54 protein-coding genes, 3 tRNA genes and 2 pseudogenes (1 of these 59 only partly in view) are annotated in these 56,086 nt (G+C 62.9%); 23 read left to right on the top strand and 36 right to left on the bottom strand.

Annotated elements, in window-relative coordinates; genetic code table 11:
- The 14 genes and pseudogenes from P9292_RS22370 to P9292_RS22310 all read right to left on the bottom strand — a co-directional run.
- Positions 1–589, bottom strand: partial view of a secretin N-terminal domain-containing protein gene (locus P9292_RS22370; RefSeq protein WP_309961288.1) — the beginning only. It extends 1,340 nt beyond the left edge of the window; 589 of the gene's 1,929 nt are visible here — the first part of the coding sequence; the start codon lies at positions 587–589; its stop codon lies off the left edge, out of view.
- A complete protein-coding gene (locus P9292_RS22365) occupies positions 586–1,143 on the bottom strand; it encodes a hypothetical protein (RefSeq protein ID WP_309961286.1) in 558 nt (185 codons plus the stop codon). Before P9292_RS22365 ends, P9292_RS22370 begins: the two co-directional genes overlap by 4 nt.
- On the bottom strand, positions 1,140–1,661 hold the full coding sequence (locus tag P9292_RS22360) for a hypothetical protein (protein WP_309961284.1): 522 nt from the start codon (positions 1,659–1,661) through the stop codon (positions 1,140–1,142). The genes P9292_RS22365 and P9292_RS22360 overlap by 4 nt, the downstream gene beginning before the upstream one ends.
- A complete protein-coding gene (locus tag P9292_RS22355; RefSeq protein ID WP_244827308.1) occupies positions 1,658–2,239 on the bottom strand; it encodes a hypothetical protein in 582 nt (193 codons plus the stop codon). The genes P9292_RS22360 and P9292_RS22355 overlap by 4 nt, the downstream gene beginning before the upstream one ends.
- The gene (locus P9292_RS22350; protein ID WP_309961282.1) at positions 2,236–3,057 is read right to left on the bottom strand and encodes a hypothetical protein; all 822 of its coding nucleotides are present in this window, start codon (positions 3,055–3,057) and stop codon (positions 2,236–2,238) included. Before P9292_RS22350 ends, P9292_RS22355 begins: the two co-directional genes overlap by 4 nt.
- Positions 3,058–3,069: 12 nt before the next feature.
- Positions 3,070–4,734 carry a GspE/PulE family protein gene (locus P9292_RS22345; RefSeq protein ID WP_244827310.1) on the bottom strand — a complete coding sequence of 555 codons (1,665 nt, stop codon included), beginning with the start codon at positions 4,732–4,734 and terminating at the stop codon, positions 3,070–3,072.
- A gap of 3 nt (positions 4,735–4,737) precedes the next feature.
- Positions 4,738–5,922 (bottom strand): type II secretion system F family protein, encoded by a 1,185-nt coding sequence (locus P9292_RS22340; RefSeq protein WP_250508685.1) that lies wholly within the window; start codon positions 5,920–5,922, stop codon positions 4,738–4,740.
- Between the two features lie 17 nt (positions 5,923–5,939).
- Positions 5,940–6,425 (bottom strand): type II secretion system major pseudopilin GspG, encoded by a 486-nt coding sequence (gspG, locus tag P9292_RS22335; RefSeq protein WP_250508686.1) that lies wholly within the window; start codon positions 6,423–6,425, stop codon positions 5,940–5,942.
- 73 nt (positions 6,426–6,498) lie between these two features.
- The gene (locus tag P9292_RS22330) at positions 6,499–7,905 is read right to left on the bottom strand and encodes a glycoside hydrolase family 18 protein (RefSeq protein WP_309841832.1); all 1,407 of its coding nucleotides are present in this window, start codon (positions 7,903–7,905) and stop codon (positions 6,499–6,501) included.
- The gene (locus P9292_RS22325; RefSeq protein WP_309961279.1) at positions 7,814–8,119 is read right to left on the bottom strand and encodes a hypothetical protein; all 306 of its coding nucleotides are present in this window, start codon (positions 8,117–8,119) and stop codon (positions 7,814–7,816) included. Before P9292_RS22325 ends, P9292_RS22330 begins: the two co-directional genes overlap by 92 nt.
- A 26-nt stretch (positions 8,120–8,145) precedes the next feature.
- Positions 8,146–8,619: pseudogene (locus P9292_RS43240) on the bottom strand (carbohydrate-binding protein); the annotation flags it as partial.
- 575 nt (positions 8,620–9,194) lie between these two features.
- Complete coding sequence (locus tag P9292_RS22320) at positions 9,195–9,791, bottom strand: hypothetical protein (RefSeq protein ID WP_309961277.1); 597 nt, start codon at positions 9,789–9,791, stop codon at positions 9,195–9,197.
- Between the two features lie 12 nt (positions 9,792–9,803).
- Complete coding sequence (argH, locus tag P9292_RS22315) at positions 9,804–11,210, bottom strand: argininosuccinate lyase (RefSeq protein WP_244827315.1); 1,407 nt, start codon at positions 11,208–11,210, stop codon at positions 9,804–9,806.
- A gap of 86 nt (positions 11,211–11,296) precedes the next feature.
- Positions 11,297–12,109 carry a helix-turn-helix transcriptional regulator gene (locus tag P9292_RS22310; RefSeq protein WP_250525521.1) on the bottom strand — a complete coding sequence of 271 codons (813 nt, stop codon included), beginning with the start codon at positions 12,107–12,109 and terminating at the stop codon, positions 11,297–11,299.
- Between the two features lie 134 nt (positions 12,110–12,243).
- Between P9292_RS22310 and P9292_RS22305 the strand changes: the two are divergent.
- Positions 12,244–13,007: pseudogene (locus P9292_RS22305) on the top strand (class I SAM-dependent methyltransferase).
- Between the two features lie 104 nt (positions 13,008–13,111).
- Here the strand turns inward: P9292_RS22305 and ppc are convergent.
- A complete protein-coding gene (ppc, locus tag P9292_RS22300; protein ID WP_309961275.1) occupies positions 13,112–16,192 on the bottom strand; it encodes a phosphoenolpyruvate carboxylase in 3,081 nt (1,026 codons plus the stop codon).
- A gap of 272 nt (positions 16,193–16,464) precedes the next feature.
- Between ppc and hemC the strand changes: the two genes are divergently transcribed.
- Genes hemC through P9292_RS22285 form a run of 3 tightly spaced genes read left to right on the top strand, consistent with a single transcriptional unit; the run spans position 16,465 to position 20,773 of the window.
- Positions 16,465–17,511: a hydroxymethylbilane synthase gene (hemC, locus tag P9292_RS22295; RefSeq protein WP_309961274.1), complete on the top strand. Its 1,047-nt coding sequence runs from the start codon at positions 16,465–16,467 to the stop codon at positions 17,509–17,511.
- A complete protein-coding gene (hemDX, locus tag P9292_RS22290) occupies positions 17,511–19,580 on the top strand; it encodes a fused uroporphyrinogen-III synthase HemD/membrane protein HemX (protein ID WP_250491955.1) in 2,070 nt (689 codons plus the stop codon). Before hemC ends, hemDX begins: the two co-directional genes overlap by 1 nt.
- Entirely contained in the window at positions 19,580–20,773 is a 1,194-nt protein-coding gene (locus tag P9292_RS22285; RefSeq protein ID WP_244827980.1) for a heme biosynthesis protein HemY, read from the top strand. The genes hemDX and P9292_RS22285 overlap by 1 nt, the downstream gene beginning before the upstream one ends.
- A gap of 90 nt (positions 20,774–20,863) precedes the next feature.
- Here the strand turns inward: P9292_RS22285 and P9292_RS22280 are convergent, their stop codons facing one another.
- From P9292_RS22280 to trxB, 5 genes are all read right to left on the bottom strand, one after another.
- Entirely contained in the window at positions 20,864–21,187 is a 324-nt protein-coding gene (locus P9292_RS22280; protein WP_244827321.1) for a rhodanese-like domain-containing protein, read from the bottom strand.
- Between the two features lie 57 nt (positions 21,188–21,244).
- The gene (locus P9292_RS22275) at positions 21,245–21,898 is read right to left on the bottom strand and encodes a protein-L-isoaspartate O-methyltransferase (RefSeq protein ID WP_244827322.1); all 654 of its coding nucleotides are present in this window, start codon (positions 21,896–21,898) and stop codon (positions 21,245–21,247) included.
- A 171-nt stretch (positions 21,899–22,069) separates the two neighbouring features.
- Positions 22,070–22,690, bottom strand: coding sequence for a trimeric intracellular cation channel family protein (locus P9292_RS22270; RefSeq protein ID WP_244827323.1), 621 nt, complete (start codon positions 22,688–22,690; stop codon positions 22,070–22,072).
- A gap of 3 nt (positions 22,691–22,693) precedes the next feature.
- Positions 22,694–23,485, bottom strand: coding sequence for a Smr/MutS family protein (locus P9292_RS22265; protein ID WP_250508692.1), 792 nt, complete (start codon positions 23,483–23,485; stop codon positions 22,694–22,696).
- Positions 23,486–23,712: 227 nt separating this feature from the next.
- Positions 23,713–24,708, bottom strand: coding sequence for a thioredoxin-disulfide reductase (trxB, locus tag P9292_RS22260; RefSeq protein WP_250463652.1), 996 nt, complete (start codon positions 24,706–24,708; stop codon positions 23,713–23,715).
- Between the two features lie 372 nt (positions 24,709–25,080).
- Here trxB and P9292_RS22255 point away from each other — a divergent pair, with 372 nt between their 5' ends.
- Together P9292_RS22255 and lolA are read left to right on the top strand one after the other, a co-directional pair.
- On the top strand, positions 25,081–27,390 hold the full coding sequence (locus P9292_RS22255) for a DNA translocase FtsK 4TM domain-containing protein (RefSeq protein ID WP_309961272.1): 2,310 nt from the start codon (positions 25,081–25,083) through the stop codon (positions 27,388–27,390).
- A 32-nt stretch (positions 27,391–27,422) separates the two neighbouring features.
- Complete coding sequence (lolA, locus tag P9292_RS22250) at positions 27,423–28,094, top strand: outer membrane lipoprotein chaperone LolA (RefSeq protein ID WP_250463657.1); 672 nt, start codon at positions 27,423–27,425, stop codon at positions 28,092–28,094.
- A 15-nt stretch (positions 28,095–28,109) separates the two neighbouring features.
- Here the strand turns inward: lolA and P9292_RS22245 are convergent, their stop codons facing one another.
- On the bottom strand, positions 28,110–28,535 hold the full coding sequence (locus P9292_RS22245) for a hypothetical protein (protein ID WP_309961269.1): 426 nt from the start codon (positions 28,533–28,535) through the stop codon (positions 28,110–28,112).
- Positions 28,536–28,729: 194 nt separating this feature from the next.
- Positions 28,730–29,644: a LysR family transcriptional regulator gene (locus P9292_RS22240; protein WP_250463663.1), complete on the bottom strand. Its 915-nt coding sequence runs from the start codon at positions 29,642–29,644 to the stop codon at positions 28,730–28,732.
- A 117-nt stretch (positions 29,645–29,761) separates the two neighbouring features.
- On the opposite strand from P9292_RS22240, the gene speB reads away from it, so the two are divergent.
- On the top strand, positions 29,762–30,751 hold the full coding sequence (gene speB, locus P9292_RS22235) for an agmatinase (RefSeq protein WP_409015186.1): 990 nt from the start codon (positions 29,762–29,764) through the stop codon (positions 30,749–30,751).
- Between the two features lie 13 nt (positions 30,752–30,764).
- On the opposite strand, the gene cytX is transcribed toward speB, so the two are convergent.
- Positions 30,765–32,069 (bottom strand): putative hydroxymethylpyrimidine transporter CytX, encoded by a 1,305-nt coding sequence (gene cytX / locus P9292_RS22230; RefSeq protein WP_250491962.1) that lies wholly within the window; start codon positions 32,067–32,069, stop codon positions 30,765–30,767.
- Between the two features lie 186 nt (positions 32,070–32,255).
- On the opposite strand from cytX, the gene P9292_RS22225 reads away from it, so the two are divergent.
- From P9292_RS22225 to P9292_RS22215, 3 genes are all read left to right on the top strand, one after another.
- On the top strand, positions 32,256–33,572 hold the full coding sequence (locus tag P9292_RS22225; RefSeq protein ID WP_309961267.1) for a replication-associated recombination protein A: 1,317 nt from the start codon (positions 32,256–32,258) through the stop codon (positions 33,570–33,572).
- A 234-nt stretch (positions 33,573–33,806) separates the two neighbouring features.
- On the top strand, positions 33,807–35,105 hold the full coding sequence (gene serS / locus P9292_RS22220) for a serine--tRNA ligase (protein WP_309961265.1): 1,299 nt from the start codon (positions 33,807–33,809) through the stop codon (positions 35,103–35,105).
- Between the two features lie 120 nt (positions 35,106–35,225).
- Positions 35,226–35,316, top strand: a tRNA-Ser gene (locus tag P9292_RS22215).
- A 75-nt stretch (positions 35,317–35,391) separates the two neighbouring features.
- Here the strand turns inward: P9292_RS22215 and P9292_RS22210 are convergent.
- Entirely contained in the window at positions 35,392–35,769 is a 378-nt protein-coding gene (locus P9292_RS22210) for a hypothetical protein (protein ID WP_309961263.1), read from the bottom strand.
- A 244-nt stretch (positions 35,770–36,013) separates the two neighbouring features.
- On the opposite strand from P9292_RS22210, the gene map reads away from it, so the two are divergent.
- The 6 genes from map (at position 36,014) to P9292_RS22180 (ending at position 40,177) form a co-directional block, all read left to right on the top strand.
- Positions 36,014–36,796 carry a type I methionyl aminopeptidase gene (gene map / locus P9292_RS22205; protein WP_309964127.1) on the top strand — a complete coding sequence of 261 codons (783 nt, stop codon included), beginning with the start codon at positions 36,014–36,016 and terminating at the stop codon, positions 36,794–36,796.
- A gap of 217 nt (positions 36,797–37,013) precedes the next feature.
- On the top strand, positions 37,014–37,538 hold the full coding sequence (locus P9292_RS22200) for a GNAT family N-acetyltransferase (RefSeq protein ID WP_244827335.1): 525 nt from the start codon (positions 37,014–37,016) through the stop codon (positions 37,536–37,538).
- A 118-nt stretch (positions 37,539–37,656) separates the two neighbouring features.
- On the top strand, positions 37,657–38,439 hold the full coding sequence (gene minC, locus P9292_RS22195) for a septum site-determining protein MinC (RefSeq protein ID WP_244827336.1): 783 nt from the start codon (positions 37,657–37,659) through the stop codon (positions 38,437–38,439).
- 79 nt (positions 38,440–38,518) lie between these two features.
- On the top strand, positions 38,519–39,334 hold the full coding sequence (gene minD / locus P9292_RS22190; RefSeq protein ID WP_244827337.1) for a septum site-determining protein MinD: 816 nt from the start codon (positions 38,519–38,521) through the stop codon (positions 39,332–39,334).
- Positions 39,335–39,343: 9 nt separating this feature from the next.
- Positions 39,344–39,598, top strand: coding sequence for a cell division topological specificity factor MinE (gene minE / locus P9292_RS22185; protein ID WP_244827338.1), 255 nt, complete (start codon positions 39,344–39,346; stop codon positions 39,596–39,598).
- 270 nt (positions 39,599–39,868) lie between these two features.
- Positions 39,869–40,177, top strand: coding sequence for a YXWGXW repeat-containing protein (locus P9292_RS22180; protein ID WP_309961261.1), 309 nt, complete (start codon positions 39,869–39,871; stop codon positions 40,175–40,177).
- 17 nt (positions 40,178–40,194) lie between these two features.
- Here the strand turns inward: P9292_RS22180 and P9292_RS22175 are convergent, their stop codons facing one another.
- The gene (locus P9292_RS22175; protein WP_309961259.1) at positions 40,195–41,571 is read right to left on the bottom strand and encodes a chloride channel protein; all 1,377 of its coding nucleotides are present in this window, start codon (positions 41,569–41,571) and stop codon (positions 40,195–40,197) included.
- Positions 41,572–41,827: 256 nt separating this feature from the next.
- Positions 41,828–42,007, bottom strand: a complete 180-nt coding sequence (locus P9292_RS22170; protein ID WP_244827341.1) for a hypothetical protein — start codon at positions 42,005–42,007, stop codon at positions 41,828–41,830.
- Between the two features lie 252 nt (positions 42,008–42,259).
- Between P9292_RS22170 and P9292_RS22165 the strand changes: the two genes are divergently transcribed.
- Positions 42,260–43,411: an OpgC domain-containing protein gene (locus tag P9292_RS22165; RefSeq protein ID WP_309961257.1), complete on the top strand. Its 1,152-nt coding sequence runs from the start codon at positions 42,260–42,262 to the stop codon at positions 43,409–43,411.
- A 34-nt stretch (positions 43,412–43,445) separates the two neighbouring features.
- Here P9292_RS22165 and P9292_RS22160 read toward each other — a convergent pair whose 3' ends face one another.
- Positions 43,446–44,750 carry an MFS transporter gene (locus P9292_RS22160; protein WP_244827343.1) on the bottom strand — a complete coding sequence of 435 codons (1,305 nt, stop codon included), beginning with the start codon at positions 44,748–44,750 and terminating at the stop codon, positions 43,446–43,448.
- Positions 44,751–45,008: 258 nt separating this feature from the next.
- A complete protein-coding gene (locus tag P9292_RS22155) occupies positions 45,009–45,494 on the bottom strand; it encodes a TonB family protein (RefSeq protein WP_309961255.1) in 486 nt (161 codons plus the stop codon).
- 145 nt (positions 45,495–45,639) lie between these two features.
- Here P9292_RS22155 and P9292_RS22150 point away from each other — a divergent pair, with 145 nt between their 5' ends.
- On the top strand, positions 45,640–45,795 hold the full coding sequence (locus P9292_RS22150; RefSeq protein ID WP_244827345.1) for a hypothetical protein: 156 nt from the start codon (positions 45,640–45,642) through the stop codon (positions 45,793–45,795).
- Here the strand turns inward: P9292_RS22150 and P9292_RS22145 are convergent, their stop codons facing one another.
- From P9292_RS22145 to rph, 7 genes are all read right to left on the bottom strand, one after another.
- Positions 45,796–46,113 carry a hypothetical protein gene (locus P9292_RS22145; RefSeq protein ID WP_309961253.1) on the bottom strand — a complete coding sequence of 106 codons (318 nt, stop codon included), beginning with the start codon at positions 46,111–46,113 and terminating at the stop codon, positions 45,796–45,798.
- 412 nt (positions 46,114–46,525) lie between these two features.
- A complete protein-coding gene (locus tag P9292_RS22140) occupies positions 46,526–46,789 on the bottom strand; it encodes a hypothetical protein (protein WP_309961251.1) in 264 nt (87 codons plus the stop codon).
- A tRNA-Ser gene (locus P9292_RS22135) sits at positions 46,762–46,851 on the bottom strand. The genes P9292_RS22140 and P9292_RS22135 overlap by 28 nt, the downstream gene beginning before the upstream one ends.
- Before the next feature lie 44 nt (positions 46,852–46,895).
- Positions 46,896–48,086: an MFS transporter gene (locus P9292_RS22130; protein WP_250492020.1), complete on the bottom strand. Its 1,191-nt coding sequence runs from the start codon at positions 48,084–48,086 to the stop codon at positions 46,896–46,898.
- Positions 48,087–48,115: 29 nt separating this feature from the next.
- A complete protein-coding gene (hemW, locus tag P9292_RS22125; RefSeq protein WP_309961249.1) occupies positions 48,116–49,339 on the bottom strand; it encodes a radical SAM family heme chaperone HemW in 1,224 nt (407 codons plus the stop codon).
- Positions 49,336–49,953 carry an RdgB/HAM1 family non-canonical purine NTP pyrophosphatase gene (gene rdgB / locus P9292_RS22120; protein ID WP_309961247.1) on the bottom strand — a complete coding sequence of 206 codons (618 nt, stop codon included), beginning with the start codon at positions 49,951–49,953 and terminating at the stop codon, positions 49,336–49,338. Before rdgB ends, hemW begins: the two co-directional genes overlap by 4 nt.
- Positions 49,946–50,704 (bottom strand): ribonuclease PH, encoded by a 759-nt coding sequence (gene rph / locus P9292_RS22115; protein ID WP_244827351.1) that lies wholly within the window; start codon positions 50,702–50,704, stop codon positions 49,946–49,948. The genes rdgB and rph overlap by 8 nt, the downstream gene beginning before the upstream one ends.
- A gap of 293 nt (positions 50,705–50,997) precedes the next feature.
- On the opposite strand from rph, the gene P9292_RS22110 reads away from it, so the two are divergent.
- The 5 genes from P9292_RS22110 to P9292_RS22090 all read left to right on the top strand — a co-directional run bounded on the left by P9292_RS22110 (position 50,998) and on the right by P9292_RS22090 (position 55,951).
- Positions 50,998–51,942, top strand: coding sequence for a YicC/YloC family endoribonuclease (locus tag P9292_RS22110; protein ID WP_244827352.1), 945 nt, complete (start codon positions 50,998–51,000; stop codon positions 51,940–51,942).
- A 9-nt stretch (positions 51,943–51,951) separates the two neighbouring features.
- Positions 51,952–52,626 carry a guanylate kinase gene (gene gmk, locus P9292_RS22105; RefSeq protein WP_244827353.1) on the top strand — a complete coding sequence of 225 codons (675 nt, stop codon included), beginning with the start codon at positions 51,952–51,954 and terminating at the stop codon, positions 52,624–52,626.
- Between the two features lie 70 nt (positions 52,627–52,696).
- A complete protein-coding gene (gene rpoZ / locus P9292_RS22100) occupies positions 52,697–52,900 on the top strand; it encodes a DNA-directed RNA polymerase subunit omega (protein WP_006025620.1) in 204 nt (67 codons plus the stop codon).
- A 110-nt stretch (positions 52,901–53,010) separates the two neighbouring features.
- Positions 53,011–55,404, top strand: a complete 2,394-nt coding sequence (locus P9292_RS22095) for a bifunctional (p)ppGpp synthetase/guanosine-3',5'-bis(diphosphate) 3'-pyrophosphohydrolase (RefSeq protein WP_250463796.1) — start codon at positions 53,011–53,013, stop codon at positions 55,402–55,404.
- Between the two features lie 55 nt (positions 55,405–55,459).
- Entirely contained in the window at positions 55,460–55,951 is a 492-nt protein-coding gene (locus P9292_RS22090; RefSeq protein WP_250463799.1) for a phage protein NinX family protein, read from the top strand.
- Positions 55,952–56,009: 58 nt separating this feature from the next.
- On the opposite strand, the gene P9292_RS22085 is transcribed toward P9292_RS22090, so the two are convergent.
- Positions 56,010–56,086, bottom strand: a tRNA-Arg gene (locus tag P9292_RS22085).

The raw sequence follows: 56,086 nt of genomic DNA, 5'->3' as shown, positions 1-56,086 counted from the left end.
ACATCAGCTCGAAGATACTGATAAGCGGCTGATCCCGGAACTGCACCGTGATCGGCTGATTGAGGTCCTTGTTGAGCTTCGGTTCGAGGTCTTGTCCCTTGGGCGCGAGCAGCAGGTCGCGCAGACGGATGGCGCGCGCGTTGTCGGGCTGTTTCGAGAGCACGTCGTTGAGAATCGCCATCGCCTGGTCCGGTTGATCCTGATAGATCGTTTCGGCGTATTGCACGGCGGTGTCGATGGGCGCCTGCTTCTCGATCCACGCAATCATCTCGCGCGGCCCGTCGTCGCCGGGCGCGGCGGCCTGAGCCTTCTTCGCCCACGCGATCGCCTGGGCCGAATCGCCCGCGCGGTACGCAACACTTGCGCGCTGCAAGTACTCCAACGAAACCTTGCGACGCAGGCTCACATACCAGTTGTAGATTTCCAGGTCGTCGGGATACTGCGCGCTCTGCTGCGCGAGCAATTCGAGCTGCGCGTCGGGCGGCATGGTCCCCAGACGGTTCTGCAGATCCTTGCGATGCATCTCGCCCGCGCACGCCGTCAATAGCGGAATCAGGACCCAGACCGTAATGTCTTTGAGCCGGCTCATTTCAGTTCTCCGAGCGACAGCGTTTGTCGGCGCTTCAACGGCAAGTACATGAACCTCACTTCTTTACGGTTGATGTCCTCGATCTTGTAGGCGTTGAGAAGCACATCGCCCTTACGCAAGAAACCCGTTTTCTTGCAGTTGATGCAAAGCGGGAACTCGCGTCCGGTGCCGCTCAGAACGACGTAGAAGATGCCTTGCTGGTCCAGCCACAGCGAACGGACGACGAAAGGCAAGGGCGGCAAGGGCGGCGGTGGCGGCGGCTTGACGGATTCGGGCGGCGGAGGCGGCGGCGGTGGCGGCTGCCAGTTCTGCATGGGGAAGATGTTCACGGCGGCAACGCGGGTATCCGGCGCGGCGTTGGCTTGCGGCGCACTTGCCGGTGCAGGCGCGCTCGCTGGTGAAACTCGCTCCTTCGTGGCCACCGCCGGAGGACGATCCGCCTCGTCGTCGGGCGCCCCGCGAAACCATACGAACAAGATCAAGCCGAGCGTCACGACGAGCAGCCCGCTTATCGGCCACGAGATTCTCAGGGTTCGCATATCGAGCGGCTTCACTTGGCCGCCTCCACGACGAACGAACATTGCAGGCGAATTTCGAGATCGGTCACGCCGATATTCGGCCGCGACAGCGTGAGCCGCTCGCAGCGAATGCCCGGCAAGGTCCGCAACTCGGAGAAGAAAGTACGAAATTGCAGATACTGACTCGAAAACGACGTCTCGACGACAAAGCGGCGGGAGGGCGAATCCTTGTCCTGCGCGGCCATCTGATACGTGATTTGCGGCATCGAGATACCGTTCTTCGCGGCGATCGCGTGCAGGCTGTGCAGGAAAACGAAGTAACGCTGCTCCGGACTCGTCGGCGCCACGGCTTCATCCGGCATGGGCGGCGGCGGTTGTTTCAGCTTCGCGGTGCGCGCATCGAGATCGAGCTCGCGTGCGGCGATGTCGTTGCGAAGCGGCAAGATCTCGACCAGCGCGATGATCGCCGCGCTGCTCAGGAGCAGTAGCGCAAAGAGCCCGAAGGTGCCGAGCCGCCACCGCGCGCGGCGCAGTTCCCAAAGCCAGCGGCTCATCTGGAACCTCCGGCGGAAGACGCGGCCACATCCGGCGCCGACGCGCCCGTTGCCGCCTGCGTCGCGAACGGGCGCCACGTCACCTGAAGCGCGGTTTCCACGGTTTTGACGGGCGGCCCCGGCTTCTCGCTCTGCCGCTTGATCGAGACGCTTTCGGCGGCGGGCTGCGCCTGCAGCCAGTCCGCGTAGGAGATCGCTTCCTGCGCCGAGCGCGTCTCGAACTGCATGTTGATGGTGCGCGATGCGGTCACGATATCGAGCGAGAGCATCGCGATATTCGGTTGCCAACCGCCTTCGATCAGACTGCGCGCCGGTTCCGCCGCATAGCGCTGCTGCGCCATCAAGGCGTCCGCGCGGGGATTGCGCGTGCCGCGATGCGCTCGGCCAATGCGCTCGAAGCGTTTCTCCTCCTGCGCGACCGACGCTTCACGTTCATCGAGCGCGGCGCCTTGCTCCTTGAGCTTGTCGCGATACTGCATCGTCACGAACAGCACGACGACGCCGAGGGCGAGCGCAATCAGCCCGGTCGCCACGCCCGGACGATTGGCCCGATGCAGGTCGATGGCGGGCGCTTTCATGGCGAAGCCTCCCATGGCGCGGCAAGCCATTCGACGAGCGTTGCATCCGCGACCCAGCGATCGGCTGCGCCCGGCCCGATGGCGTAACAGCGCTCGGGCGGCTCGGTGGCGGCGAGCACGAAGGCGTCGCGCAGCACGTCGTCGAGCGGGCCCGCCACCGGCAGCGCGATGAAGCCGCTCCAGCCACCGCCGCGCCGCAAGCCGATATGCGCGATGGCCGCGCCGCTTGCCGCCTGCTCCAGTTCCACGACGGCGATGTTGCCGTCGCGAATGTGCGGCGCATGCTTTTGCATGGAGAAGGTAAAGCCCGGCTCGATACCGAGCAATTGCAGCCGTCGCGTCTTGCATAAGCGCTCGATGCCCGCGCACAGCGCCTCGGGCATCGCGGCGGCGAGGCGGCCTTGTTGCCACGCGCCATCGGTGACGGCGTAGCGCCACGGCTCGGCGCCCGCGCCCGCCTGCACGGCCTGCATGCGCGCCATCGACACCCATTGCTCCGGTTTGGGATGCGGCCGCCACGGCAACGCGTAATAGCGCACGAACGGCGCGCCGACGACCACGCGCAGGCCGTGCAGCCCAGGTCGCGCGGGCTTCGGCGCGAGTGCCTCGATGGCCTTGAGCGCGGCCGCCGTGTCGCCCGGCGTCGTAAGGGCTTCGGTATTCACGTTGCTCGCGACGCCGGACTCTCGCACGCGTTCGCCATCGACCCATAGCGTCACGCGCGGCATGAAAGCGCCCGCGCGGGCCGGTCCCGTGCGCCTCGAAGGGCGCTTCGCGACGGCGCTCATCGCTCCGACCAGATCCGACCAACGTGACATGTTCCCTCTCCGCTATGCCGGTTCGACGATCGTGACGCGATTGACTTCCGCGAGCGTCGTGCGGCCATCCGCGACCGCGCGCAGGGCGATCTGGCGAATCGGCACGAAACCGCTTCGATTCGCGAGTTGCTTCAGTTCGATCAACGGCCGCCGTTCCACGAAGCACTGCTTGATCGCGTCGTTCATCCGCAGCACTTCCGCAATCGGCTGACGCCCGAGATAGCCCGTCCGGCGGCATGCCTCGCAGCCCGCGCCACGGCGAAAGCGCCAATGCGCAACCTGCTCGCGCGTGAGCGCGGAGGCAAGCAGCGTGGCGTCGTCGGGCACCTCGTCGTCGCGCACGCAATGCGGACAGTTCTTGCGCATGAGCCGTTGCGCGACGGCGCCGAGCAGCGCATCGACGAAGCTGTGCATGTCGACGCCCATGTGAAGGAAGCGATCCAGCACGGAGAACACGTTGTTCGCGTGCACCGAGGTCAGGACCAGATGTCCCGTGAGCGCGGCCTGCACGGCGATGCCAGCGGTTTCGCCGTCGCGGATCTCGCCCACGAGAATCTTGTCGGGATCGTGCCGCAAGATCGAACGCAGGCCGCGCGCGAAGGTGAGTCCTTTCTTGTCGTTGATCGGAATCTGCAGCACGCCCGCGAGTTCGTATTCGACGGGGTCTTCGATCGTGATGATCTTCTCGTCGCCCGTGTTGATTTCGGTGAGCGTGGCGTAGAGCGTGGTCGACTTGCCCGAACCAGTCGGGCCCGTCACGAGCAACAGGCCGTAGGGCTCGCGCGCGATCGAGCGAATCGACGCTACCGTGTCCGGGTCGTGTCCGAGTCCGTCCAGACGCAGCGTCGTGCTGTTCGCATCGCCGCGCTGCTTGTCGAGCACGCGCAGCACCGCGTCCTCGCCGTGAATCGACGGCATGATCGACACACGAAAATCGATCTCGCGCTGATTGATGAACGCCTTGAAGCGGCCGTCTTGCGGAATGCGCCGCTCGCCGATATCGAGCTCCGCCATGACCTTGAGCCGCGAGAGCACTTGCTCCGCGACATCGGTGCCGGGCGCGGACGCCGTTTCCTGCAGCACGCCGTCGATGCGGTATTTGATGACGAGACCCGTCGCGGTGCTCTCGATATGAATGTCCGAGGCGCGCGCCCTGAGCGCGTCGTACAGCGACGAATTCACGAGCCGGATGACGGGATGCACGTCCGCCGAAAGCGTGGCGAGCGTGATCTCCACGCCCGCCGCGGCGGCGTTGCCGGTCTTGCTGTCGACATTGACCTGCGTGAGCGCCTGATGCGCGGACTCGTGCAGCGCGAGGTACGCCATGAGCTCGCCCGGCACGCAGAAGGCGAACGCGAATGGCTTCTTAACGCGCTGCATCGCCCAGGCACGCAGCGGCGGATCGAATGGATCGGCAAGCACGAACCACAGGCGCGCGTCGCTGTCGGCGGCAAGCAGACAGCGGCGCGACATGGCTTCGCCGAACGGCAGGAGGTCGAAGCGCGGTTCGAGCGTTTCGAGCGCGGTGGCGTCGAAGCCGCGCAGGCCGATGGTCTGCGTGACCTTCTTCAGATAGTCGGCGCCGTCGTGTTCCGCTTCGTCCCAGAGCTGCTGCTGCTTCGGGCGCGGGTCGCGCACGGGGTTCGCCTTCGCGGGCGTATCGGTGGTCTGTTCCATGTCTTATCCCACGCTTCCGGCCAACTGAAAAATCGGCATATAGAGCAGAAAGATGATCGTCCCGACGATGCCGCCCACCACCAGCATCAGCACCGGCTCGACCACGCGCATCAGCGTGTCGATCGCGCGGTCGAGTTCCTCGTCGCAGAATTCGGCCGAGCGCGTCACCATGCCGGCCAGCTCGCCGCTCTGCTCGCCGACGCGGATCAGCCGCTCGGCCACCGGCGTCGTGAGATTCGCGGCCGGCAACGCGCCGGACAGCGACTTGCCCGCGCGCACTTCGTCCAGCGCGCGCGCAAGCGCGGACTGCATCAGCGAAGGCAGCAATTGCGCGGAAAGTTCGAGCGCCGCGACCATCGACATGCCGCCCGCGAGCAACAGGCCGAGCGTCCGGTAAAACCGTGTCAGGGCGAACAGCCGTTGGTAATCCGCGAGCTTGGGCAGGCGCAGCACCGCGCCGAACAATCTGCCGCGCACCTTCTCGTTGCGCAGCGCCATGATCGCGCCGGCGAGCGCGGCCACGATGCCCGCGAGCAGCACGCCGCCGTGCTCGGCGACGAGGTTGCCCCAGGCGAGCATCATGCGGGCGGAGAAGGGAATGTCTTTCATCGACGCGAACACCTGGCTGAACTTCGGAATCACGTAGAACGCGAGGAACAGGATGATGAACGCGCCCGTGGCGATCACGATGGACGGATACACCATGGCCGACACCACTTTCTTGCGCACCGCCGCAAGCCGCGCGTCGTAGTGGTGATAGCGCTTGAGCGCCTCGGAAAGATGCCCCGTCTGTTCCGCCGATGCCACGGTCGCGACATACAGCGGCGGGAAATGTTCGGTTTGACGCTCGAGCGCCCGCGACAACGGCTCGCCTTCGTAAAGCGCGGTGACGATGCCTTGCAGCACCGTCCGGTTGAGGCCTTCCTTGCTTTTGTCGCGCAACGTCTCGACCGTTTCGACGAGACTCAGGCCCGCTTCCAGAAGCGCGATCAGTTCCTGCGTAAAGAGCGCGCGCTCGAATACGGGCTTGCGCAACGAGAGACCGCGCGACTTCTTTTCCACGGGCGTCGCTTCGATCAGCGACAAACCCATGTCGGCCATGTTCTGCCGAAGCTGCGTTTCGTCCGCTGCATCGAGCTCCAGTTCCTGCTGGCCGCCGTCGGACTCGACCCGCACGCGATATCGCATGACTGCCGCCGAATCCATCATTTGCCGATGATGTCCGCGTCCTCGCCCGAACCGCCGGGTTTGCCGTCGGCGCCGTAGGTCATGAGGTCGTAGTCCTTGCCGTTCTCGCCGGGCGAGCGGTAGACGTACGGCTTGCCCCACGGATCGTTCGGAATGGCGCTGCTCATGTACGGACCTTCCCAGCCCGAGGTGTTGCCGACGTTGCTCATCAACGCCTGAAGCCCGGCGTCGGTGCCGGGAAAGTGGCCAGTGTCCAGACGGTATCGATCGAGCGCGTCTTCGATACCCTTGATCTGCGTCGCCGCTGTCTTGGAGCGCGCCTTGCCGACTTCACCGAAGAGCTTCGGGCCGACATAGCCCGCCAGGAGCGCGATGATGAGCAGCACCACCAGCAACTCGAGCAAGGTAAAGCCGCGCCCGCGCCAGCCGAGGTCGTGCCGGGAGAGTTTCGTTTTCGACACAGCGGCCGTCGAGAACGCGGCATTCGTCAATCGATCCTGCATGGCTGCCCCCGATTCATTGCATTGCGCATCGTCTGCGCCCGGCGTCACGCACCGGGCGCAGTCGCGCGGCCGATCACTTGTTGACTTCGCTCATGACGTTCAGCAGTTCCGCGTTGGCGGCGTCGCCGTCCAGCTCCCAGCCGAAGACACCGCGCAGACTGAACTGCTTCACGTAGGCGTTCTTGACGCGGATCGTCGTGGGCGAGTCGTAGGACCAGAAAGTCGTGCCGTCGAACTTGTACGACTGCTTCGTCACCGGATGCTCGTACACCGTGCCTGCGGCGCTCTTCAGGAGCCGGTAGTCCTGGATGCCGGCCTCGTACTTCCCGGGCGCTGTCTTGGTGGCTTTCTGATAGAGCCCGTCTCCCTTCGGTCCCGGCGTGACGCCGGTCCAGCCGCGCCCATACAACGGAATGCCGAGAACGATCTTCGACGACGGCACTCCCGCTTTCAGCAAGGCCTGGATGGCGGCATCGGTGTAGTAGGTGTTGCCGGGAGCGCCCGCCATGTTCGGGCTGGCCGGGTCCGGATACAAATGCGACTGGAAGTCCGTGGGGCCAGTGCTTTCCCATCCGCCGTGATAGTCGTACGTCATCACGTTGATCCAGTCGAGCGGCTTGCTGTAGTCGCCCGGGTTGGTGCTGGCGATCTTGTCGCCACCCGCGCCGATGGCGACCGTCAGCAGATAGCGTTTGCCGTTTTGCGCGCCCATGGCGTCGAGTTGCTTGCGGAATTCCGTCAGGAGAAGCGTGTAGTTCTCCTTGTCCTTGACGTCGTACGTGTTGTAGGGCTGACCGCCGCCGCCGGGAAATTCCCAGTCGATGTCGATGCCGTCGAACACGTTCGCTGCGACGCCATCTCCGCCCGCGTTGGAGGCAGCATCGAAGGGCACGTTGCCCTTGATATAGACATCGATGCACGACGAGACGAGCTGCTTGCGCAGCGCATCGGTGGCGCTGGCCTTGCTGAACCACTTCGACCAGGTCCATCCGCCGAGCGAAATGATCATGCGCACGTTGGGGTACTTGTCCTTCAATAGCTTGAGCTGATTGAAGTTACCCTTGAGCGGACCGGACTTGCCCTGACGTGGATCGCCATAGGGCCAGTCCCATGCATCGCTCTTGCCGTTGACCGATTCGTTCGCCGAGAAGCCTTTTTGGTAGTCGGCCCAGGCGTCGCCGCCGGTGCCTGCGTCCGGGGCGTTCTCGTTGGTCGCACCCGGTTCTGCCTTGTTGATGATGCCGCACTCGTAGCCGCCGTTCTTTTGATAAACGTTGCCGAATGCGTAGTTGATAAACGTGAGCAGCTTCGCCGAGCCCGATGTGTCGACATCCTTGACCTTGTAGTTGCGGTCGTAGATTCCCCATTGCGCGAAGTACGCGCCGACTTCACGCGCGCCGGCGGGAGCGGGGGCGGGCGTTGGTGCTGGCGTGGGTGTAGGCGTAGGTGCCGGCGTAGGCGTCGGGACCGGTGTCGGCACGGGTGCCGGCGTAGGAGTCGGGACCGGTGTTGGTGCTGGTGTTGGAACCGGCGTTGGTGTCGGTGTCGGCGTTGGAGTCGGAACCGGTGTTGGTGTTGGCGTCGGAACCGGCGTTGGTGTTGGTGTTGGTGTTGGTGTTGGTGTTGGTGTTGGCGTCGGCGTCGGCGTTGGAACTGGCGCTGGCGCCGGCGTCGGCGTCGGACTTCCCGAGCATGCGCCTATGTCTTCCCATACGCCGTATTGCCCAGACTGCGTCGGGTTGTCGCCTTGGGTCCACCACTTGTTTCTGTAATTGCGTCCATTGGCCGTGACGCGCGTACCCGTCTGTGCATAAACCTGCGATGCCGACCACGCAGCGAAGCAAGCCGAAGGTGTCGGAGTGGGAGAGGGTGTTGGCGTTGGAGTCGGCGTCGGGGTTGGTACGGGAGTTGGCGCAGGAGTTGGAGCGGGTGTCGGCGCAGGCGCAGGCGTGGGCGATGGTGCTGGCGTAGGCGTAGCCGCGCTCACATCGCGCCATAAGGTCGGCGTGCTGGCCGGAGTCCACCCAGCGCCTGGATAAGCCGTATGCGCCTGAAGAGCCTGGTATGTGCGCCCGTTGTAGGTGACGGTCGCGCCCGCCGCGTAGGTCGCACCTTCCTGCCATTCGGCGCCCAACGCATTGATTGAATAAGCGACGAGCGCAGCCAGCGTCAGCGCAGTAGTCTTCGACTTCATGCCAAGGCGATTCATGAGAACGGCCTCCTTACTCGGTTTGTTTGGTTCGTTTCGATCCGCGACTCATTTGCGCTGACTGAATTGTCGTCAAGCCCTCTCTTATAGGGCTCGTGCGATCATTGATAATCCAGCGACCAAGGCGAGGCAAGCCGAAAATCGGATATTAGGTTTCCTACGGAAAAATTTTTAAGGGTGGACGAAGCGTGTTTTCCTTGACGTTTTTTTCTTGTGAGAATGACGTCGATTCGTTCAAGGAACTCGTTGAGAGAAGCGAAGCAAATACGAACGATCCAGGCGAAACTGCGAATGCAATCTCGAATCATGGCGATGCTTGCGTTACAAAGAAAGCTGCCACCGTTTAGCAGATGCCTTCAGTCGGGAAGACGATGAAGCAGATGCGGTGAAGCCGGAAGAACATCCGAGACCCGTCGTTTTATATTTGTGAATTTAAATCGGGATTGTTGGGCATCTAAAGCGTGTAGGGCAAAACACTCGACCTGCATTGCATCGCTTTCCAATGAATCGAGCGTTGTCTTGCAAGTCGTATCGTGCGCACGATTGGCGCCCCGCGAATATCAAAACTCGACGGTCACGAACTTGACCAACGGCGTGGTCTCGGAGTTTATCGCCGACGATTGCGGTTCCGCGGCAACGCCGATCGTCTTTCGAGCATCGCCGTAAGCGGCAGTCGCGGCCTGTGCTGTTGCTTGCCTGGAGACGGCGGTGCTTGCATGCAGTTCGCTCATGACGGAAACGCCGTAGGGCGTTTGTTTTCCCGTGCAATCCACCTTGATGGACGTTCGGGCATTCGCACCGGAAAGCATCTCAATCGGATCTGCCGTTTCCGAACCGCTGACGATCGAGCAGGCATTGTGGATGGTCAACGTGACTTCTAGTTGTGAGCTTTTGCGCTCGGCATATGAGGCGGACGTGCCGGAAAGCGCTTCCGCCGCAACGAGCGCAGCCAATGCGGTACTGCGAAAATTGCGCTTGTGCATGATGATTCCCGAAGGCAAAAAAGTGTCTCTCATCATGCTTGCGGGCCACGATAAGGCGGATAGGCTCGCTCCCATTTCATGCGCGCATTTTAACCATGCAGTGTTTCGCACGGCGTGATAAAAACCGGCGTTCCCAAAAAAAATGGACCCACGAATGGGTCCGATTCGAAGCATGGTCCGGCTCGATCAGCCAAGCGCCGCGCGCGCCGCCTTGGCGGCCGCACGCACCTGATCCGGCGCGGTGCCGCCCGCATGATCGCGGCTCGCGACCGAACCTTCGAGCGTGAGATATTCGAAGACATCGTCGCCAATCAGATGCGCGACGTTCGGCAGTTCCTGCTTCATTTCATCGAGCGACAAATCGGCGATATCGCATTCGCGATCCACGCAGATGCGCACCGCATGCGCCACGGCTTCGTGTGCGTCGCGAAAGGGCAGGCCACGCTTCACGAGATAGTCCGCGAGATCGGTGGCCGTCGAGAAACCTTGCAGCGCGGCCGCGCGCATGGCCTGCGGCTTGACGGTAATGCCCGCCGCCATTTCCGCGAAAATGCGCAATGTGTCGGCGACCGTATCGACGGTATCGAAAAGCGGCTCCTTGTCTTCCTGATTGTCCTTGTTATAAGCGAGGGGCTGGCCTTTCATCAGCGTGAGCAGCGCCATCAAATGACCGTTCACGCGGCCTGTCTTGCCGCGCGCGAGCTCGGGCACGTCGGGGTTTTTCTTTTGCGGCATGATCGACGAGCCGGTGCAGAAACGATCCGCGAGATCGATGAAACCGACGCGCGGACTCATCCACAACACGAGTTCTTCGGAAAAGCGCGAGACGTGCGTCATGACGAGCGCGGCGGCCGCCGTGAATTCGATGGCGAAGTCGCGGTCGGAGACGGCATCGAGCGAATTCGCGCAGATGCCATCGAAGCCGAGCGTTTTCGCCACCGCGTGACGGTCGATCGGATAACTCGTGCCCGCGAGCGCCGCCGCACCCAACGGCAGGCGGTTCACGCGCGTGCGGCAGTCGCGCATGCGCTCGGCGTCGCGCGAGAACATTTCGACATAAGCGAGCAGGTGATGCCCGAAGGTCACGGGCTGCGCCACTTGCAAATGCGTGAAGCCCGGCATGATGGTGTCGGCGTGTTTCTCGGCCATGTCGATGAGCGCGCTTCGCAGGTCCTTCAACAGTTCGCCGATACGGTCGATCTCGCCGCGCAGCCACAGGCGAATGTCGGTTGCGACCTGATCGTTGCGCGAGCGGCCGGTGTGCAGGCGCTTGCCGGCGTCGCCGATCAACGCGGTCAGCCGCGCCTCGATGTTCAGGTGCACGTCTTCCAGGTCCAGCTTCCACTCGAACTCGCCGCGCTCGATTTCGCCCTTGATCTGCGCCATGCCGCGCTCGATGGCGGCAAGGTCGTCCGCGCCGATGATCTTCTGCGCCGCAAGCATCGACGCGTGCGCGAGCGAGCCTTGAATGTCGACGAGAGCGAGCCGCTTGTCGAAGAACACCGACGACGTATAGCGTTTGACGAGATCCGACATGGGCTCGGAGAAGCGAGCCGACCAGGCTTCGCCTTTTTTGTGCAGTTGGGACGTCATGGTGATGTGATTGGCGGTTGAGGCGAATGAGGCGGCTAAAGCGGCAAGCCGGAAGTCGAAGATTTTAACATTCGGCGCCTGCTGCCTCAGTCGTTGCCGACGAGGATCACGAGCTTCAGATCTTCGCGATGCGCGGGCTTGAAGGTGATCTGGTTGAACACGAGTCGTCCGCGCGACGGATGATCGAACGCGCGTTCGCCGCCTTCGCGCTCGAACACGTCCTGCGACGCCCAGTAGCGCGCGAAGGCATCGCTGGCGGCGCCGAGCGTGTCGATCAGCGTGCGCGTGGGCGCGTCGTTGAGGTGACGGATGGAATCGGCGCGAAACTCGGCGGCAAGACGGCGCGCGCGCGTGTCCCAATCGACGATCAACGCGCGCGCCACCGGCGAGGTGAACGTGTAGGCGAGCAAGTTGCGGTCGTGTTCGCCATCGAGCCAGCCGACGAACAGTTCCGACGCGTGCGCGTTCCAGCGCAGCGCATTCCACTGGCGGTCGAGCACGTAGGCCGGCGCGCCGATCAGCCCGACGCTCTGCAAGAGCGCGGCGGGCACGTCCTGCGCGGTGGGATCGGGCTCGGCGGGATCGCGTTCCTCGGCCAGTTCGAAGAGATACGCGCGTTCGGCCCGCGACAACTGCAATGCGACGGCGATACGCGCGAGCGCATCCGCCGAGGCGGAAACCGGCCGGCCCTGCTCGATCCACGTGTACCAGGTCGGGCTGACGCCGCACAACGCGGCGACTTCCTCGCGGCGCAGCCCCGGCGTGCGGCGGCGCGGCCCCGGCGGCAAACCGACGGACTGCGGCGAAAGCCGTTCACGATGCGCCCGGATGAATTCGCCGAGCGCGCGTGCGGGGATATCGACAGCTTCTCTGGATTCGGTCTTCGGGATCGTTTTCATGAGGCGTGGCGGGTAATGTCGATACCAGAATAAACAGTCCACTTGTACTGGTACAAGGCGGGCTCTATTGTAGCGGCAGGCCGGGCGGCTCAGGAACCGCCCGGCGTCCCCAAGAACATTCCGGAGCCATACCGATGAAACACCACGACCAGGTAGCCGATGCGTTCGGCAGCACCGCCGCCGCCTATCTCACAAGCCAGGTTCACGCGAGCGGCGCCGATCTGCAAATCTCGCCGCGACTTTTGCCGCGACGTGCGGCAACGCGACCGTGCTGGACATGGGATGCGGCGCGGGTCACGCGAGTTTCGCGGTGGCGCCGCACGTGCGCGAGGTCGTGGCGTACGACATCGCCCCGCAAATGCTGGCCACGGTCGATGCCGCCGCGAAGGAACGCGGCCTTGCCACGATCCGCACGCAACAGGGCGCCGCCGAGTCGCTGCCATTCGCCGACGCCTCGTTCGACTGGGTGGTGAGCCGCATGAGCGCGCATCACTGGCGCGACGTGCCGCGCGCGCTGGCCGAAGTGCGGCGCGTGCTCAAGCCGGGCGGCCGGCTGAAATTCATCGATATCGCGGGCGCCGACGATCCGCTGTACGACACGCACATTCAGGCAATCGAACTGTTGCGCGATGCATCGCATATCCGCGACTATCGCGCCGACGAGTGGATCGCCATGCTCGATACCGCCGGCTTCGACGCGAACGTGACCGAGCGCTGGCGTATCGGCCTGGAATTCGATTCGTGGGTGACACGCATGAGAACGCCGCCCGAACGCGTGACGGCGATCAAATCGATGTGGGCCGCCGCGCCCGACGAAGTGCGCGAATACTTCAAGGCCGGCGACGACTTCTCGTTCGAGCTGGATGCGTTGATGATCGAAGGCAAGCGGCGCGACTGAGCGCCGCTCGAATGCCGCAAGGGCTACTTAAACAAACGTGCCACGAACACTTGGCGTGATTCGTGGCACGTGAAAGATGCAATGCCCGCTGCCGGGCGCATCGATCAACCCGTATTACGCAGGCCCGCCGCAATCCCGTTGATCGTCAAATGAATCCCGCGCCGCAGCCGCACGTTCTGATCGCCCGCGCGATGCCGCTTGAGCAGTTCCACCTGCAAGTGATTGAGCGGATCGAGATACGGAAAACGGTTCTTGATCGAGCGCGCGAGCAGCGGATTGTCAGCGAGGCGCTCGCCCTTGCCGGTGATTTCCGCGAGCACGTTGCCGGTCCGCTCGTGCTCCGCGACGATGCGATCGAACACGCGCTTCCTGAGCTTCTTGTCCGCGACGAGCTGCGCATAACGCGACGCCACCGCGAGATCGGTCTTCGCGAGCACCATGTCCATGTTCGAAAGCAGATTCGTGAAGAACGGCCACGTCTTGTGCATCTTGCGCAAGGTGCCGAGGCGCTTCGCGCGTTCCGCGTCCGAGTCGGCCGAATCGAGATAAGCCGTCACCGCGCTGCCGAAGCCGAACCAGCCCGTCAGCAGCAGGCGGCATTGGCCCCACGAAAAGCCCCACGGAATGGCGCGCAAATCTTCGATCTTGCGTTGCTTCGGGTCCTGCAGCTTGCGCGATGCCGGCCGGCTGCCGATGTTCAGTTCGGCAATCTCGGCGATCGGCGTCGAGGCGAAGAAGTAATCGGTAAAGCCGGGAGTTTCGTACACGAGCGCGCGGTACGCGGCCATCGCGGAATCGGAGAGCGTTTGCATCGTCGCTTCGAATAGCGGCAATTGCGCGGGCGCGTTCTCGTGCGGCAGAAGCGATGCCTCGAGCGTCGCCGCCACCACCGTTTCCAGATTGCGCCGCCCGATTTCCGGATTGCCGAACTTGCTCGAAATGACTTCGCCTTGCTCGGTGAGACGGATTTGCCCATCGACCGTGCCGGGCGGCTGCGACAGAATCGCCTGATAGGTCGGGCCGCCGCCGCGTCCCACGGTGCCTCCCCGGCCGTGGAAGAGACGCAAGGTCGTGCCGCGTTGCTTGAACAGCGCGACGAGCGCCAGTTCCGCGCGATACAGCTCCCAGTTGGACGTCAAGAAGCCGCCGTCCTTGTTGCTGTCCGAATAGCCGAGCATGACTTCCTGCTCGTTGCCCTGATTTTCGATGAGCGCGTCGATGCCCGGCAGCTTGAAGAACTCGCCCATGATGACCGGCGCATTGCGCAAGTCGGCGATGGTCTCGAAGAGCGGAATCACCATCACGCCATCGCGCGCGGGATTGTCCTTGCTGCCGAGGCAACCGTGCAGCACGCCGGTTTCCTTCTGCAGCAACATGACTTCGAGCAAGTCGCTCACGGTCTCCGTGTGCGAGATGATGTAGTTGCGCACCGCGCGCTTGCCGAACTTCTCGCGCGTCACGCGTGCGCCTTCGAGCACGCCGAGTTCGCTCTTCGCGAGATCGGAGTAATCGGCATAAGGAAGACGCAGCGGACGCGGCTGCGCAAGTTCCCTGAGCAACACGGCGCGCTTGTCTTCCTCGGAAAGCGCCGCATAGTCGGCTTCGACGCCCGCGCGCGAAAGCAACTCCGCGATCACCGCTTCGTGGATATCCGAGCTCTGCCGCAAGTCGATGCTCGCCAGGTGAAAGCCGAACACTTCCGAAGCGCGCGTGAGCGGCGCGAGCCGCAGCAGCGCAAGCGAGCCGCCATGATGTTGCGCGAGCGAATCGATCAGCACATGAAGATCGCGCGTGAATTCCGAGCTATCGCCATAAGGCGTCGCGCGAATTGGCGCCGCGCCGCGTCCCGCGCTGCGCACCGCGACCACGCCTTCACCCAGCCGCACGCGCGCGCTCGCCGCGATCCGCGTATAGATGCCGATCAGCGCGCGCCTATATGGTTCGTCCGTGCGATGCGGCGACTGGTCCGGCGAGGCTTCCGCGAGCGCCTGCAAGGCTTCGCTCGATCCGGCGAGCAGATTCGACACGGACAACTCCGCGCCGAGCTTGTGCACCTGTTCCAGATAGTGTTCGAAGATGACCGTTGCTTGCCGCGTGATGGCGTTTTCCAGCGTGGCGGCGGTGACGTTCGGATTGCCGTCGCGGTCGCCGCCAATCCAGCTTCCCATCTGGAAGAACGGCGGCAGCCGCGCGGGCAGGCCGTGTTCAGCGAGCGCTTCCTCGATATCGGCGTAAAGCGCGGGAATTTCCTCCAGAAAAGTCGCGCGATAGTACGAAAGCGCGTTCTCGATTTCATCGGCGACCGAAAGGCGCGACTCGCGCAGCATGCGCGTTTGCCAGAGCGAGGTCACGCGCGCCCGCAGGACGGCTTCGTTGTGCGCACGTTCGCGCGCTGTCAGTTCTTGATCGCGTTCGGCAAGCAGGCGCGCGATGTCGTGTTGCGCATCGAGAATGCTCTTTCGCGACACTTCCGTCGGATGCGCGGTGAGCACGGGCACGATGAGCGCGGCATCGAAGAACTTTTCCAGCACCTTGCGTGTTTTGCTGACGTTGGACTGCTCGCGCATGCGCTCGATGGCGTAGGCGATGGTGCCCGGCTGCGAAGTCGAACCGGCGAGCGCGTGAATCCGCCGCCGCCGATTGTGATGCCGGTCTTCCGCGATATTCGCCAGATGCGAGAAATAGCTGAATGCGCGCACCACGCTGACCGTCTGTTCCGGCGATAAAGCACGCAGACGCTTTTCCAGCGCTTGCGACGCTTCGTTGTCGTCCTCGCGGCGAAATTTGACGGCGGTCTGACGAATGGCTTCGACGAGTTCGAAGACGGCGTCGCCTTCCTGTTCGCGCAACACGTCGCCGAGCAGGCGGCCAAGATAGCGGATGTCTTCGAAGAGCGGACGGTCCTTGTCGTCGCGCGTGCGGCTGGTCGGCTTCGGCCGTTCGGCGCCATTGATGGCCGTTTTGACGCTCGCCTTCTTGGGAACCGGCGCGGCCTTTGGAGCCACGCTCGCCTTCGATGCCTTCACGGCGGTGGCCGTTTTCGTCGTGCGAATGATTGGCGTCGCTGACGTTGGCATCGCTGACGACGAGGCGCCGGTTGCATGGGCCGCGCTCGATGCGTCGGCGGAAGAGTCAGGCGATAGAGCGTTGCGGCGCGCGGGGCGGGCCGATCCGGAAGTCGTCACGTCGGGTTCTCCTCAGAAGCTGCGCAGTCAGGGTAACGCGACGAAATCACCGACGAAACGAGTTCTGCACAGCCGCGCGAGGTGCGGCGCGAAGCTGCCGCAACCGCGCCGCAGCCGCTTTGCCTTCCGCTACCGGAACGCGTGCTGAACGCTTCGAAAGGCGCGCGGACTAAGGCTCTGGCGCGCCGCGTGTCTTCAGGTCGACCCTGGCCTGCGTGCTACCATTGTTAGCTAATGTCTATTTATCCATCCCGTCATTCGATCGAGCTTCAATGAATTCCGAGACGCATTCAACGACACCGCCCGCGAGCCTCACAATCGTTTCGCGGGAAAGCCGGCTGGCGATGTGGCAAGCCGAGCACGTGCAGTGTGCGCTGCACAAATTATATCCATCTTGCGACGTCAAAATTCTCGGAATGACGACGCGCGGCGATCAGATTCTCGATCGCACGTTATCGAAGGTCGGCGGCAAGGGTTTGTTCGTCAAGGAACTGGAAGCCGCGCTCGCCGACGGCCGCGCCGATCTCGCGGTTCATTCGCTCAAAGACGTGCCGATGCAACTCCCCGAAGGCTTCGCACTCAGCGCGATTCTCGAACGTGAAGATCCACGCGATGCCTTAGTCTCTTCGCACTTCGATTCGCTCGCTGCGTTGCCGGCGGGCAGCGTGGTCGGAACCTCGAGCCTGCGCCGCGAAGCCATGATCCGCGCGCGCTATCCGCATCTCGAAGTGCGGCCGCTGCGCGGCAATCTCGACACGCGTCTAGGCAAGCTGGATCGCGGCGAATACGCGGCCATCATTCTCGCGGCGGCCGGTCTGATACGGCTTGGTCTCGAAGGACGCATCCGCGCATATCTGGATGAAACCGACAGTCTGCCGGCGGCGGGGCAGGGTGCGCTCGGCATCGAGATTCGTGCGGATCGCGCCGATCTCGTCGCGTGGCTCGCGCCCTTGCATCACGAAGCGACCGCGCTTGCCGTCGAAGCGGAGCGCGCCGTGTCGCGTGCGCTTGGTGGCAGCTGTGAAGTGCCGTTGGCCGCTTACGCGCATTGGGAGAACGATTCGCTGTACTTGCGCGGCGCGGTCTCGACGCCGGATGGCACGCGCGTCTTGAACGCGGAGGAACGCATCGCCACGCCCGATCTTGCCGCCGCGCTCGAACTCGGTTTGCGCGTATCGGCGGATCTCGAAGCGCAGGGCGCCATGGAGATCGTCAACGCGCTGACCACCATCAGCCACCCGGACGGGCCGAACCGAAGCCCCGGCAACGACGCGGCCAATCCCGACCTGATCCCGCCTTCGACGGCGGGCAAGCACTGATGGCGAGCGAGCGTCGCGCCACCATCGTCGTCACGCGGCCTGCGGGACAATCGGCTGCGCTCATCGCGCTTCTCGCCGATGCCGGTTTCGAGACGCTCGAGTTTCCGCTCATCGACATCGCGCCCGTCGCCGACGACGCTCCTTTGCGCGCGGCCCTCGACGAACTCTACGGGCCGCAACGTTACGCGCTCGTGGTTTTCGTCTCGCCGAATGCGATCGATCATGCGTTCAGCCGTCTTTTCGCGCCGTGGCCTGTGGATGTGCCGGTGGCCGTCGTGGGTCCGGGCAGCGTCGCTGCGCTGGCGCGGCAAGGCGTGAGCGCGCCGGCGTATCGCGTGATCAGTCCGTCGGCGGAAGAAGCCGATCCGCGTTTTGATTCCGAAGCGCTCTACACGGCAATCGAAGCCACGCTCGGCGAGAACGGTCTGGAAGGCAAGCGCGTGCTGATCGTGCGTGGCGATGGCGGGCGCGAGTGGCTCGCCGAGCGCCTCACCGAAGCGGGCGCGCAAGTGGAGAAGGCGGCGGCGTATCGCCGCGTGCTGCCCGAACCGTCCATGCACAAGTGGGAGCGCATCCACACGCTGCTCGCGGGCAATCCGCACGCGTGGCTGCTGACGAGTTCCGAAGGCGTGCGCAATCTCGACGAACTCGCGCGCGAACATCTCACCGCCGACGAGATCACGCGGCTGCGGCACGCGCAGGTGATCTGCCCGCATCCGCGTATCGAGCAGGCCGCGCGGCAAGCGGGTTTTGATAGGATGACGGTGTCCGGCGCCGGCGACGAGCGCATCGTGCAGGCAGTCGATGCGCTTTACCCGCGCAAATCGGCTGGAATTCAGGCTGAACCTCACACCAATCAAGCACGTGAAACGCACGCGAAGCCCGCACCGGCGGATGCATCGCCGGACACGCAACCGGCCGCCGCGCCGGCCCACCAAACGGCTCAATCACGCATGACTGATTCGAACGATTCCAACAAAGCTTCACCTCAGCCCAACGTGCCACCGCCTCCGCCCAATACGCCTTTCACGCCCTACGAGCAGCAGAAGCGGCGCGGCGGCGCGGGCACGGTGTTGTTGTGGTTCGTCATCGTTATCCTCGCGATCGCTGCCGGCGCGGGCGGCTATGCGCTCAACCGCAAGTTCGAACGCAATAACCAGGCGCTCGCCCAGCGCGTCGAAGAGGCCAACGCGCAAGACGCGCAACTGCGCGCCAAGGCCGACGAAGCCGCGAGTTCGACCGCCGCGCTCAATACGCAGGTCATTCAGTTGCAGGGCAAGCTCAATGACGCCGAGGCGCACAGCCAGGCGTTGCAGCAGCAGTATCAGGACCTCGCGAGCAATCGCGACGACTGGACGGTTGCCGAAGTCGAGCAGATTCTGTCGAGCGCAAGCCAGCAATTGCAATTGACCGGCAACGTGCAACTCGCGCTCTTCGCGCTGCAAAGCGCCGACACGCGGTTGGCCGCCACGAACGGTCCGCAGGTCGTGGCGATCCGCAAGGCCGTCGCGCAGGACATGGACAAGCTCAAGGCCACGCCGACCACCGACCTCACGGGTCTCGCGATCAAGCTCGATACGGCGATCGACCGCATCGACAGCTTGCCGCTGTCCGGCGAAGCGCCGATCGATCCGGCGCGCGCTCGCGCGTCAGAACCGGGTGACAGCGCGTCGATTGCTGCGGCGACCGGCGTGCCGCGCTGGAAGGTGCTGTGGTATCAGATCACGAGCGGTATCGGGCAACAGTTGTCGAGTCTCGTGTCGGTGCGGCGTATCGACAATGCGGACGCCATGCTCACGTCGCCGGATCAGGGTTACTTCGTGCGCCAGAACGTGAAGCTGCGTCTGTTGTCCGCGCGTCTTTCGCTGCTTTCGCGCAGTGAGCCTACGCTCAAGTCCGACCTGAAAGCCGCCGATGCCGCGCTTGCCCGCTACTTCGATCCCTCGTCGAAAGCGGTTCAGGCCGTGCGCGATCTCGTGAAGCAGGTCGATCAGGCGTCGATGGCCGTCGCCGTGCCGAACCTGGACGCGAGCCTCGCCGCCGTGCACCAGTTCAAGCGAGGCGGATGATGACGATTCGTGGACTCATCTGGATTGCGCTGTTGTTCGTCGTTGCGGCGATCATCGCGACGGTCGGCGGCTTCAATGGCGGGCAGATTCTGCTCGTGCTGCCGCCATATCGCATCGACATGTCGCTCAATCTGTTTGTCGTGGCGCTGGTCGTGCTGTTTCTCGCGCTCTATGCGCTGATCCGCGCGATCCGTGGCGTGTGGAAGATGCCGTCGCGCGTGGCGGCGTATCGCACGCGCAGCAAGCTTGCGAAGGCGAACGCGTCCTTGCGCGATGCGATCGGCCATCTGTACGCGGGCCGCTTCTCGAAGGCCGAGAAAGCCGCGCGCGATGCGTTGAGTGTCGAGGACAACAAGGGCGCGGCGGGCTTGATCGGCGCGAACGCGGCGCATCGGCTGCATGAATACGCGCGTCGCGACGAGTGGCTCGCGCAAGTCGGCGGCGCGGACTGGCAGGACGCGCGCCTGATGGCCACCGCCGACATGCGCGCCGATGGCCGCGACGCGGACGGCGCGCTCGTCGCGCTGACCGAGATCCAGGCGCAGGGCGGGCGGCGCATCCATGCGCAGCAGATCGCGTTGCGCGCCCAGCAGCAGTTGAAGAACTGGGGCGAAGTGCTGAAGCTCGTGCGCATGCTGGAAAAGCGCGAGGCGCTGCATCCCGCGGTCGCCGTGCGGCTGCGGCAAGTCGCGGCGGAAAACCTGCTGCGCGATCGCCGGCATAATCCGGATGCGCTGCTCGAACTGTGGCAATCATTGTCGCCGGTGGAGCGTCAGTCGCCGCGTCTCGCCGATCTCGCCGCCGAATTGCTGATCGCGCTGGATCGTCGGGCGGAAGCGAAGAAGATTATCGAAGACGCGCTTGCCGTGAACTGGGATGCGCGGTTGTTGCGCCGTTATCCGGACTGCATCGTCGGGGGCGACGCCTTGCCGCTCATTCAGCGCGCCGAAGCCTGGCAAAAGGAACGCACCGAAGACGCCGACCTGCTTTTCACGCTCGGTCGTCTGTGCCTGCATCAGCAATTGTGGGGCAAGGCGCAGGCGTTTCTCGAATCGGCGCTGAAGCTGGCTGAAGACGAGCCGTTGCGTATTCGGACGCATCGCGCGCTGGCGCGTCTGCACGAGCAACTCGGCGATACCGAAAAGGCCGCGGAGCATTATCGCGCAAGCGCGCTGGCAATGAACGTGGTCTGACGCTTTCGTTTCGACACAAAAAAGCCGCATGCGCTTCAAACGCATGCGGCTTTTTGTTGGCTGGCCTGAACGCTCGGATTCAGGCTCAATTCAATACGTTGGCACCGAAGGATCGACCTGACGCGACCACGCGTCGATGCCGCCGTACAGATTGAACACGTTCGTGAAGCCGCGCGACTCCAGAAACATGCCGACCTGCGCGCTGCGCGCACCGTGGTGGCAAATGCAGACGATCTGCGCGTCGTCGTCGAGTTCTTCGCTACGCGCGGGGATGTCGCGCATGGGAATCGACACGATCTTATCGAGCTTCGCGGTCTGCACTTCCCACGGCTCGCGCACGTCGAGCAAAACGGGAGCGGGGCGCGAGGTGTCGGCAAGCCACGCGGCGAGTTCGGGTGCGGTCAGATTTTGCATGGAATCGAGTAAGGACGATGGCGAAAGCCGGGCGGCGCCCGGCCCGAACGCACAGAATCAGAACCTGAATAGCGAAGGATGCACCGCGTTTTGCAGCGGCGCGACGAGCGTTTCGAAAACATCGGACACGCGGAATTGCTTTTCGTCGACCCGCGTGATGATCTGCGCCTTCATGACCGGCGCCGTGCCGACGAAAGCGGCGATACGCCCGCCCACTTTCAACTGTTCGAGCAATTCCTGCGGCATGACCGGCATGCCGCCCGAAACGCAGATCACGTCATAAGGCGCGCCGTCGGCCAAGCCCCGCGCGCCGTCGCCGTGAACCACATGCGCGTTCGACACACCGTTCGCCGCGAGATTCTGCTTCGCGAACTCGGCGAGTTCCGGCGAGATTTCAACCGTGGTCACGCTGCGGCCGCGATGCGCGAGGAGCGCCGCCATATAGCCCGAGCCCGCGCCGATTTCCAGCACCGTCTCACCCTTGTGAATGGCCAGTTCTTGCAGAACCCGCGCCTCGACCTTTGGCGACAGCATGCGCTCGCCGCCGGGAAGCGGAATTTCGAGGTCCGCGAAAGCGATATTGCGGTACGCGGCGGGAACGAAGTTCTCGCGCTTGATGAGCGACAGCAGATTCAGAATCTCCTGGTCCAGCACTTCCCAAGGACGAATCTGCTGCTCGATCATGTTGAAACGCGCTTGCTCGATGTTCATGTTCGTTGTGCGTCGTTGTGCGTCGTTCTGCAAGAAGGGTAGCCGCGAAGGCCGCCGGGTCAGACTTTCAGGCAGCTTCAGGCGGGTTGGAAAACTGTGCGATTGTAGCAAATAGACGGGTTTTCCCGCCCGTTCGCGCGCAGCCAGTGCGGCTCGGCTCATGCAGTTTGACTAATGCGGCAGTCGGATATCGAATTTGAAGGTGACGAGCCGCGCGACCAGAATGAAAGCCGTAGACAGCAGCACGTTGTAGATCGTGTCCACTTGAAGCTGTTCGAGCCCGATATACATCCAGCAGCCCGCAAACGCGCACACTGCGTACGGCCGCGAATCGCGCAGGATCAGCGGAATCTCGTTGCACAGCACGTCGCGCATGATGCCGCCGAACACGCCGGTGGTCACGCCCATCATCGTCGCGGTGAAAACGGGCATTTGCGCATCGAGCGCGATGGAAGTGCCCGAGACGCTGAAGAGTCCGAGGCCGATCGCATCGGTGATGAGGAGCGCGCGCTGATCGAACAGACGCGTCGTCACGCGTAGAAAGAAGGGCGCGAAAATCGCCATCGCGAAGATGACGAACACGTATTCCTGATGCTCGACCCAATAAAACGGCCGGCGTGACAGCAGCACGTCGCGTACGGTGCCGCCGCCGAAAGCCGTGGCGAGGGCGACGAGGAAGGCGCCGACGGCGTCGAGCCGGCGCTTGCGCGCCTCGATGAGACCGGAGAACGCATACGCGAAAATCGCGAACGCCTCCATGATGGAAATGGCGAGAGTCAGCCTGGGATGCACGTTCTAACCCGCTTTGCGGTTCTTGTCTTGTGGATGTTGATGATGTCGCGGCGCGCTCGCCGGTTGCAGCAGCACGAGCACGGCGCCCGCGCCGCCATCGTGCGGACGCGCCTGACAGAACGCAATCACTTCGACCTTCTGCACGAGCCACGCGCGCACCTTGCCCTTGAGCACCGGCTCGCGGCCGACGGACCCGAGCCCCTTGCCGTGAATCACGCGCAGACAGCGCAGCCCGCGCTTCACGGCTTCGCGGATGAACTCCGCAAGCGCCTCGCGCGCTTCCTCGCGGCGCATGCCGTGCAGATCGAGTTGCGCCTGAACGATCCACGCGCCGCGCCGCAACTTCCTCACGACCTCCTGACTGATGCCCGGACGACAGTAGGAAAGCGTCTCGTCGATATCGAGCAGGCTTTCCGGGTCGTATTCGTCGGAGAGCGCTTCCTGCAGCACCGCTTCCTCGTCGCGCCAGCTTTGCAGCGGAAGCGGTGGCGGCGGCACGCGAGCGATAGCGATGCGCGGCGGCGTCTTCAATGGCTCGATTTCGCCGATGGCGCGGCGAAACTCATCGGCCTCGGCCAACGTTTCGCGTTCCGCACGCACGGCCGCGACGCGTTCGACCTCGCGCTTCTCCGCCTGCGCCTTCAACGCGCTTTTCAGCGATCCGAGTCCGGCGAGCCCTTCGCGTTTCACCGCTTCGGCGACATCGGCGGGTTTCGCTTCGACAGGCGCGCTGACTTGCGGCGTGGCGGCGCGCCGCAGTTTCGGTTCGTTCGGATGAGGTTGGTTTTTCGGCATCGTTCGGCCAACGGATAAGCGCGGGACGGTCAAACGCAGCGCGCCGATTGTGCCACGCGCGGCGCCATGCACCTGCACGAAACGGCGCTCGCGAAAATAAAAACGGGCCGGCGGCGCGAACCGTGGCCCGTTCTTCAGTCTGGTTCAACCCTCGATGCGGTTGAACTCAGTGAGCAGTACGCTGCGCGCCGGCAACCATTCTAACGGTCCGACGCGCGCGCGGTCGCTCAACGATCCTTTTCGTGGCTCATCGAGTGCGGCGTGGGCGTTTCGTCGATGGTTTCCAGATAGCGTTGCGCATCCAGTGCCGCCATACAACCGGTTCCGGCGCTCGTGATTGCCTGACGATACACGTGATCCTGCACGTCGCCCGCCGCGAACACGCCGGGGATGCTGGTGGACGTTGCGTCGCCCGTCGTGCCGCCCTTCGTGATGATGTAGCCGTTCTTCATTTCGAGCTGGTTGGTGAAGAGATCGGTGTTCGGTTTGTGACCGATTGCCACGAACACGCCTTGCAGCTTGACGTCGGTGGTGTCGCCGGTTTCGGTGCTCTTCACGCGCAGGCCGGTCACGCCGGTCGCGTCGCCGAGCACCTCGTCGAGCACGTGGTTCCATTTGATATCGACGACGCCTTCCTTTTCCTTCGCCAGCAAGCGGTCGATGAGAATGGGCTCGGCGCGGAACTTGTCGCGACGATGGATCACCGTGACCTTCTTCGCGATGCCCGCAAGGTAAATGGCTTCCTCGACCGCCGTATTGCCGCCGCCGATCACCGCCACTTCGCCGTTGCGATAGAAGAAGCCGTCGCAGGTAGCGCACGCCGACACGCCCTTGCCCATGAACGCTTCTTCGGAAGGATCGCCGAGATATTGCGCCGATGCGCCCGTCGCGATGATGAGCGAGTCGCACGTGTACTCGCCCGAGTCGCCGATCAACCGCAGCGGACGCTCGTTGAGCTTCGCCGTATGGATGTGATCGAAGACGATCTCGGTGTTGAAGTTGCGCGCGTGTTCTTCGAGGCGCTGCATGAGTTCCGGACCCTGCACGCCCGTGGGATCGCCCGGCCAGTTTTCGACGTCGGTGGTGGTCATCAACTGACCGCCCTGAGCTAAGCCGGTGATGAGCAGCGGCGACAGATTCGCGCGCGCGGCGTAGACGGCGGCCGAATAGCCGGCGGGGCCGGAACCGAGAATCAGCACTTTGGCGTGTTTGGTCGATGACATGGCGTTTGGTCCGTTATTGATGGCCGTCGGGTTGTGGCGCGGCAACTTCGACGCCCGGCGCGAAAAGCGGCTCATGACCGCGACGCGCCATTGCAGCCCCGACGAACTCTAGTTGGGTGCAAGGGATCAATTATAAAGGCCGTTGCAAAAGCCTTCCGAGTGAACCTTTCAATCGGTTTGATAGCCGAGCGTCGCAGGAATCACGAAAAAATCGTTGCTTAATCGTGGCTTAAATCACGAGCGTTTGCGTGTGACGAGTGTTACAGGTTGCAAGCACGGACGCCTTTTTGCGCCGTTCACCGCAATGCAGCGTTTACAATAGGCCACCTTATATGCGGCACTTTATAAGCCGCGACAAGCGACTCCGAATCAATGGCCAAAGCATCCTATTCCGCGAGCCCGCAGGCGCTGCCGCACCGCATGTCGCGGCTCTTCACCGAGATTCGCTGGATTCTCCAGGTTGCGCTCGGACTGTTTCTCGTCATGGCGCTCCTTTCCTATAGCCGGAAAGACCCGAGCTGGATGCACGCCATCAGCGTGGATCACATTTCGAACTGGGCTGGGCGCGTCGGCGCCAACACGTCCGATATCCTGCTGCTCGCGTTCGGGCTCTCGTCGTACTGGTTCGTCGTGCTGCTCGGGAGGCGGATCGTCGCGAATTACCGGCGCATCACGCAACCCGCGCTCGCCGACGACGACACCCCGCGCGATCGCACCTGGCTTGCCGAGGCATTCGCGTTCGTGCTCGTGCTGCTCGCAAGCGATGGCATCGAGGCGTTGCGCATGTGGTCGCTCAAGGTGCCGCTGCCGCGCGCGCCGGGCGGTGTGGTCGGCGACATGGTCGCGCGCCATGTGTCCCACGCGCTCGGCTTCACGGGGGCGACGCTCTTTCTGCTGATCGCGCTCGCCATCGGCTTGTCGCTCTATTTCCGCTTCTCGTGGTTGTCCGTGTGCGAAACAGTTGGCGACGGCATTCTCACCGCGATCACCGGCGCGCAACTCCGGCGCGAAGCGGGCCGCGACCGCAAGCTCGGCGAGGAAGCGGCGACCAAGCGCGAAGGCAAGGTCGTGCGCTCGCGCGTGAAGCAGGAAGATCACGAGCCGGTCGTGATCGTGCCGCCGGTCGCCACGCCGCCGCGCTCCGAGCGCGCGGAGAAAGAAAAGCAGGTGCCGCTCTTCAAGGACCTGCCGGGCGATTCCACCTTGCCGCCGCTCGCGTTGCTCGACGCGCCGCCGAAAACCCAGGAAACCATTGCTGCCGACACGCTGGAATACACCTCGCGTCTCATCGAAAAGAAGCTGAAGGACTTCGGCGTCGAAGTGAGCGTGGTCGCGGCGTATCCGGGGCCGGTCGTGACGCGTTACGAGATCGAACCGGCCACGGGCGTGAAGGGCAGCCAGATCGTCGGGCTCGCGAAGGATCTGGCGCGCTCGTTGTCGCTTGTGTCCATCCGCGTCGTCGAAACCATTCCGGGCAAGAATTTCATGGCGCTCGAGTTGCCGAACCAGCGCCGCCAGACCGTGAAGCTCTCCGAGATTCTCGGCTCCGAGGTCTACGCAGCCGCCGCCTCGCCGCTAACGATGGGCCTTGGCAAGGACATCGGCGGCAATCCGGTCTGCGCCGATCTTGCCAAGATGCCGCACTTGCTGGTCGCGGGCACCACGGGTTCGGGCAAGTCCGTCGGCATCAACGCGATGATTCTTTCGCTCCTCTACAAGGCAAGCGCGGATCAGGTGCGGCTCATCCTCATCGACCCGAAGATGCTTGAAATGAGCGTCTACGAAGGCATTCCGCATCTGCTGTGTCCGGTCGTCACCGACATGCGGCAGGCGGGTCACGCGCTCAACTGGGCGGTCGCGGAAATGGAGCGGCGCTACAAGCTCATGAGCAAGATGGGCGTGCGCAATCTCGCGAGCTTCAACAGCAAGATCGACGAAGCGAAGAAGCGCGACGAAACCATTCCGAACCCGTTCAGCCTCACGCCGGACGAACCCGAGCCGCTCGCGCGTCTGCCGCATATCGTCGTGGTCATCGACGAACTGGCCGATCTGATGATGGTCGTCGGCAAGAAGGTCGAGGAGTTGATCGCGCGGATCGCGCAGAAGGCGCGCGCGGCGGGCATCCATCTGATTCTCGCGACGCAGCGGCCGTCCGTCGATGTCATCACGGGCCTCATCAAGGCGAACGTGCCGACGCGCATGGCGTTCCAGGTGTCGTCGAAGATCGATTCGCGCACGATTCTCGATCAGCAGGGCGCGGAATCGTTGCTCGGCATGGGCGACATGCTTTATCTGCCTCCAGGCTCGGGTCTGCCGGTGCGCGTGCATGGCGCGTTCGTGTCGGATGAAGAAGTGCATCGCGTGGTCGACAAGCTCAAGGAGCACGGCGAGCCGAACTATATCGAAGGCATTCTCGAAGGCGGACTGGCCGGCGAGGGTGAAGAAGGCGCGCCCGGCGCAGGCGGCGCGACCGATGGCGAGTCCGACCCGCTTTACGATCAGGCGGTGGAAGTGGTCATCAAGAACAAGCGCGCTTCGATTTCGCTCGTGCAGCGGCATCTGCGCATTGGCTATAACCGGGCGGCGCGGCTGCTCGAACAGATGGAGAACTCCGGGCTCGTTTCGTCGATGTCGTCGAACGGCAACCGCGAGATTCTGACGCCGGCGCGCGATTCCGACTGAGCGCCGACGTGTTTTGAATGGAGAACAAAAGCATGAAGCAACACACGGGGAAGAAGGTATTCGGCGCGGCGCTGCTGTCCGCGTCGATGCTGTTTGCATCGCACGCGTACGCGAGTGGCACGGAGCAGCTGAAGGCCTTCGTTTCGCAAGTCCACGCGGCACGCGGCGAATTCACGCAACAGGAAGTCAAGGCGCCAGGCAAGGTCAATAACGGCGCAAGCTCCACGACTACGCCGACCAAGGGCGTGACCTCCAGCGGCACATTCATGTTCGCGCGGCCGGGCAAGTTCATCTGGTCGTATGAAAAGCCGTACTCGCAGGTTTTGCAGGCGGACGGCGACAAGCTCTACGTCTATGACAAGGACTTGAACCAGGTCACCGTTCGCACGCTTGGCGGCGCGCTTGGCGCAAGCCCCGCCGCCATCCTTTTCGGCAGCAACGACCTCGACAAGAACTTCACCTCGCGCGATGCGGGCGAGAAGGGCGGCATCGACTGGCTGGAACTCACGCCTAAAGCGAAGGACACGCAGTTCGAACGCGTGGGCATCGGCTTCAAGGACGGCAATCTGCAAGCCATGGAACTGCACGACGTGTTCGGCAACGTCACGCTTCTTACGTTCTCGAACATTCAGAAGAACCCGCCGATCAAGAGCGATACCTTCAAGTTCAACGTGCCGAAGGGCGCGGACGTGATCAACGGGTAAGGTTGGGCGCCTGGCTTATTGATATTCGGTGACGACCGTCACGAGCGCTGTCGATGGCGCCGACATGGACAGCACGCCGCCTGTCGCGCCGACGTGAAACGTGCCATCGCTGCCGCGTGCGGTCTGACGTCCGGCGCCATCAGCGAAGCGCGCGTACACGCTGCCGGCAATGGCGACGCGTGCGTTCGGCGCGTCGGTTGGCGGCGGCGTGAAGTGCACCGAGACCGTCTGGTCGCTCGCATGGTTCGTCGCCGAAAAAGTTGCGGACGTTGCCGCCGTCGATGTCGATACGCCGAACGGCGGCGCCACCAGCGCGCCCCGGAATGTGATCGTGCCACCGGGCATCGTGTACACCGGGGCGGATACCGCATAGGCGCTCATCACGGCGAGCGCCGCTGCCAATCCCACCCGGCGTGTTTCTCTCAGCTTTGCTTGGTCCATCTTTTCCCCCGTTGAAAAGTCCGTGTTTCGCGTGACGTGATTAAGCAAATCCGATCATTCGGCTTATTTTTGAGATAACGCGATTAGCTTGGATATTAGGAGAAATCGTGTCGGTCGAGTGATTGGCTTTTGCTAATTGCTCGCGGAAATCGATGCTTGTCGAATAAGCATGCGTACTGCTTATTTAGCTGCGTCTAAGCAGTGTGAGCGGCGGTCATGTCCTCGATGAATGCATCGACGATATCGTTCTTCGCATTGCGCGAGCCGCGTCCACGCTCGGCGCGCACGACCATGTGAAACGCCACGCGATAACGCATGAACTCGGGATTCAACGCGGCGAGCAAGCCGTCTTTCACATAAGGCGCGGCGAAATGCTCCGGCAGATAACCGAGATGCCGCCCGGATAACACGAGCATGGCGACGGCTTCCATGTTGTCCGCGACCGCGCCGATAGTGCGCGGCGTGAGCGCGCCTGCTTCGGGCAGCGGATAGCTGCGCCACGCCCACGCATGATCGGCGGCATCGTCCGGACTCACATTGCCCGCGTGTGCAAAAAGCGGATGCTCGCGCGCGCAGTACGCGAACTGATCTTCGGCAAAGATCTGCGTGTATTCGAGCGACGGCACGCGATGCCAGAAGTAGCCGATCGCCATCTGAATGCGGCCGGCAAGCAGCATTTCCTCGAGTTCGCCTGGCGAGCGGACGAGCACGGATAGGCGCACCGATTCGTCGCGTCGCCGGAAGCGCGCGATCGCCTCGCTGATGCGCGCATTCGCGCTCACCGGCGTGTTGCCGATCATCCCGAGCGTCAGCGTGCCGACGAGTTTTCGGCCGACATGGCGCGCGGTGGAATCGAACGTTTCGACAGCGGCGAGCAACGCTCTGCATGCATCGACGAATTGCTCGCCGCGCGAAGTGAGTGCGAAACCGCCGCGTCCGCGCTCGCAAAGCCGGTAGCCGAGGCGCGTTTCGAGCGTCGCGAGTTGCGTGCTGATGGTCGACTGGCCAACATTGAGCGTGGCCTGCGCGGAGGAAACGCCGCCTGCATCGACGATGGCGAGAAACACGCGTATGAGCCGCAAATCCAGATCGGACAGATGAGTGAACACGCGCGCCGCCTATACATCGATTGGGATCGATGTGAAGTTGTTTTTGTCGCCATTTTAGCTTGGGTCAAAAGCGCGTACTAATACGCCATCTTTGGTTCAACGGGAACATTTGACACCATGAATATGTCTTCGCTCTTTACGCCTGCCGAACACTTTAACGCCGAGCGTCCGCAACCGCTTTCCGGCAATCAGATGCCGCGCTGCGGCGGCATCACCACGATGATGCGTCTGCCGAACGTGCCGACGGCCGCCGGTCTCGACGTGTGTTTCGTCGGCGTGCCGTTCGACCTCGGTACGTCGAATCGCACGGGCGCGCGTTTCGGCCCGCGCCAGGTGCGCAGCGAATCGGTGCTGCTGCGCCCGTACAACATGGCGACGCGCGCCGCGCCGTTCGACTCGCTGCGCGTGGCCGATATCGGCGATGTCGCGATCAATCCGTACAACCTGCTGGATTCGATCGACCGCATCGAGCGCGCATATGGCGAGATCCTCGCGCACGACTGCAAGCCGATCACGCTTGGCGGCGATCACACCATCGCATTGCCGATTCTGCGGGCGATCCATGCGAAGCACGGCAAGGTCGGGCTCATTCACATCGACGCTCACGCCGACGTCAACGACACCATGTTCGGCGAGAAGATCGCGCACGGCACGCCGTTTCGCCGCGCGGTGGAAGAGGGCTTGCTCGATTGTGGGCGCGTCGTGCAGATCGGCCTGCGCGGCACAGGCTACGAGGCGAGCGATTTCGACTGGTGCCGCGAACAGGGCTTTCGCGTCGTGCAGACGGAGGAGTGCTGGAACAAGTCGCTCGCGCCGCTGATGGCCGAAGTGCGCGAACAGATGGGCGACGGGCCGGTGTATATCACCTTCGACATCGATGGCATCGATCCGGCGTTTGCGCCCGGAACCGGCACGCCGGAAATCGCGGGTCTGACGGTGCCGCAGGCGCTGGAGATCGTGCGCGGCGCGTGGGGCTTGAATATCGTCGGCGCGGATTTGGTGGAGGTTGCGCCGCCGTACGATCCGTTCGGAACCACGGCGCTGCTCGGGGCGAATCTCGCGTTCGAATTGTTGTGCGTGTTTCCGGGCGTCGAGCGGCGCGCGTGAATCGGGCGAGACGTTACGAAGCCAACGCCGCCCGCCGCGTCGAAACCAGCAGCAAGTAGCAGACGGCGCCCAACGCAAGCGATGGCAATGTCGCGCCCAGATTCGGCAGCCACTGGTTGATCGCGTGATAGGCCGCGATTCCGATCGCCCACGCGACAAAGGCGCTCACGTGCCAGCCGCCCGAATAGCCATAGCGGCCGACGGACTGGCCGAGCGCGGCGAGATCGACGCGGCGTTTTCTCACGATGAAGTGATCGGCCAGCACCACGCCGAAGAGCGGCGCGAACACCGAACCGATCAGCAGCAGGAAGTTCTGATACTTGCCCATGGCAACGGCGAGCGCGACCAGCGTGCAGAGCGCGCCGAACGCGGCGGAAAGCACGGGTACGCTCACGCGCGCCCAGAACGTGCCCGTCGATACGGCGGCGGAGTGTATATCGGCGAAGGCGTTGTCGATTTCATCGATGAGAATCAGGAGCAGCGCAATGCCGCCACCCGCCTGCGCGAGCGCGATGGTGAGGAGCGCATCGCCGCCGCCCGCGGCCAGCCCGTACACCGCGCCGAGCGCGTAGAACCACAGGTTCGCGATGCCGTAGCCGAGCAGCGTGCCGCGAAACGAGCCGCCCGCGCTGCGAGAAAAGCGCGTGTAATCGGCAATCAGCGGCAGCCACGAAAGCGGCATGGCAACGACCAGATCGATCCCCGCGCCGAACGCCAGCTCGCCGGTGCCAGGACGCGCCAGCAGCGCGGCCAGATCCTGCTTGGCCAGCAGATTCCACGTGAGCCAGCCCGCGCCCGCGAGCAAAAGCCAGATGCCCCAGGTACGCAGAAAGCGCCGCACGAAGGACAGCGGACCGCTCACCGCGAGCAGCGTGGCGAGCACGCCGAAGATCACGGTCCAGACGAGCGGCATCGACAGATTGAAAGATTGTTTGGCGAGCGCGTCCGCGGAATCGCGCATGACGATGATTTCGAACGAGCCCCAGCCGACCAGTTGAACGGCGTTGAGCACGGCAGGCACCGACGCGCCGCGCACACCGAGCGTCGGGCGCAGCGAGGACATGGCGGCGAGCCCCGTGTCCGCGCCGACCACGCCCGCGAGCGCGAGCAGCACCACGCCGATCACCGTGCCGATGACGATTGCCACGAGTGCGTGCGGCAGCGACAGACCCGGCACGAGCAGCGCGCCCGCCTGCGCGACCAGCAGGCCGATGCCGAGCGAGAACCACAGCGCGAAGGCGTCGCTGGTGCCGAAGGCGCGCCGTTCGGGCGGCACGGGAATGAGCGGGGCGTAAGTCGACGTGTCCTCTTGCTGCATCGGATTTGATCCTTATCTTGTCTGTTCGCGGTTTGTCCGAAGCCGTCGCTCGCGCGCGAGCATCGGCTGTCATAATGACCCGGATTTTGCGGCCACGCGGAGCAATGCGCTAGCTCTGCCGTTCGGCATAGGCAAGAATGCGTCCGGTGACCCGGCCGTCGGCGCCTCACCTCACTCAGCAAGCACATGTTCGAAGAAAACCGTGGCACCGTCCCGCTCGCGGAACGCCTGCGCCCCCGCACCATCGACGACGTGATCGGGCAGAAGCATCTGCTCGGTCAGGCGAAGCCGCTGCGCGTCGCGTTCGAATCGGGCGAGGCGCATTCGATGATCCTCTGGGGCCCGCCCGGCGTCGGCAAGACCACGCTCGCGCGCCTCATGGCCGCTGCCTTCAACGCCGAGTTCATCTCGCTTTCGGCGGTGCTCTCGGGCGTGAAGGATATCCGCGAGGCGGTCGAGACGGCGCAGATTCATCGCGCAAACGGGCGCCAGACGCTCGTGTTCGTCGATGAAGTGCATCGCTTCAACAAGAGCCAGCAGGACGCGTTCTTGCCGCACGTGGAGTCGGGCCTGTTCGTGTTCGTCGGCGCGACGACCGAAAATCCGTCGTTCGAGGTGAACAGCGCGCTGTTGTCGCGGGCCGCCGTCTACGTGCTGAAAAGCCTGGACGCCGACGAGTTGAGAGAACTGCTGGAGCGCGCAAGCACTGAACTCGGCGGCCTGACCTTCACCGACGAATCGCGCGACGCGCTGATCGGTTCCGCCGATGGCGACGGCCGCAAGCTCCTGAATAACCTGGAAATCGTCGCACGCGCGGCCGCGCAGCAGAAGCAGACGCACGTGGATGGCGCGTTGCTCGGCAGCGCGCTCGCCGAAAATCTGCGCCGTTTCGACAAGGGCGGCGACGCGTTCTACGACCAGATCAGCGCGCTGCACAAGTCGGTGCGTGGCAGCAATCCGGACGCCGCGCTGTACTGGTTTTGCCGCATGATCGACGGCGGCGCGGACGCGCGTTATCTGGCGCGGCGCATCGTCCGGATGGCCTGGGAAGATATCGGTCTTGCCGATCCGCGTGGCGCGCGCATCGCGCTCGATGCCGCCGAAACTTACGAGCGGCTCGGCTCGCCCGAGGGCGAACTGGCGCTCGGGCAGGCGCTCATTTATCTGGCGGTCGCGCCGAAATCGAACGCGGGCTACAACGCGTATAACGAGGCACGGCGCTTCGTCGGCAAGGATCAGTCGCGCGGCGTGCCGGTGCATCTGCGCAACGCGCCGACGAAGTTGATGAAGGAGCTCGGCTACGGCCACGAGTATCGCTACGCGCACGACGAACCGGACGCCTATGCCGCCGGTGAAACCTATCTGCCGGACGGCATGCGCGATCCGCACTGGTATGTGCCGACGCCGCGCGGGCTGGAAGGCAAGATCGGCGACAAGCTGTCGCGTCTCGCGGAACTCGATGAAGCCTGGCGGCGCGAGCACAAGGATGAGAAGAAGCGGTAAAGGGTGTTGCACGCCGGCGGGTGCTTCGTTTCACTCGCACCGCCCGCCTGTTTCATCGAGCGAATCGAAGCGGCACGCGCCGGCCGTAACCGGTGCGTTAGACTTCACAGCTACTGGCGGCGCGCCTTGCCGCAAATATCGGCGGTGCATGATCGCCTGAACGCCAGCCACGGCCGCGCCCGATGCGTGCGCTAAAATCGTCGTTTTCGAATACTTAACAAAAGCATCCCCGACATGCTCGACATTCAACACCTCCGTAAAGACCTGAACGGCGTCGCGAAGCGCCTCGCCGACCGAGGCTACACGCTCGACGTCGCCGCCTTCGCCGCGCTCGAAGCCGAGCGACGCGACATCCAGACCCGCACCGAAGAACTTCAGGCGCGCCGCAATAGCCTGTCCAAACAAATCGGCGCGATGAAAGGCCGTGGCGAGGACACGTCGGCGGTGATGGCGGAAGTAGGCGGCATCGGCGACACGATGAAGGCATCGGCGACGCAACTCGAAAACGTGCAGAAGCGTCTGTCGGACCTGATGCTGACCGTGCCGAATCTGCCTCACGAAAGCGTGCCTGTGGGCAACGACGAGAAGCAGAACGTCGAATTGCGCCGCTGGGGTTCACCGCGCGCGTTCGATTTCGAGGTCAAGGATCACGTCGATGTCGGCGCGCCGCTCGGCCTCGATTTCGAAACCGGCGCAAAGCTTTCGGGCGCGCGCTTCACGCTCTTGCGCGGGCCTATTGCGCGGCTGCATCGCGCGCTCGCGCAGTTCATGATCGACACACACACCGAACAGCACGGCTATACAGAAGCGTACACACCGTACATCGTGAATCCTGAGATTCTCTACGGTACCGGACAGTTGCCCAAATTCGCCGACGATATGTTCCGCGTCGAGAAGGGCGGCGACGAAAACACGGTCACGCAGTACCTCATCTCCACCTCGGAGATTTCACTCACGAACACCGTGCGCGACAGCATCCTCGAAGCGAGCGCGCTGCCGGTGAAGCTGACGGCGCATTCGCCGTGCTTCCGTTCCGAGGCGGGTTCATATGGACGCGACACGCGCGGCCTGATTCGCCAGCATCAATTCGATAAGGTCGAGATGGTGCAGGTCGTCGCGCCCGAGCATTCGTACGCCGCGCTCGACGAGATGGTCGGGCAGGCCGAAACCATTCTGCAGAAGCTCGAATTGCCGTATCGCGTAATCACGCTTTGCACGGGCGACATGGGCTTTTCGGCGGCGAAGACCTTCGACCTCGAAGTGTGGTTGCCGGCGCAAAACACCTATCGCGAGATTTCGAGCTGCTCGAATACCGAGGCCTTCCAGGCGCGACGCATGCAGGCGCGCTTTCGCAATGCGCAAGGCAAGCCGGAGTTCGTGCATACGCTCAACGGCTCGGGTCTCGCGGTGGGACGCACACTGGTTGCCGTACTGGAGAATTTCCAGAACGCGGACGGCTCGGTGACCATTCCCGCGGTTTTGCGCCCTTACATGCGTGGCGCAGAGCGTATCGAGGCGCCGGCCGTGGTCTGACGTTTATTTTTAAAAAGGGTCTTGGAAAGCTCGAACGACTTCGTTATACTTTCGTTCTTCGCTTGGCAACGACCCGCTTCGCGAAGGCCGGCAAAGCCTTTAAGGCCTAGTCTGGTAGACGGAAAGGTGGCAGAGTGGTCGAATGCGCTGGACTCGAAATCCAGTGTACAGTTTTGCTGTACCGTGGGTTCGAATCCCACCCTTTCCGCCAAGATACTAAACCCCGCAAGTCGTGAGACTTGCGGGGTTTTTCGTTGGGGGCCCGGTTTCGTTCAAGGCCTTCGCATCAAGTCGTGCATCGCGCCACATCGAACCTCAGTTCGGGCTCCGGCAACCCGCTGTAGTCATCCACGGATCGCTGCACCTTCACCTCTGTTCCATACGCGGATGGCGTCAAGGTCACGAGCCACGCGTTCGGTCCGACGACGAGCTCCGTCGTTCCTTGATTGCGCACCGTCTGCACCGAAGGCAACCTGCCTTCGAGACAGCCCGATATATCCGACGCACGCCGCGCCGATGAAACATGAATCACGGGCTTCGACGCTCTCAGCTCCGGGCCACTCGTCGAACTGCAGGCAGCCAGCACGGACAAGACCGCGGTAACGGTACAAACGGCATAGACGGAATAAACGGCACGAGCAGCATTCAGGCGTTGCAGGTTCATATCTTCAGGCTCGGGTTTTCAAGTGCGAATGCGGGTCACTAGACCACAATCGCGCATCGATCACAAGACCGCATGGCGCGATCGCAAACGCCCGGTGTCGCCACGAAACGCAGCACGCATGCGCCTTTCCAAAGAGAGAGGGCCGCACGAGAGTGCTATCATCGGCCCCAATGTCCTCGTGCACGGCGCGCCCCAAGCGGCGTTTCTCGCGCCACGCACGCAGGCGCGACGAACACATCTGCCAATGGCCATTACGCTCAAGACACCCGCTGACATCGAGAAGTTACGCATCTCCGGCCGCATGGCCGCCGAAGTCCTCGCCATGATCGGGGAACACGTGCGCCCCGGCGTCACCACGGACGAACTCGACGCCCTCTGCAACCGCTTCATCGTCGATGAACTGAACGCCGTGCCGGCGAACGTTGGCTACATGGGCTTTCCGAAGACGGTCTGCACGTCGGTGAATCATGTCGTCTGTCACGGTATTCCCGGCCCGAAAGAACTGAAAGACGGCGACATCATCAATATCGACGTGGCCATCATCAAGGACGGCTACTTCGGCGACACGAGCCGCATGTACTACGCCGGCACGCCGAACAAGGAAGCGCGGCGCCTCACCGAAACCACCTACGAAGCCATGGTCGCGGGCATCCGCGAAGTGCGTCCGGGCGCGACGCTCGGCGACGTCGGCCACGCAATCCAGACGGTCGCGCACCGGGAAGGCTTTTCGGTGGTGCGCGAGTACTGCGGTCACGGCATCGGCCGCGTGTATCACGAAGATCCGCAAGTGCTGCATTACGGCCAGCGCGGCGCGGGTCTGCGGCTCAAGGCCGGCCTTGTCTTCACCATCGAGCCCATGATCAACGCGGGCCGTCCCGCCACGCAGCAGTCGCGCGACGGCTGGACGGTGACCACGAAGGACCGCTCGCTGTCGGCGCAGTGGGAACACATGGTCGCGGTAACGGAAGACGGCTTCGAGTTGCTTACGCCCTGGCCGGATGGCGTAGGCGCCTACGCCGCGCCGTAAAGAAGCGCGCGAGTACCGTTTGCGCGCGCCGTGATGGTGCGTAAGCGGCGAGAGCGCGTCTGCATGTGCGCTGTAAAGCACTATCCGAGAAGAAAGAATTGACGGGTACGCCCGTTCGGTTGAAGCTACGCGAATGGCCCGAATACCGGAAAGGCCCGAGCGCCTTCGAGGCAGAGAAGCCAGAGAGCCAGAGAGAATTTGCCTGCATGAGCCCCGCATGAGTCCCTCACTGACCGTCAACCGAATCGCCTCGCAACAGGGCGCGGTATTGCGCGAGCTGCGCACGTCATCGCTGCGCGAAGCGCCCTATGCGTTCGGCGAGACGCTGGAAGATGCGCTGCGCGTCGAACCGCAATCGTTCGACGACACCGCCGCCGAGCACGCGCATTCGCCTCGCGTCGCGACCTTCCTGCTCTACACGGAAGGGCATCCCTGCGGGCTCGTGCATGCGTATGTCGAGGAAGCCGGATCGGCGCGGGCCTTCGTGGCGGCGCTCTGGGTCGCGCCGGCAGTGCGCCACCTGCGTGGCGGCGAGTTGCTCGTGAACGCCGCGTCGCACTGGCTCGCGGCGCAGGGCGCATCGGAAGTGCATGCGTGGATCGCCGACGAAAACCGCACCGCAATGCGCTTCTACGAACGTCTGGGCTTCGGACCCACGGGCGATCGCCGCACGATGTCGTCGCACGAACAGGAGCACGAACTGCTCTACGTGCGCCACGTTCAGCGCGAGACCGGCGCGTAAGTCTCGCTTCACCCTTCCTTCGCGCGTACTCATCGTTTCCGATAGCTGAAACGGGCCGTAAAAAGTATGGCCGCGCGCCCACACGCCTGTAAAATACGCAAAAATTTTGGCCGTTCCTATGTCGCTCAACAAAACGCCCTTCTTCGAACTGCGCAGCGGCTCCGTCGACACGCTCTACTTCGTCGTCAAGACTCCAGACCTCGATGCCCTGCGCACTGAACTCACGCGGCGCTTCGAGGCGACTCCCGAATTCTTCGCGGGCGACGTGGTCGCCATCGACGTGCGCCGGCTCGCCGAGAAAGCCGAAGGCGGCGAAGGCGAGCGCGTCTCGCTCGCGGAATTGGAGACGCTCCTGAAGAGCGTGCGCATGCGGCCCGTGGGCATCGTCGCGTTGCCGGTGCAGCGCTGGGCAATTCAATGGGCAAGCGAGGGCGGCTTGCCGGTCCTCGAGGCGCGCGACCGGCGTGGCGCGCCGAAGCCTTCGGTCGATGAGGCCAAGCCTAACGTCGAGGCCGCCGCGGCGATCGAAGCAGCAGTCGCCATCACGCCGCCGCCCGCGCTGCCGCAGCCGTCGACCATCATCGACCGGCCGTTGCGCTCGGGTCAGCAGGTCTACGCGAAGGGCGATCTCATCGTGCTCGGGCTCGTGTCGTACGGCGCCGAGGTCATCGCGGAAGGCAATATCCATATCTATGCGCCATTGCGAGGCCGCGCGCTCGCAGGCGTGCACGGCAATCACGACGCGCGGATCTTCTGCACTTGTCTCGAACCGGAACTCATCTCCATCGCGGGAATCTACCGGACGACCGAGAACCCGCTCTCGCCCGATGTACAGAGCAAGCCGGTGCAGATCTGGCTGGACGAAGAAAAACTGATGATCGAACCGCTGCGGCTGACCTGACGCCGCGCGCCCGATGCCCCTTGGCGCGCGCTCGATTAAGCAACGCGACGGACCTATTTGACGAACACAAGGTACTTGTATGGCAAAAATCATTGTGGTGACTTCGGGGAAGGGCGGCGTCGGCAAGACGACCACCAGCGCGAGCTTCGCATCGGCGCTCGCATTGCGCGGCCACAAGACGGCCGTGATCGACTTCGACGTCGGTCTGCGCAACCTCGACCTCATCATGGGTTGCGAACGCCGCGTGGTGTACGACCTCATCAATGTGATCCAGGGCGAGGCGAACCTGCATCAGGCGCTCATCAAGGACAAGAAGCTCGAGAACCTTTACATCCTTCCGGCGTCTCAGACGCGTGACAAGGACGCGCTCACGCTCGAAGGCGTGGAGAAGGTGATCGACGAACTGAGCAAGATGGACTTCGAGTACATCATCTGCGACTCGCCGGCGGGTATCGAGTCGGGTGCGCTCATGGCCATGCACTTCGCGGACGAAGCGCTTATCGTGACGAACCCGGAAGTGTCGTCCGTGCGCGACTCGGACCGTATCCTCGGCATTCTCGCTTCGAAGACCAAGCGCGCGATCGAAGGCAAGGACCCGGTCAAGGAGCATCTGCTGATCACGCGCTACAACCCGAAGCGCGTCTCCGAAGGTGAGATGCTGTCGTTGAACGACATCCAGGAGATTTTGCGGATCGAGCTGATCGGCGTGATTCCGGAGTCGGAAGCGGTGCTGCATGCATCGAACCAGGGCTTGCCCGCGGTGCATTTGGACGGCACCGACGTTGCGGAATCGTACAAGGACGTGGTGTCGCGTTTTCTCGGCGAGGAAAAGGCGCTGCGCTTCACGGATTATCAAAAGCCAGGGCTGCTGCAACGTATCTTCGGCACCAAGTAAGGGGACGCAATGTCGATTCTTTCGTTTTTGCTGGGCGAGAAGAAAAAGTCCGCTGCGGTCGCGAAGGAACGCTTGCAGTTGATCATTGCGCACGAGCGCGCGGGTGGCAAAGCCGCCGCCGATTACCTGCCGGCGTTGCAACGGGAACTCGTTGCGGTGATTTCGAAGTACGTGAAGATTACTGACGACGATATTCGAGTGAGCCTCGAACGTCAGGACGATCTCGAAGTGCTGGAAGTGAAGATCGAGATACCGCCGGCATAACGCCGGGCTTGTGTATCGAGATGAAGGTATGAAGCCAGGATCGGGCGATCCTGGCTTTTTTCATGGCGACGCTATCGTTTGCGCGCGGCTTCAAGTGCGCGTTCGGCTTTCATCAATATTCGGTTGCACTTTGGTCATCTCGTAATCAGACGTTTGTCTTCCTTTTGACCACGTCGCGCATTGAACGGACATCGGCAGCAAGGTTGCGTTGCCGACATGAAAATCCGCGCCACCCGGCGCGTTCAATGTCCAGGAATACGAGGTCCAAGTATGAAAACTTCCGTTCGCCATTTGCTCGCTTCAACCGCGCTTATCGTCGCTGGCGCGCTCACCGTGACCGCGGCATCGGCCGAAATCGTGATCGTGGCGCCTAGCGCGCCGCCCGCGCCGCGCCATGAGCCGGTGCCGCCCGCACGCGCGGGTTACGTGTGGGATCAGGGTCACTGGAACTGGGAACACGGCCACTACGTCTGGGCGGACGGCCATTGGGAAGCCGAGCACGTCGGCCACCACTGGGTGCCGGCCGTTTGGGTGGAAGATCACGGCCAGCATCGCTATGTGGCAGGGCATTGGGACTGATCGGCGCGTAAGGCTGATTACTTTTGCGGGGCCGCGTCTTTCTCGACGACGGCCTCGTCTCTTTCCGGCACCTCGGGCGAGGCCGCCGGTTGTGGCAACGGCGCCATATAGCGCTCGGACAGCGCCTCGTATAAAGGCGGCGCGAACAAGCGCGACACGCGGCTCGACACCAGCGCGGTCGCCATCAGCGAGATGACGAGCGCGTGGCCGTTGATCATCTCCATCACGATGACGAACGCTGTAATCGGCGATTGCGTCACGGCCGCAAGATAGCCGACCATCGCGAGCGCGATCATCATGGGCAGCGACATCTGTCCAAACAGCAGATGCAACACGTTGCCGAAGCCCGCGCCAATCGACAGCGACGGCGCGAAGATGCCGCCCGGAATGCCCGGCAGATACGAGCCGATCATCGAGATCATTTTCAATAGCGGGTAGAACACCGAAAGATGTTCGCGGCCTTCGAGCAGACCGCGCGCTTCCGCATAGCCGCTGCCGAAGGTCGTGCCGCCCGACACGAGCCCGACGATCGCGATGACCAGTCCGCACAGCGCGGCGAACACGACCGGACGCGACGCATGCAAATGCCGCAAGGGCGCGGGAATCCACCTCGACGTGTTCAGAAGGAGCCAGCAGAAGACGCCGCCCGCCATGCCCGTAACGATGGCGGTCACGATCACCGCGACGGCCAGCATGTTCGAAAAGTGCGTGCCGACGTCGATGGTGCCGAAATACGTGTAGTTGCCGTTGAGCCCGAGCGCCACGATCCCCGCGATGATGATGCCCGTGATCAGCACGCCGCTCGTGCGCACTTCGAAGCTGCGCGTGAGCTCCTCGATGGCGAAGACGATGCCCGCGAGCGGCGTGTTGAACGCCGCCGACAGACCGGCCGCCGCGCCCGCCAGCACGAGTTGCCGTTCGATCAGCGAGTTCGAGCGCGGGTAGAAGCGCCGCATGTTGAACATGAGCGCCGCGCCGACTTGCACGGTCGGACCTTCACGGCCGATGGTGAAGCCGCCCAGAATCGCGATGAACGATACGGCAATCTTGCTCGCGAGAATCCTGAGCGTAAGCAGCCGTCCGCCGGCTTCCGAAGTCGGACTGTTGAGTACGGCGATGACCTGCGGGATGCCGCTGCCTTCCGAGCCGCGAAAGAACCTGCGCGTGACGAAAACGCATAGCGCGGCGGCGGCCGGTGTGATGACGAGCGGCAGCCAGGCGTGCGCGGCGCGCGCATCGAGAAAAAGTCCGTAGCTCCAGTCGATCAGCCGCGCATAGTAGACGGCGATCAGTCCGACGGCGATTGCGCCAAGCCAGAAGATACCGTAGCGACGCCACAGGCCGCGTGTGCGTCGCGCGGTGCGAAGAGAAAGAGAACGTAGCGCTCGGATCATGCGGTCGCTTCGGCCAAAGGGCAGAGTATAGCGAGCGTCCCAAGCATGCGGCAGGTTACGCCTGACGAAGCAGACCCCGGAGCCAGAAAAAAGAACAGGCGCGAGGCTTTCGCCAGGCGCCCAAGAAACGCTCCCGATAACGGGAGCGGAGAGGAGAAGGTTGCCGCGCATGCACGGCACTCCTGAAAAGACTTTTGCCCGTGACGAAAGTTCAATCGGCTTGAAAAATCTTGGTCAGTCGAAAGCTGGACACGTTTTAGCCGGTAAGCATCTCGAAAGCGATCACCGCGCCGATGGCTCCGATATTCGCAATGAGCGCCTCGCAAACGACGCCGCGCCATGTGAGCGGCCGGAACTTCATCGCAAGGAGCAAGGCCGTCACCAAGGCCAGTGCGATGACCACGACGAGATGCGAACTCTGCAGATGAAAAGGCATTTCAGCCTCCTGTCGATTGAAACGGCATTCCTTCCCGCGACCGGCGTTTTATCGAGTATTAGGTATTGGCATAGTTACTGCAACACCCAACAAAATAGTCATTTTGCCGCCAGCTTCCCGACTGTCTTCAAGTGTTAATTTAAATACGCGTTGATTCAGGGAATTTTCTTTTAAGGCTAGGTACAAACCCCGTATGCGCGCGAACGCCATGTTGGCCGCGCGCCCGACCGCAGTGCGTGGAGCATTCGTCCAATGAGTTCCCCGACCCAACGTTCTCTCGAAGTCGATTTCTTTCGAGGCGTCGTGCTGCTCATTATCGCGGTCGACCATATTTCGGGAAGCGTGCTGTCGCACTTTACGCTGCATCAATACGCGTTCTGCGATTCCGCGGAAGTATTCGTCTTCCTCGGCGGTTATGCGTCGGCGGCGGCATACACGGCGCTTGCGACTCGCCGTAGTGCACAAGCCGCCCGCCGACGCTTTTTCAAGCGCAGCTGGGAGATCTATCGCGCCTATCTGCTGACCGCGGTTCTCATGTTGATCGGCGGCGCATTGCTGATGCTCCTCAAAATCGATTCGCCGATGCTGCGGTACACCGAATGGCCGACGTTCCTCGCGCGTCCGGTCGGGCTCTTGTTCGACATCACGACCTTGCGCCAGCAGCCGTATCTTTCGTCAGTCTTGCCGATGTACTCCATCTTCGCGCTCGCGGTGCCTTTCGTGGTTCCGCTCGCCGAGAGGAAGCCCGTTATCGCCATGTTCGGCAGTCTGCTCGTGTGGCTCGCCGCTCTTCCCTTGGCGCGCGCGCTGCCCTCGACCTACGCCGAAGCGTGGTCGTTCAATCCGTTCGCGTGGCAGCTCATGTTCGTGATGGGCATCCTTGCGCGCGTGCAGCCTGTCAGCAACGACTTCCACGCAAGCCGTACTGCGCGTTGGCTGACGTGCGGAGCGATCGCGATCGCACTGACCTTCGCATTCTTCAAGCTCTTCCTGGAAACGCAAGCGCCGCCGGGATACCTCAAGCAGAACCTGGCGACGTTGCGTATCGTGAGTTTCGCCGCCGTTGCGTGGGTGATCGCACGCGCGGTCTATGCGGGATGGATCAAGGCGCTCGCGGCTAAATTGCCGGGCGTGGTGACCATCGGGCAGCAAGGGCTCGTGTGCTTCATCGCGGGCACGTGTGTGTCGCTCGTGCTGGATTCGGCGTTGCGCGCCATCGGCATGACGCACGATCAGTGGATTGGCGGTCTTGCCGCCGATGCGCTCGCTGTCGGCACGCTCCTATGGCTCGCGCACTTTTGGGCCGAGCGCAAGCGCACGCGCGTCGAACGGGAACGCAAGCGCGTGCCGCTCATCAAGGGCCAGCCGGTGCCCGCACATGCCGTGAACCCGCGCGATCGTTGAACGCGCCGGTATCGCCATCGAAGTCATTCGAACGCTATTCAAGTGCGATGTCGCGCGTCTCGCGCATGCACAGCACGGCGATGAGGCTCACCGCCGCCGCCGCCGATACGTACCCGCCGACCCACGACAGTCCGCCGCGATTTGCGAGCAATTGCGCGATATAAGGCGCCACCGATGCGCCCAGAATTCCGCCCAAGTTGTACGCGACGCCCGCGCCGGTGTAGCGCACGCTCGTCGGGAACAGCTCGGGCAGGAGCGCGCCCATCGGCGCGAAAGTCACGCCCATCAAGAACAATTCAATGGTCAGAAAGAGCGCGACGTAGACCGTGTTGCCGCTGCCGAGCAGAGGCAGCATTGCGAAGCCGGAGAGAATCGCCGCGAGACAGCCGACGATCAACACGGGCCGTCTGCCGAAGCGGTCGCTGGCGATGGCTGAGATCGGCGTCGCAATTGCCATGAACAGCACGGCAAAACACAAGAGACCGAGAAATTTCTCGCGCGAGAAATGCAGCGTGGAGACGCCGTACGACAGCGAGAAGACCGTCGAGATGTAGAAGAGCGTGTAGCAGACGACCATCGCGAAGGCGCCGAGCAAGGTCGGCGCGAGATAACGGCCGAGCAGCGTGGCGATGGGAACGCGCACGCGCTCGTGACGCTCGACGGCCGTGCGGAATGCGGGCGTCTCCGCGATTTTCAGGCGCACGTAAAGCCCGAGCCCGACGAGCACCGCGCTCACGATGAACGGCACGCGCCAGCCCCAACTGCGGAATTGTTCGTCGGAGAGTGAGAGCGCGAGGCCGAAGAACAGGCCGTTGGAAGCAAGAAAGCCGATCGACGGCCCGAGCTGCGGGAACATGCCGAAGAGGCCTCGCTTGCCCTTGGGCGCGTATTCCGTTGCAAGTAGCGCCGCGCCGCCCCATTCGCCGCCGAGCCCGATGCCTTGCCCAAAGCGCAGGATGCACAGGAGCACGGGCGCGAGACTGCCGATGGAATCGTAGCCGGGCACGAAGCCGATGAGCGTCGTTGAAATGCCCATGACGAGCAGCGACGCGACGAGCGTCGATTTGCGTCCGACGCGATCGCCGAAGTGCCCGAAGATGAACGAGCCGATAGGCCGCGCGACGAACGCAATGCCGAACGTGACGAAAGCCGAAAGCGCTTGCGCGGCCGGCGATCCGTGTGGAAAGAACACCGGCCCGATGACGAGCGCGGCGGCTGTCGCATAGACGTAGAAATCGTAGAACTCGATTGCGGTGCCGATGAAGCTCGCGAAGATCACGCGCGAGGTGCTTTGGGCGCCGTCGCCTGGCTTGGCGGCGGAAAGCGTGGGTGATGACATGGTGTCTCCGTTGTCGTGTCGCTTTTGTGGTGCTTATCGTGGCGCATTTCTGCTCGATGGGCGAGCAAGGCGTAAGAGCGCACGCAAGACGCTTGTTGGGGTGGGCGGTAAAACGGTCGAGCGGCTCGCAGGAGTAGAGCGCGAACCGGACAAAGACTTTCAACGGACGCGAGGGGTAGGCGCGGTATGAAAGCCATGCCGGAAGCTGGTCCGGCCGGGATGTCAAAAATTATAACGAGCGTGCCGCGCGAGCGCCAATCAATCGATGGTCGTCGCTTGTGGCGAATGCGACGTTTGCAACTGGAAGTGGCCGTCGTCGTTGAACATCCAGCCTTCGAAGAGTTCGAGTTGGCCGTTGCCGTTCAGGAGGCGCGCAGGCGGCACGGGCAATGGCGACGAGCGCCGCAGCGAGGCGAGCGCGGTGGCTTCGGCTTCGTCGTCGCCGTTGGTGCGATACACCGACGAATTGACGACGCGCCCGTTGCGATCCACGGTAAAGGACACCAGCACGAACGAGCGCAGCATGGCTTGCGGCGTGCCCTTCAGCACGTACGACGGATTGCGTTCGAGGATACGTTGCGCGACGCGCTCCTTGTAGTCGCCAAGCGATACGCGAGACGGTGCGGTTGCGGCGGAGCGTGCTTCGATGACGCTCGGTGGCGGCGTGATCGTGCAGGCGGCCAATGTCGCGGCAAGCACGATGGCGACGAGCGTGGCTGACGGCGGAATCGGTGCTTTAGGCATCGCGAGTAGCATCTGATGACGATGGATCGATGGTAGCCCGTGTCGGCGCCGCAGTGTTTGCGATTCTGCGTGCGCTTTTGGATGCGCTTCTTACAGGCGCAGGATTTGCTGACGATGCTTACACCCAAGGCAAAAAGGAGGAGCCATGACTAGCGAAGCGAAGCCGGCCGAAGCACAACCCGCCGAACACAGCGACAACGAGAAGAGCAAGCTGCCCGAACGCGATGACGAAGGCCGCAAGCAGTCGCCAAACGATCGCCCAGGAAAGGAAACAGGCGAGGGCGAAGCGCCGGTAGGTTGATCAATCCACGAAGGGTTTGACGAGTTCCGCACAGCGCAATGGCGCGGCGGTTCTCGTTGTTTCTGGCTCGGCGGCGCGCGTTTCGACGCAACGAAAGACGCTATTGTTTTTTTGCAGCACGTAAGTATCCGCAGGCAGACCGGACGCGCGTTCGGCGATGCTCGTCACGGCTACGATTCCGTAGCCGTTTTGAATCAGATCGAAAAACGAGGTTTCCGCCTGACGCCATTGAGTGTTGGGTTGCGGCTGTGCATGCGCTGTTATGCCTGTCATGGCGATGCAACCCAAAGTTACTTGCGCGATACGGCTTGGCTTCATCAGGCTTGTCTCCGCTTTATCGATCGATGAGGCGGTTAGATGGTAATTAAGCCGCCTTGTTCATGCGGATTGTGGCAGATGGGGTTTGTGCGCTCGTTGCTGTTTGCAAGTGCACGCGCGCGGCAGGCAAAAAAAAGACCTCGCGCGAGGCGAGGTCAAACACTTCGAACGGCTTCCTTATCGCGAAAAGGCGTTTAACGCGACGAGGAAGCAAGGTCAAGGATAGGGATCGGGCGATGCCTCATATATCGGAGGAATCCGATTGATTGTTGCTCTTGGGCATGCAGCCGTATCGGACGGTTGTCTCGTTTTAAGCTTTTGTTACCCAGTGCGGCGAGTTGGCCATGTTTCGAGCGGTTTCACAGGGAATTCGCCTTCGCGAAGCCTTATTGGTCGATCTTTCAGTGTTGGATCATGCGGCTCGATCAAACGCGCGCTTCTCCATGAACCAAGATCGATAGCACGCTAGAGCATGCCGACTGTAAGCAGTTCTGGATGCTCGAATTTCTTGATTTCCCAGCGTCGGTGCAACCAGTTCGTCATGATCGAAAGAGAATCTCGCTGTTCTTGCTTGCTGATGAATCAATTGCGCGCCAAAAAACAAAAAGCCCCGTAATTCAGAAATTACGGGGCTTTTAGAGATCGCGCTGGCGGAGGCGGTGAGATTCGAACTCACGGAAGGATCACTCCTTCGCCGGTTTTCAAGACCGGTGCCTTAAACCGCTCGGCCACACCTCCAGCAAGGCGCGTATTGTAGCGCACTCAAACGCGCTTCGGAACCATCAGCCTTCGAGCGAGCGCGTCGCTTTCAAGGCAGGAAATAGTTGCATCCATAGAAGCGCCACGGCGATCGTTCCGAGTCCGCCGATCAGCACCGCCGGCACCGCGCCGAACAAGCCCGCCGTCATCCCCGATTCGAATTCGCCGAGCTGATTCGACGTCCCGATGAACAATGAATTGATCGCGCCGACGCGTCCGCGCATCTCATCGGGCGTCTGCAACTGCACGAGCGACATGCGCACGACCACGCTGATCACATCCGACGCGCCCAGCGCCGCGAGCGCCACCAGCGACAAATAAATGTTGCGCGACAAGCCGAACACGATCGTCGCAATGCCGAACGCAATCACGCCACCGAAAAGCGCCGTGCCCGCACGCTGCCGCAACGGAAAATGCGCAAGCCAGATCGAGCCGGTAAGCGCACCCACGGCCGGCGCCGCGCGCAAGACACCCAAGCCCCAAGGTCCGGTATGCAGGATGTCGCGCGCGAACACCGGCAAGAGCGCGGTCGCGCCGCCGAGCAGCACCGCGAACAAATCGAGCGACAACGCGCCAAGGATCACCGGCTTCTTGCGGATGAAGGCGATGCCCGAAAACAGCGCCTCGAACGACAGCGGCGCGCGCATGCGGACGGCTTCATCGATCCTGATCGCCGCCACGGCAAACGCCGCGCCGAGAAACGCGACGGCTACCGCGCCATACACCGTCAACGCGCCGAGGCCGTAGAGGAGGCCGCCCATCGCCGGGCCGAGAATCTGCGCCGTCTGATTTGCCGAGGTGGACCACGCCGTCGCGTGCTGCAATTGCGAACGCTGGACGAGATTGGGCAGCAACGCCGCCATTGATGGCGATTCGAACGCGCGCGCCGCGCCCGTGATCGCCGCAATCGCGTAAATGGGCGCAACGCTTTGCCAGCCATGCCACGCGCCCGCGCACAGACAGAGCGCCGCGACGCCCTCGATGCCCTGACAAACCCACGCGATCGTGCGCCTGTCGTAACGATCCGCCACATGGCCGACGACGAGCGTGAGCACGAACATCGGCAGGAACTGCGCGAGTCCGACGAGCCCGAGCGCAAACGCGCTATGCGTGATCGAATAAACCTGCCATCCGATCGCCACCGACATCATCTGAAATGCCACCGACGACATCACCCGCGCGCTCCAGAAAAGCGCAAACGGACGATGCCGCATCACCGAGTCCGATCCCAACGTGGGCGCGCTCAATTTTGCGAATCCTTCAAGAACAGCTCCTGTAGATCGTTGAGAAAGCGCTGGCCGAGCTCGGTCGGCGCAATGCGTTCGAAGTCGCGCGTGATGAGTCCGCGCTTCTCCGCTTCGACGAGCGCGGGTTCGATAGCCGACATCGACAAGCCCGTGCGCTCGATGAACGAATGCACCGGAAAGCCTTCGACCAGACGCAGCGTGTTGAGCATGAATTCGAACGGCAGATCGCGCGGTCCGACTTCGCGCTCTTCCTGAATCGCGCTCTGGCCGGGCGAAAGCGCCTGGTCCATGAATGTCGCCGGATGCTTGAAGCGCGCCTGCCGCAAGATTTTTTGCGGAAACGAGAGCTTGGTATGCGCGCCCGCGCCGATTCCAAGGTAATCGCCGAAACGCCAGTAATTCAGGTTATGTTTGCTTTGCCGATGCGGCTTCGCATACGCCGATACTTCGTAATGCTCGTAGCCGGCATCGCGCGTGCGTTCGTGAATCCAGTCCTGCATGTCGGCGGCGGCATCGTCGTCGGGCAGCGTGGGCGGGTATTTCGCGAAGAGCGTGTTCGGCTCCATGGTCAGGTGATACAGCGACAAATGCGGCGGTGCAAAGCCGATCGCGGTGTCGATATCGCGGCGGCATTCGTCGAGCGTCTGCTTCGGCAACGCGAACATCAGGTCGAGATTAAAATTGTCGAAGTGTTTCGACGCGATCTCCACGGCTTTGCGCGCCTGCGTTGCATCGTGAATGCGGCCGAGCGCCTTCAGATGCGTTTCGTCGAAACTCTGAATGCCGATCGACAAGCGGTTCACGCCGCTCGCGCGAAACTGCGCAAACTTCGCGGCTTCGAAGGTGCCGGGATTGGCTTCGAGCGTGATCTCGGCGTCGGCGTCGATGGGCAACAAGGCGCGCGCGTCCGAGAGCAGCTGGTCGAGTCCTTTCGCGGACAAAAGGCTCGGCGTGCCGCCGCCGATGAAAATGGTGTGTACCTGCCGTCCCCACACGAGCGGCAGCGCGCTTTCGAGATCGGCACGCAAGGCGTCGAGGTAACGGTCCTCGGGGAACGCATCGCCGTTCCACTCGTGCGAGTTGAAATCGCAATACGGACACTTGCGCACGCACCACGGGAAATGCACGTAAAGCGCGAGCGGCGGCAACGACTTGAGCCGGATGCTGCCCAGTGACGTGAATGCCTGCACGACATTGATTGTCTTCGGACCGGAATTCACGCAAGTTCCTTGAGACGTTGCAGCAATTCACGCAGCGCCAGCGCCCGATGCGAAAGCGCGTTCTTGCGTGCCGGATCGAGTTCGGCAGCCGTCGCGTTGAGCGTCGGCAAAAAGAAGTGCGGGTCGTAGCCGAAGCCATGTGCGCCGCGCGGCGTGTCGATGACTTCTCCGTGCCAGCGGCCTTCGGCGATGAGCGGTTCTGGATCGTTCGCGTGACGCACGAGCACGAGCACGCAGAAGTAATAGGCGCGGCGGTCGGCTTTGTTGGCGAGTTCGGAGACGAGGTGCGCGTTGTTGGCCGCATCGCTTTTCACGCCGCCGCGCATCGAGGCGAAACGCGCCGAATACACGCCGGGCGCGCCGTTCAGCGCGCGTACGCAAAGGCCGGAGTCATCGGCCAAAGCGGGCAGGCCGGTGAGCGTCGCGGCGTGGCGCGCCTTGGCCAGCGCGTTTTCGACGAAAGTGGCGTGCGGTTCTTCGGCTTCCGGCACGCCGAGTTCGCCCTGCGCGATCAATTCGATTCCCGCCGCATCCAGCAGCGAAGCGAATTCGCGCAGCTTGCCCGCGTTGTTCGACGCGAGCACCACGCGTCCGAGTGTTGCCGTATCAGACACCTTCTATCCCCAATGCAGCTTTCTGCTTCGCGATCAGGCCTTTTATGCCGCTGTCCGCGAGATCGAGCAGCGCGTTCATTTCGTCGCGCGAAAATGGTGCGCCTTCCGCCGTGCCCTGAACTTCGACGAAACCGCCCGCGCCCGTCATCACGACGTTCATGTCGGTGTCGCACTGCGAGTCTTCCTCGTAGTCGAGGTCGAGCACGGGCGCGCCCTGATAGATGCCCACGGAAATGGCCGCGACGAAATCCTTGATCGGCGATTGCGCGATACGGCCATTCGCGACGAGCTTCGTAACGGCATCATGCGCGGCGACGAACGCGCCCGTGATGCTCGCCGTGCGCGTGCCGCCGTCGGCCTGGATGACATCGCAGTCGATATTCAGCGTGCGCGGACCGAGCGCGTTCAGATCGAATACGGAGCGCAGCGCGCGGCCGATCAACCGCTGGATCTCCTGCGTGCGGCCGGTTTGCTTGCCGCGCGCGGCTTCGCGGTCGTTGCGCGTATGCGTGGCGCGCGGCAGCATGCCGTATTCGGCGGTGAGCCAGCCCTGGTCGCGCCCGCGCAGGAATTCCGGCACGCGCTCGGCGATACTCGCCGTGCAGATGACCTTGGTATCGCCGAACTCGACGAGCACCGAGCCTTCCGCATGCTTCGTGTAGTGCCGCGTGATGCGCACGTCGCGCAATTGATTCGCGCGGCGGCCGCCCGGACGCGGAACGGAAGGTTTCAGCAGGGGAGAGTCGGTCATGGATGGGCCAGAGTGGAGTTGAACGCGTAATGAAAGTGCCGGCGCTCGATAAAGACGCGGGAATAACGCGAAAGCGCGGCGTGTGCGCGATTTTATCGTTAATCCAAAGCCGGCGTTGTCGCGCGCGGCAAGCGCCGCGAGGCGTCATATCGGCGGGCGCGGCAGTAAAAATGGGATAATGCCGGTTCCTCGCCCGGCGGCCATACGCGTGCCACCGAAGCGCACCCTCAAGCGCGCCGGGCGCTCGTATCGAAACGGCCTTCGCAACGAGGGCTCACATCGCGAGACGTACCATGATCTACAGCATGACAGGCTATGCCAGCGCGACCCGCGAAGTCGTCGCGGATGGCGCGGGGCCCAATGGCGCGGGCGGTTCGGGCGTCGGTGTATCGGTGGAATTGCGCACGGTGAATTCGCGCTTCCTCGATCTGAACTTCCGCATGCCCGAAGACGTGCGCGCAAGCGAGCCGCAATTGCGCGAAATGCTGATGAGCAAGCTTTCGCGCGGCAAGGTGGATATCCGCATCAATTTGAATCGCGTGGAGCAGACGGCCAACGCGGGCGCGCTCAATCGCGAAGCGCTCACGCAACTCGCCGCGCTCGAACGCGCCGTGCTCGACGTGTTTCGCGACTCCGAACGCATGCGCACTGGCGAAATTCTGCGCTGGCCTGGCGTGCTGAAAGAGAGCTCGGTGTCGCAAGACACGTTGCGCGAAGCCGTGCTCGCGTGCGGCAAGCAGGCAATCGCCGATCTCATCGACGTGCGCGCGCGTGAAGGCGCGGCGCTGGGCGCGGTGCTCATCAACAACGTGACGGAGATGGAAGCCATCGTCGCGCGCATCACGCCGCTCGTGCCGGAATTGATCGCGAAGCATCAGCAGAAGATCGTCGAACGCTTGCAAGACGCGCTCGGCATTGCGACGAACGACGGCGCCACATCGGCGAGCGTGCCGCGCGAGGAAATTGCCGAGCGCATTCGCCAGGAAGTGACGATGTACGGTATTCGTATCGATATCGCCGAGGAATTGCAGCGCCTTACCGCGCATCTGACCGAAACGCGCCACGTGTTGCAAAAGGGCGGCAAGGTCGGCAAGCGCCTCGACTTTATGATGCAGGAGCTCAATCGCGAAGCAAACACGCTCGGCTCGAAGGCCGCGGCGAAGGAACTCGCGGATGCATCGATGACGCTGAAACTGCTCATCGAACAAATGCGCGAGCAAGTACAGAATCTGGAGTAACGCAACATCATGCCGAACAACACGCACCGCTCGCACAGCAACTACACGGGCATTTATCCGGGCAACCTGTTCATGGTCGTCGCGCCTTCGGGTGCGGGCAAGTCCACGCTCGTGAACGCGCTGCTTGCACAGGACGAAGCTATCCGCCTGTCCGTTTCCTATACGACGCGCGACCCGCGCCCGAAGGAAAGCAACGGCGTGCAGTATCACTTCGTTTCCGTCGATGAATTCATGGAACGCCACAAGGCAGGCGAATTCCTCGAAAGCGCCGAAGTGCACGGCAACTACTACGCGACCTCGAAGGTGTGGATCGAGGATCAGATGCGTAACGGCAACGACGTGCTGCTCGAAATCGACTGGCAGGGTGCGCAGCAGGTGAAGAAGCAGTTCCGCAATGCGGTCGAGATTTTTATTCTGCCGCCTTCGCTGGACGCGCTCGAAGACCGTCTGAAAAAACGCGGCCAGGACTCGGAGAAAGTGATCGTGCGGCGTCTGCTTGCAGCCGGCAGCGAGATGGCGCATGCATCGGAAGCGGAGTACGTCGTGATCAACGAGAACTTCGATCGCGCGCTCGCCGAGTTGCAGTGTCTCGTCAAGGCGACGCGGCTGCGCTTCACCTCGCAATACGCGCGTCATACGGAGTTATTCGTGGAGCTCGGCATTCACTCCGCGCAGGCGCAATGACGCGAAGTAGTGGCCGGGTCATGCCGGTCACATAAGGTAGAATAAAGTACATATCGAGAAGGAAACAAACATGGCCCGCATCACCGTCGAAGACTGCCTGAAACAAATTCCTAACCGCTTCGAGCTCGCGCTTGCAGCGACCTATCGCGCGCGTCAGCTCGCACAAGGCCATACGCCGAAGATCGAAAGCCGCGACAAGCCTACGGTCGTTGCGCTGCGCGAAATCGCGGCCGGCCAGGTCGGCGTCGAAATGTTGAAGAAGGTGCCGGTTTAATTGCCTTCGTAACAGCCCGTGTGATCCTCATCACGGGCGCTGTTTTTTGCATGGCGTTTCAACTCTCCTAACCGGACGACATTGCGCGTCACTTACCCACGGAGGCGAACATGAGTCAAGCACCGTTGCCCGTCTCCGCCTCCGTGGAACCCGACATCGAAATCGATCAGGATTCGGTGCTCGACGCGGACAAGCCCCAAGCGGCGCGCAGATATATCGATGCGGTCCTCGAACAGTCGTTTCGCCATCTGTTCGGGCCCACCGCCACGCCGGAACAGCCGCGCAAGCACGACGTCGTTTCCATCGCGAAACTGACGAACACGCTTGCAGGCTATCTTTCGCCGGAAGAGATCAAGGAAGTCAAGTCGGCTTTCCATTTCAGCGACGAAGCGCATCTCGGGCAGTATCGTCAAAGCGGCGAGCCCTACATCACGCACCCGGTTGCCGTTGCGGAAATCTGCGCGGGCTGGAAGCTTGATGCGCAATCGATCATGGCGGCGCTGCTGCATGACGTGATCGAGGATCAGGGCGTCACCAAGACGGAGATCGCGGAGCGCTTCGGCGCGAAGGTCGCCGAACTGGTCGACGGCTTGTCGAAGCTCGACAAGATGGAATTTCGCAATCGCGAGGAAGCGCAGGCGGAAAACTTCCGCAAGATGCTGCTGGCCATGGCGCGCGATGTCCGCGTCATCCTCGTCAAGTTGTCGGACCGGCTGCACAACATGCGCACGCTCGGCGCGGTGCCGTCGGAAAAGCGCCGTCGCGTCGCGCGCGAGACGCTCGACATCTACGCGCCCATTGCGCATCGGCTGGGTCTGAACAATACGTATCGCGAGCTGCAGGATTTGAGCTTTGCTAACTTCAATCCGACCCGTTACGCCACGCTCGAAAAAGCGGTGAAGGCGGCGCGCGGCAACCGGCGCGAAGTGGTCGGCAAGATTCTCGAAGCCGTTCAGCGCACCATCGCGGACGCCAAGATCAGCGCCGAAGTCACCGGCCGCGAAAAGACGATCTTCAGCATCTACAAGAAGATGCGCGACAAGCAGTTGTCGTTCTCGCAAGTGCTCGATGTTTACGGTTTTCGCGTGGTCGTGGAAAGCGCGCTCGAATGCTATACGTGCATCGGCGCGCTGCATGCGCTCTATAAGCCGGTGCCGGGCAAGTTCAAGGACTACATCGCCATTCCGAAGGTCAATGGCTATCAGTCGTTGCATACCACGCTGGTCGGTCCGTTCGGCGCGCCCATCGAGTTCCAGATTCGCACGCGCAAGATGCACGAGATTGCCGAGGCGGGCGTTGCGGCGCACTGGCTCTACAAGAACGGCGGCGCCGACCTCAACGACGTGCAAAAGCGCGCGCATCAATGGCTCAAGTCGCTGCTCGACATTCAGAGCGAAGCAGGCGATTCGAGCGAGTTCCTCGAACACGTCAAGATCGACCTGTTCCCGGACGCCGTCTACGTTTTCACGCCGAAGTCGAAGATCATGCCGCTGCCGCGCGGCGCGACCGCACTCGACTTCGCGTATTCGATCCACAGCGACCTCGGCAATCAGTGCGTCGCGGTGAAGATCAACAACGAATTGCTGCCGCTGCGCACGGAGTTGAAGAGCGGCGATATCGTCGAAGTCATTACCGCGCCGTACTCCAAGCCGAATCCCGCGTGGCTCGGCTTCGTGCGCACGGGTAAGGCTCGCTCGGCCATTCGTCACTATCTGAAGACAATGCGCCTGAACGAGTCCGTGCAGCTGGGCGAACGTCTCGTCGATCAAAGCCTCAAGGGCTATGGTCTGGCGCTTTCGGATGTCACGCCGGAAGTCTGGGAAAAGCTCGTGCAATGGACGGGCAACAAGACGCGTCAGGAAATTTTCGCGGATATCGGTCTTGGAAGGCGCGTGGCGGCGGTCATGGCCAAGCGCATCGAAGTGCTGATGAACGGCCGCGACGACGACGATCACTCGCCGCGCGATCACGTCAATACGAATACGGCGCCGCCAGTTGTCATCACGGGCACGGAAGGCATGTCGGTGCAGCTTTCCGCGTGCTGCCGCCCGATTCCCGGCGACGACATCATGGGCTATATCGGCATCGGGCTCGGCATGGCCATTCATACGACCGAATGTCGCGTGGCGCAGCGGATTCATCGGCGCGATCCGGGCCGCTGGATCGACGTCGCGTGGGCGCCGCAGCCGGGACGTTTGTTCGATGTCGCGGTGAAGGTGCTCGTCAGAAACACGAAGGGCGTTTTTGCGCGCGTCGCGGCGGACATTACGTCGGCGGATGCCAACATCGTCCATATCGCCATGGATGAAGACGTCTCGCAGGAAGCCAAGATGCTGCGCTTCGTCATCCAGGTCAGCGACCGCGTGCATCTCGCCAACGTAATGCGGCGTGTGCGGACCAATCCGGACGTCATGCGTATCGCGCGCGAGCGGCCTAGCGACGAGCCGCATCATCGCAATCAGGAAGGCGGCATGCGCATCGACCGCGAACGCGCCGACTATTGATCCACGGCGCGGGCACATCGCGTGCATGCCTGTACGACTACAGGAGAAGCGCCACATGCAAACATCCGATCTCGACGGCCAGGCACTCGACTACTGGGTAGCGCGCGGGCTGCACGACTTCATTCGCGAAATCCACTTCACCGACAGCGGACAGACGCTCTCCATTCGCGGCAACGATCGCGGCCGGCCTTGGGATGGTCGCTTTCTGCCATCGACTTCGTGGGAAGCCGCTTCGGTCGTTCTCGAGCGCGCGTGCCGGCTCGAAATGAGCGATCACGGACGCGGCGAGGTGGTCTGCAGCGTGAGCTTCGGCAAGGACGCGGACACGATGGAAGGGCGCGGACCGTCGCTGCGCGTGGCGCTTCTGCGCGCGTTCGTGCGTCACTCTTTCGGCGATACCGTGGACGACGAATTCCCGCATCGCTCGCAAATGCTGATGGGCGAACGAGCCGAGGCGATTGGCGAGCCGAGCGCGGTGGCATCGGTTGAAGATTTGCCGATACCGGACGAGCGTATAGGCGATATCGGCTCGTTGCCGCGGCAGTAGAGTAAGTAGCGACGAGGCAGACAAAAAGGGCCTTCCGTGTGGAAGGCCCTTCGAAAGGTGGTGCGGCTGGCAGGATTCGAACCCACGACCCCTTGGTTCGTAGCCAAGTACTCTATCCAACTGAGCTACAGCCGC

The sequence above is a fragment of the Caballeronia sp. LZ001 genome (assembly GCF_031450875.1).
In the GTDB taxonomy this organism is placed as follows: domain Bacteria; phylum Pseudomonadota; class Gammaproteobacteria; order Burkholderiales; family Burkholderiaceae; genus Caballeronia.
This window is presented reverse-complemented; position numbering and strand designations above follow the sequence as displayed.

Coding starts and splice junctions, on each gene's coding strand:
- P9292_RS22360 (WP_309961284.1), bottom strand. CDS start 1,661: ATGAGCCGCTGGCTTTGGGAACTGCGCCGCGCGCGGTGGCGGCTCGGC.
- P9292_RS22355 (WP_244827308.1), bottom strand. CDS start 2,239: ATGAAAGCGCCCGCCATCGACCTGCATCGGGCCAATCGTCCGGGCGTG.
- P9292_RS22350 (WP_309961282.1), bottom strand. CDS start 3,057: ATGTCACGTTGGTCGGATCTGGTCGGAGCGATGAGCGCCGTCGCGAAG.
- P9292_RS22345 (WP_244827310.1), bottom strand. CDS start 4,734: ATGGAACAGACCACCGATACGCCCGCGAAGGCGAACCCCGTGCGCGAC.
- P9292_RS22340 (WP_250508685.1), bottom strand. CDS start 5,922: ATGCGATATCGCGTGCGGGTCGAGTCCGACGGCGGCCAGCAGGAACTG.
- gspG (WP_250508686.1), bottom strand. CDS start 6,425: ATGCAGGATCGATTGACGAATGCCGCGTTCTCGACGGCCGCTGTGTCG.
- P9292_RS22325 (WP_309961279.1), bottom strand. CDS start 8,119: ATGCTCGGGAAGTCCGACGCCGACGCCGGCGCCAGCGCCAGTTCCAAC.
- P9292_RS22320 (WP_309961277.1), bottom strand. CDS start 9,791: ATGCTTCGAATCGGACCCATTCGTGGGTCCATTTTTTTTGGGAACGCC.
- argH (WP_244827315.1), bottom strand. CDS start 11,210: ATGACGTCCCAACTGCACAAAAAAGGCGAAGCCTGGTCGGCTCGCTTC.
- P9292_RS22310 (WP_250525521.1), bottom strand. CDS start 12,109: ATGAAAACGATCCCGAAGACCGAATCCAGAGAAGCTGTCGATATCCCC.
- hemC (WP_309961274.1), top strand. CDS start 16,465: ATGAATTCCGAGACGCATTCAACGACACCGCCCGCGAGCCTCACAATC.
- hemDX (WP_250491955.1), top strand. CDS start 17,511: ATGGCGAGCGAGCGTCGCGCCACCATCGTCGTCACGCGGCCTGCGGGA.
- P9292_RS22285 (WP_244827980.1), top strand. CDS start 19,580: ATGACGATTCGTGGACTCATCTGGATTGCGCTGTTGTTCGTCGTTGCG.
- P9292_RS22280 (WP_244827321.1), bottom strand. CDS start 21,187: ATGCAAAATCTGACCGCACCCGAACTCGCCGCGTGGCTTGCCGACACC.
- P9292_RS22275 (WP_244827322.1), bottom strand. CDS start 21,898: ATGAACATCGAGCAAGCGCGTTTCAACATGATCGAGCAGCAGATTCGT.
- P9292_RS22265 (WP_250508692.1), bottom strand. CDS start 23,485: ATGCCGAAAAACCAACCTCATCCGAACGAACCGAAACTGCGGCGCGCC.
- trxB (WP_250463652.1), bottom strand. CDS start 24,708: ATGTCATCGACCAAACACGCCAAAGTGCTGATTCTCGGTTCCGGCCCC.
- P9292_RS22255 (WP_309961272.1), top strand. CDS start 25,081: ATGGCCAAAGCATCCTATTCCGCGAGCCCGCAGGCGCTGCCGCACCGC.
- lolA (WP_250463657.1), top strand. CDS start 27,423: ATGAAGCAACACACGGGGAAGAAGGTATTCGGCGCGGCGCTGCTGTCC.
- P9292_RS22245 (WP_309961269.1), bottom strand. CDS start 28,535: ATGGACCAAGCAAAGCTGAGAGAAACACGCCGGGTGGGATTGGCAGCG.
- speB (WP_409015186.1), top strand. CDS start 29,762: ATGAATATGTCTTCGCTCTTTACGCCTGCCGAACACTTTAACGCCGAG.
- cytX (WP_250491962.1), bottom strand. CDS start 32,069: ATGCAGCAAGAGGACACGTCGACTTACGCCCCGCTCATTCCCGTGCCG.
- P9292_RS22225 (WP_309961267.1), top strand. CDS start 32,256: ATGTTCGAAGAAAACCGTGGCACCGTCCCGCTCGCGGAACGCCTGCGC.
- serS (WP_309961265.1), top strand. CDS start 33,807: ATGCTCGACATTCAACACCTCCGTAAAGACCTGAACGGCGTCGCGAAG.
- P9292_RS22210 (WP_309961263.1), bottom strand. CDS start 35,769: ATGAACCTGCAACGCCTGAATGCTGCTCGTGCCGTTTATTCCGTCTAT.
- map (WP_309964127.1), top strand. CDS start 36,014: ATGGCCATTACGCTCAAGACACCCGCTGACATCGAGAAGTTACGCATC.
- P9292_RS22200 (WP_244827335.1), top strand. CDS start 37,014: ATGAGTCCCTCACTGACCGTCAACCGAATCGCCTCGCAACAGGGCGCG.
- minC (WP_244827336.1), top strand. CDS start 37,657: ATGTCGCTCAACAAAACGCCCTTCTTCGAACTGCGCAGCGGCTCCGTC.
- minD (WP_244827337.1), top strand. CDS start 38,519: ATGGCAAAAATCATTGTGGTGACTTCGGGGAAGGGCGGCGTCGGCAAG.
- minE (WP_244827338.1), top strand. CDS start 39,344: ATGTCGATTCTTTCGTTTTTGCTGGGCGAGAAGAAAAAGTCCGCTGCG.
- P9292_RS22180 (WP_309961261.1), top strand. CDS start 39,869: ATGAAAACTTCCGTTCGCCATTTGCTCGCTTCAACCGCGCTTATCGTC.
- P9292_RS22175 (WP_309961259.1), bottom strand. CDS start 41,571: ATGATCCGAGCGCTACGTTCTCTTTCTCTTCGCACCGCGCGACGCACA.
- P9292_RS22170 (WP_244827341.1), bottom strand. CDS start 42,007: ATGCCTTTTCATCTGCAGAGTTCGCATCTCGTCGTGGTCATCGCACTG.
- P9292_RS22165 (WP_309961257.1), top strand. CDS start 42,260: ATGAGTTCCCCGACCCAACGTTCTCTCGAAGTCGATTTCTTTCGAGGC.
- P9292_RS22160 (WP_244827343.1), bottom strand. CDS start 44,750: ATGTCATCACCCACGCTTTCCGCCGCCAAGCCAGGCGACGGCGCCCAA.
- P9292_RS22155 (WP_309961255.1), bottom strand. CDS start 45,494: ATGCCTAAAGCACCGATTCCGCCGTCAGCCACGCTCGTCGCCATCGTG.
- P9292_RS22150 (WP_244827345.1), top strand. CDS start 45,640: ATGACTAGCGAAGCGAAGCCGGCCGAAGCACAACCCGCCGAACACAGC.
- P9292_RS22145 (WP_309961253.1), bottom strand. CDS start 46,113: ATGAAGCCAAGCCGTATCGCGCAAGTAACTTTGGGTTGCATCGCCATG.
- P9292_RS22130 (WP_250492020.1), bottom strand. CDS start 48,086: ATGCGGCATCGTCCGTTTGCGCTTTTCTGGAGCGCGCGGGTGATGTCG.
- rph (WP_244827351.1), bottom strand. CDS start 50,704: ATGACCGACTCTCCCCTGCTGAAACCTTCCGTTCCGCGTCCGGGCGGC.
- P9292_RS22110 (WP_244827352.1), top strand. CDS start 50,998: ATGATCTACAGCATGACAGGCTATGCCAGCGCGACCCGCGAAGTCGTC.
- gmk (WP_244827353.1), top strand. CDS start 51,952: ATGCCGAACAACACGCACCGCTCGCACAGCAACTACACGGGCATTTAT.
- rpoZ (WP_006025620.1), top strand. CDS start 52,697: ATGGCCCGCATCACCGTCGAAGACTGCCTGAAACAAATTCCTAACCGC.
- P9292_RS22095 (WP_250463796.1), top strand. CDS start 53,011: ATGAGTCAAGCACCGTTGCCCGTCTCCGCCTCCGTGGAACCCGACATC.
- P9292_RS22090 (WP_250463799.1), top strand. CDS start 55,460: ATGCAAACATCCGATCTCGACGGCCAGGCACTCGACTACTGGGTAGCG.